This is a genomic window from Chloroflexota bacterium (assembly GCA_026706485.1).
Lineage (GTDB): Bacteria > Chloroflexota > UBA11872 > UBA11872 > UBA11872 > JAJECS01.
In genome coordinates this window covers 115344-155716 of the sequence record JAPOYR010000012.1, presented here as the reverse complement: position 1 = coordinate 155716, position 40373 = coordinate 115344, and the positions used below count along the sequence as shown (strand labels likewise).

Sequence of the window (40373 nt, the reverse complement as noted above, 5' to 3'; positions counted from 1 at the left end):
CTGGAACCCCGCCATGGCCAGCTAAACCCGTCACCGGCCACACAGTTGCTCTCCCTTCCAGGGAGAGGGAACCGGACCCGGTCTCCAATCTCCGTTGGATGGGCGACGCAAAGACTTCCACGAGGGGCGAAGGGGCCGGAGCCATCGCCCGCATGCGTTCGTCGGCGCCGTCGGAGTATCGTGAGGGCAGCGCGCCGCACCGAGTCACTGTGGTTTGGCAGGTGATCGCGCTGCGCCCGGAGGTGCCCGCGATGACCCGCGAGAACGCCGCCGACCCGCCGGTCGCGCGGCCGGCGCCGCTGCCACGCCTCTGGCGAGCCACCCGCGAGCGCTTCCTGCCGTCATTTGCGCACCCGAACTTTGGCCGTCTCTGGCGCGCCAACGCCGGCGCGATGACGGCTCACTTCGTGCAGTTTCTGGCGCAGGGGTGGTTGGTCGTCGAGCTGACGAACTCACCCTTCACGCTCGGTCTGCTGTCCTTCTTCATGTCGTTGCCCATGCTGGTGCTGTCGCCGGTGGGCGGACTGTTGGCCGATCGGCTGAACCGACCGCGGCTGCTGATGATGGCGCAGAGCGTGAATGGCCTGACGGCCCTGACCATTGGGGCCCTGGTGGCCACGGGCGTGATTGCGGTGTGGCATCTGGCGATCAGCGCCACGCTGACCGGCGCCATGTTCGCCCTCAGCGTGCCAGCCCGCTACGCGCTGATCTCGGAGGCGGTTCCCCGCACGCTGGTGCGCAACGCCGTGGCCCTGAACGCGACGACGATGAACCTGGCCCGCGTGATCGGTCCCGCGCTGGCCGGCCTCATCGTCGGCGCGGCCGGCATCGCGGCGGCCTACTTCACGATGGTCGGCGGCTACGTCTGGAGCATCCTCAACGTGCGGCGCATCGACGCCGACGAGCACCGGCCGCGAGCCCAGGGATCGCCGGTGGCGATCCTGCGCGCCGGATTTGTCTATGTCCTGAGTCACGGACCCATACGCTCGCTGATGGTGCTGACCCTGGCTCCGGCGCTCTTCAGCTACCCGCTCACCATGCTGCTGCCGGCCTTCGTGAAGCAGGACCTGCAGGCCGGCGTGCAAGACCTGGGCCTGGTGACCAGCGCGCTGGGCGCGGGCGCGGTGCTCGGCGCGCTGGCCCTGGTCGCGGCGCCGGAGGTCCGCCGGCCTGGCCGGCTGGCCATCGCCGCCATCGTCATCAACGGCGCGCTGTACGTGGTCCTGTCGTTCACGCGGTTCCTGCCGTTCGTGGCGCTCGTCCTGGCGTGCGTCGGCATGTTTCAGGGAATTCACATGGCGCTGAGCCAAACGATCGTGCAGCTATTGGTGCCGGCGCATATGCGCGGGCGGGTGATGGCGGTGTGGATGATCAACTGGGGGCTGATGCCGCTGGGCCTCCTGCCGCTGTCGGCGGCCGCCGAACGCCTGGGAACGCCCGTGGCCATGGCGATCGGTGGCAGCCTGAGCCTGTGCGTGGGGGCGTTCGTGGCGCTCTGGGGCCGCCAGCTGTGGGGGCTCACGGCGGCGGGGATGCATGCGGCCGAGGAGCCGTCCGGCAGCACCACCCTCGACCAGTCCGAGTCTCAGGCGCCGAGGGCCGAGGTCGCGGCGCGGGACTGAGGGTTTCAGTCGAACGGGCATATGGGCGGTTCGCGAACCGCCCCTACTGTCGTCCGATCCGGGGCGGCGGACGGCTCCGAAAACTGCACACGCTCTGCATTGCCTCTGCGGGTTCGGTTGACAGGCCGCCTCTACCGTCATTGTCGTGAGCAACTGCCCTCGCCTGACGGCAAGGAGGATGTGGATGGGTCGGTGGAGGAAACTGGCGGTCGCCGTAGCGGGCGCCGCCATCGTGTCGGTGGTGGCCGTGAGCCTCGTGCTGGCCCATGGCGGCGGGTTCGGCGGCAAGCGAGTCTCGCCCGTGGAGATCTTGAGCGACTTGACGGGCGTTTCCGTCGAGGACATCCGCAGCGCGCGCGAAAGTGGCGACTCGCTGGCCGACATCGCGGAGGCCAATGACGTCACGACCGACGACTACGTGGCGGCGGTGGTGGATGCGGCGACGACGGCGATCGACGACGCGGTCGCCGACGGCAAGCTCTCCGAAGATCGCGCCGCGGAGATCAAGGAGGGGCTGACCGACAAGGTGACGGCCATGGTCACCAGCGACGCCGGCTGGCACGGGCGGAGCCGCGGCTGGGCGGTCAAACTCGATAACAAGCCTTCCCCCGTCGTCGTCCTCAGCGAGCTGTCCGGCGTCTCGGTCGAGGAGATCCGCGAGCAACGCGTCGAGGGCACGTCGCTCGCCGACATCGCCGAGGCCAACGGCCTGACCAAGGACGAGTACGTCGACGAGCTGGTGACTCGGGCGACGGCGGCCATCGACGCGGCGGTCGAGGCCGGACGCCTGAGCGAAGAGCGCGCCCAGACCATGAAGGACGGGCTGGCGGATCGCGTGGAATCCATCGTCACCAACACCGACGAGCCGGGGCGGGGTCATGGTTGGGGTCGCGGCTTCGGCCACGGCGGACGCGGCGGCAAGCACGGCGGATGCCACTCCTCCAAATCGACACCGGCGGACGCCAGTGCGAGCCGGCTGGCTCTGTAGCCTCCCCCAGGCGTACGGTGTGCGGGAGCCGGTCGGCGGCCGGCTCCCGCCGCCGTGACGATTCCGGGAGATTGCCCGTGAAACACCAGCGCGTCCTCGTGGTAGACGACGACCCCGACATTCGCCGCCTGGTGAGCGCCTATTTGCGCCGCGAGGGCATGGATGTGATCACGGCGGAGGACGGCGAGACCGCGCTGATGCACGAGGCCACGCAGCAGCCCGACATCGTGGTGCTGGACCTGATGCTGCCGGGCATCGGCGGCCTCGACGTGCTGCGCACGATTCGGGAACGCGGGCCGCGGCCCGTGGTGCTGCTGACAGCGCGGGATGAGGTGACGGACCGCGTGCTGGGCCTGGAGTTGGGCGCCGACGACTACGTGACCAAACCGTTCCATCCCCGGGAGCTCGTGGCCCGCGTCCACACGATCCTGCGGCGCGCGCAGGCGGGGCCGATTGCCGCAGCCACCCGCGTCGGCTCGCTGGAAATCGACGTCGACCGTCGCCAGGTCAGGCGCGAGGGGGAGCTGCTTTCGCTGACGCGCACCGAATTCGATCTGCTGGCGACGCTGGCGCGGGCCGACGGACGGGTGCTGTCGCGCGCGGACCTGCTGGACGCCGTGGCGGGCCCGGACAGCATCACCTTGGAGCGCTCGATCGACAGCCACATTCGCAACCTGCGGCGCAAGGTGGAGCCCGATCCCGGCGAGCCGCGCTATGTCGTGACGGTGACCGGGGTCGGCTACCGGCTCGGCGACACGTAGACATGCGGCTCTCGCTGCGGCTGGTGCTGGCCTTTGTGGCGGTGGCGGCGGTGGCCGTAGGCACGGCGGCGCTGGTGGTCGGGCTGACGACGGCCAGCCGGTTCGAGCGGTTCGCGTCAGACGTTCGCCACCACGAAGCCGAACATACGGCCGACCGGCTCGCGGCGGCCTACGAGCGCACGGGCGATCTTCGGAAGGCGGCCCGCGAGGTGTTTCCCCGCGGCCAGCCGCGGGGGTTGCCGCTGGCCGTGGTGGACGCCGAGGGCGACCTGGTCTGGGGTCCGGGCGGCATTCGATCCCGCGTGGCCATCGCCGCCTGGCCGGCGACGCCTCTCGTAGTGGCGGGCCGAGAAATTGGACAGTTGCACATGCCGCAAGCGCTGGGCCCGGCGGGGCCGTTGCCCATCGGATCCGACGCTCGCGCGGTGCTGGAACGAGCCTTCATCAACGAGACGGTGCGCTCGCTGCTAATCGGCCTGGCGATCGCCGTGGGCGTGGCGCTGGTGGTCGGGGTCGTCATCGCCGCCGGCATCACCCGGCCGCTGCGCAGGCTGACCGCGGCGGCGCGGGGCGTGGCGGCGGGCGATTTGCGCGCGCGCAGCGGGCTCGCGGGCCGCGACGAACTGGCCACGGTCGGGGCGGCCTTCGACGACATGGCGGCCGGCCTGCAGGCCCAGGAGGCCGCCCGCCGCAACCTGTTTGCCGATATCGCCCACGAGCTGCGCACGCCCGTGACTGTGATCGAGGGCAATCTCCAGGCCATGCTGGACGGCGTCTACGACCGCTCGGACGAGACGCTGCGGTCGACGCTGGACCGCGCCGAGGGGCTGCACCGGCTGGTGGAGGACATTCGCGACCTCTCCCTGGCGGACATCGGCAAGCTGGACCTCTCGCTGGAGCAGGTTGCCCTCGGCCGCGTGCTCGACGACGCGACCTCGGCAATGCGGAGCCAAGCGCAGGCCAAGGGTGTGGCGCTGGAGGCGGCGCCTGCAGCGGGACAAGCGTTGGCCGACGAGGCGCGGTTGCGACAGATTCTGGCCAATCTGCTGGACAACGCGGTGCGCCACACGCCCTCGGGCGGCTCGATTGCCATCCGCTCGGGCGCCGTAGACGAGGGGACGTGCTGGATCGAGGTGGCGGATACGGGCGAGGGCATCCCCGCCGAGGACCTGCCGCATATCTTCGACCGGTTCTACCGCGGCACCGACGCCGCGGGCCGCAAGACTCGCGGCAGCGGGCTGGGATTGGCGATCGCGCGGGCGCTCATCGAGGCCATGGATGGGCAACTGACCGCGAGGAGCACCCCGGGCGAGGGGTCGACGTTTCGGATCGAGTTGGCGGCGCCCTCACCCTAACCCTCTCCCAGAGGGAGAGGGGACCGGACACCCGCCACGCGTGACTCCGCCTGCCCTAGAATGAACTCCCCGTCCATCCGCCGCAGGCACCCGTGACCGTCGAGTTTTCTCCCGCCGAAATCGATCCCAAGTGGCGCGCCCGCTGGGCCGAGCAGGACCTCTACCGCACGCCCGAGCCCTCGGACCGCCCCACGTTCTATTGCCTGGATTTCTTCCCCTATCCCTCAGGGGACGGCATCAGCGTGGGTCACCTGCGCAACTACGTGCCCACGGATGTGCTTTCGCGCGTGATGCGCATGCGGGGCTACGACGTGCTGCACCCGATGGGCTGGGACGCCTTCGGGCTGCCCACCGAGAACGCGGCCATCGAGACCGGGCGCCACCCCGCCGACCTGACCCGCGTGTGGAGCGCCAACTACAAGCGGCAGCTGGACCTGGCCGGCGCGTCCTTCGACTGGGCGCGGGAGATCAACTCCACGCATCCCGAGTACTACCGCTGGACCCAGTGGATGTTCCTGAAGCTTTACGAGCGCGGGCTGGCCTATCGCGCCACGGGCCTGCAGTGGTGGTGCCCGATCTGCGGCGCGCTGGCGAACGAGGAGGTCAACGCCGACGGCACGGACTGGCGCGGTCACACCGACATCAGCCAGCGCGAGCTGACGCAATGGTTCTTCAAGATCACCGACTACGCCGACCAGCTGATCGAGGACCTGGAAGGGCTGGATTGGCCCGAGGAAACGTGCAGCGCCCAAGTAAATTGGATCGGGCGCAGCGAGGGCGCCGACGTGGTGTTCACCACCGAGGCCGGCGACGAGATGCCGGTCTACACGACGCGGCCGGACACGCTGTTTGGGGCCACCTTCATGGTGCTGGCGCCGGAGCATCCGCTGGTGAGTCGCGTCACCACGCCGGAGCACGCCGACGCGGTGAAGGCCTACGTGGCCGCCGCCGCGCGCAAGGCCGAACTGGAGCGGGTGGCGCTGGATGACGACAAATCGGGCGTGTTCACCGGCGGCTTTGCGATCAACCCGGTCAACGGCGAGCGCATACCCATTTGGATCGCCGACTACGTGCTGATGTCCTATGGCTCGGGCGCGATCATGGCGGTGCCGGCCCACGACCAGCGCGACTTCGACTTCGCCACCAAGTACGGCTTGGAAATCCGCACCGTGATCGCCCCGCCCGATTGGGCGGGGGAGGCGCTGACCGAGGCCTTCCTGGACGAAGGCCCGATGGTCAACTCGGGCCGGTTCGACGGCACGCCCTCCGGCGAGGGCATCCGCGCGGTCACGGAGTGGCTGCGCGACCAGGGCACGGGCGACTTTGCGGTCAACTACAAGCTGCGCGACTGGCTGATCTCACGCCAGCGCTACTGGGGCACGCCGATCCCCATCGTGCATTGCGACTCCTGCGGCGAGGTCCCCGTGCCGGAGGACGAGCTGCCGGTGCTGCTGCCCCATCTGGACCAGATCGACCCTCAGCAGCTCGGCGGGCGCGCGCCCCTGGATGCCGCCGAGGACTGGGTCAACACCGCGTGCCCCTCCTGCGGCGGCGCGGCGCGGCGTGAAACCGACACCCTGGGCGGATTCGCCTGCTCGAGCTGGTATTTTCTGCGCTTCTGCAGCCCGGACCAGCAGGACCAGGCCTTCGATCTCGACGCGATCCAGCGCTGGATGCCGGTGGACCTCTACGTCGGCGGCGCCGAGCACAGCGTGATGCACCTGCTCTACGCCCGCTTCTGGACCAAGGCTTTGCGGGATGCGGGAGTGCTGGACCTGACCGAGCCGTTCAAGGCCCTGCGCCACCAGGGCATCATGCTGGCCCAGGGTGGCTGGGTGGACGAGGCCGCGCTGCGGATCGACAGCCAGGGCGGCGCGCGCGTCGGCGCGGCCGACGGCGCCGACGCCTTCGACCACCCCGAGTCGGCCCAGTCGTTCCGCCACTTCCCCCTGGAGGCCCGCTTCGAGCTGACCGGCGAGCGCGCGCAGCGCAACAGCCAGGCCCTGGTCGAGTTCCGCGTGACCAGGATGTCGAAGTCGTGGCGCAACGTCGTGTCGCCCGACGAGGTGGCCGCCGCCGCCGGCGGCGACGCGCTGCGGTGCTACATCCTGTTCATCGGGCCGTTCGACCGCACGCTGCCCTGGAGCGAGCAGGGGCGGGTGGGAATCTCCCGGTGGCTGAGCCGCGTCTGGAACGTGGTGCTCGACCAACCCGTGGGCGACACCGAGCGCCGGCGCGCGGCCTATGTCGACGTCGAGGTCGAGTTGCGGCGCCGCCTGCACCAGACGATTCGGCGCGTCAGCCAGGACATCGACGCGCTCAAGTTCAACACCATGATCGCGGCGCTGATGGAGTTCACGAACTTCCTGGTCGAGGTGGGCGACGAGGACCTGCGCGCGCGGCCCATCTGGACCGAGACGATCGAGACGTTCCTGGTGCTGCTGGCGCCGAGCGCGGTGTTCATGGCCGAAGAGCTGTGGGAGCGCACCGGCCACTCGGAGAGCATCCACCTGCAACCGTGGCCCGAGTGGGACGCGGAGCTGGCGGCGGACGAGACGTTCACGCTGGTAGTGCAGGTGAACGGCAAGGTGCGCGACCGCATCGAGGCGCCGGTCACCATCGACGAGGACGGCGCCCGCGAGCTGGCCCTGGCCAGCGAACGTGCCCAGGCTCACCTGAACGGTCGCCAGGTGCGGAAGGTGTTCTACCGCGAGGGGCGGCTGATTAACCTGGTCGTTGGATGATTGGCCGCGATTCGAAGGCTTCGTAGCACCGGCCTCATCCCTGGCTATGCGAGCCAGTGCTCGCTCTCGACCGCGTCGCGTGCTGACAGCAAGGCGTCCAGAGCCGCCACCAGCCGCCCGGCCGTCCGCCGATTGGCTCGAGGATAGGCTCGGTTGCTCGTGAAGATGAGCGCCGGCGAGGCGCGACCGGCCCGCATGGCGGCTGCCGCGAGCGGTCGATAGTCCACGACGTTCTCCGTGACGAGCACCCAATCTTCCGCCTGCGGGGCATCGAAGATCGCCGCATCCGGCATCCCTCGAAGATCGCGCCGTTCGGCCACGGCCACGACCTCATGGCCGCGGTCCCGCAGCGCCTCGGCGATCGCGGGCGCCCAGATCTCGTCGAGCAGCAGCTTCACCGGCCGAGCAGCGCCTGCTCCCGTCGCCAGCGGGTCTCGGCTCGTTCAGCTTCTTCCTCGACTCGCCGAATCCACTCAGTGATTTCTTCGGTGTAGTCGGCGTAGTAGCGCAGGGCAGTTCCCACCTGATCGGCGGTCAATCCTGTCCGCTGGCCAATGCGGGCCAGGCTGTCGACATCGCCGCCATCCGCTCCGCGAAGCGCACCGACCACCTCCCACACGTCCGGACCGCCGATCAATCCGGGGCGGCGCCCGCCGGGACCCGAGCGGAAGACGATCCCGGGATGTTGCTCCATGCGCAGCCCCTCATCGAGCAACTGCTTGGCAACCGCCGATCGTGACTGCCCGCTTCGCCGGCTCTGGGTCTCCAGCTGCTCGAACAAGTCATCGGCCAGACGTACCGAAAGATGGCGGCTCATTGCGCTGGTCGACCCGTCTGTATGCTGGTGTCACACAGTGTATGACGACTCCGGCGCACGGCGCGGTTGATCAACCTGGTGGTTGGGTAGGTCGACAACGGCCTAAGCCGGACGCTGGTAACGTGGGCATCCCTTCAAGTCGTCGCTCGTGGATGAGCGGGAAGGCCTGATCGATGAAGACCAGGCTCGTGCTGGTGGTTGCTCTTGTCAGCCTGCTGTTCTCGTTTCAGCCGGTTGTCGCCCAGGACTGTTCGTTTCAACTGGGGTTCAAGGCGCTGCGCGACCTGATTCCGGACGTGGTGGGCGACTGCCTGGAGAACGAGCGGCATGACCCGGAGTCGGGCATGACGCGGCAAGCCACGACCAACGGAAAGTTGACCTGGCGCAAGGCCGACAACTGGACCGGATTCACCGACGGTGCGCGGACCTGGGTCAACGGTCCGGAGGGCTTGCGGCAGCGGCTGAACAGCGAGCGCTTTGATTGGGAAGCCCCGATGGCCTCCGCCATGACGACGCAGCGGCTGACGCTGGAGCAGCTGCGGAACGCCGAATACCTGCTGCCGTTGCTCGGTGAGGAAAACACTCCCATTCAGCTGGAGGACGGCGAGGGATCTATTGCGTATGGCGAGGGCGCGACCGAACGGGACTACGCAGGCATTGACAGCGACGCCGTCGCCTTCGGCGACCTGAACGGTGACGGGATCGCCGACGCGGCCGTGGTCCTCTTCACCTCGGGTGGAGGCAGCGGCACGTTCAAGTATCTGGTGGCCGTGCTCGATCGGGACGGCGAGCCGGTGCAGGCGGCCCGCGCGTACCTGGGCGACCGGGTGCCGGTGCGGAGCGTGGCGATTACCGGCGGCCGGATCGTCGCCGAGACGGTCACCCACCGTTCGAGCGACGGGCTGTGCTGTCCGACACTGGGAATCACCCGAGACTTTGCCCTGCGCGACGGCGAGCTCGCGGAGCGCCGGGCGCTGGTGATTGAGACGCCGCTGGCGGGCGAGACGGTGGCCGGCGGGGCCGAGGTTCGGGGGACGACGACCATGTCCCCGTCGGGCGACGGCCTCCGCTACCTGGTCTATGACGCTCGCGGCGGGGTGATCGGCATGGGCGCGCTGCCGGTGGACGGATTCGAGGGATCTCCGGGGACGTTTGCCGCGCCGGTGGAGTTCATCGCGGGCGAGGGTGGACCGGGACGCATCGAGATCGTGGATGTGGATGCGGACGATGGTTCGGCGCTGGCTCGCACCACGGTGCCGGTGGTCCTCGAGGCCACGCCGTCGATGTACGGCACGCAGCCGGACGAGGCAATGGACCGCCCCGAGCGCGAACTTGTGCTGGAGGCGCCGCTGAGCGGGGCGACTGTCGGAGCCGAGATTGAGGTTCGCGGGCGGATCAGCGTGATGCCGTTCGAGAAGAACCTGACCTACCGCATCTACGACGCAGCCGGAACGGTTGTCGGCGAGAGCTACATCACGGTGGAAGGCGATTTCGACGGTCCGGGCACGTTTGCGCGGTCGGTGACCGTGATGGGGGCGACCGCGCCTGGACGCCTGCGCATCGAGGTGAGAGACGTGAGCGAGGCGGACGGGTCGCTGTTCATGAGCACGTGGGTGGAGGTGTGGTTCGCGGGCGGGTCGTAGACTGGCAGGGTGGTCAGCGAACCGCCCACGTTCGTGAGCCAACAGGTTCGGCGGCCGGTAGATTCCCACCTTCGGAGACCCGTGAATAGAGCGGTAGGGGCGACGCATGCGTCGCCCCTACGACAGGGTTCCAGCGCGCCGCCGGATTTGACCGGACTGGAATCCGGCATTCGCCGGAATGACGGAGGGGTGCGCGACGGTCTCTTCAAGAGAGAGGCCGGCTTGCGGCGACGAGGAGAAAGCGGGCGTCCACAAGGGGCGCCCCTACACGGACACGCGTTGACCGCGCGCCGTCGGCAGCGAGATCGCGGTCCCACGCCGCACACGCGCGGGCCACCGGGCACGACCATTCTCCGTTCGCCCTGAGCGCAGTCGAAGGGCGCCGTCCATGGTTCGACAGGCTCACCACGAACGGCGGCGGATCCCGCGCTGGACGCAGCGTGGGCCACTGGGAGGTTTGAAACCTGCCCCTACCGGCGATGCAGCGGCCGGTGGCTAGCCTCCGGCGACGGACGGGACGATGGAGACTTCGCCTACGCCGTCGAGGGCGGTGTCGAAACCGTCCTTGAAGCGGATGTCGTCGCCGTCCACGTAGATGTTGACGAAGCGGCGCAGCTCGCCCTCGGCGTCGAGCAGGCGCTCGGCCATGCCCGGATAGTCGGCTTCCAGCTGCTGGACCAGCGCGCCGACGGTGTCGGCGTCAACGTCAACCCGGCTCTCGCCGCCGGTGAGACTGCGCAAGGGCGTGGGGATGCGAACGGTTGGCATGCGGTGCGGCTCCTTCTGTGCGCCTGGCGACCTAGGCCGTGACGTAGACCCCGCGGTCGGCGAGGACTTGCTCGAATGAGGTGACTGTGGGCTTGACGGCAAAGCTGTCAGCGGTCTGGCTGTCGATGGCTTCCTGCGTCTTGAGGCCGTTGCCGGTGATGAGGGCGACGGTGAGGTCATCGGGGCCAATTTCGCCGTTTTCGACCAGGTGCTTGAGCACGCCGACGGTGACGCCGCCGGCGGTCTCGGCGAAGACGCCTTCGGTTTCGGCCAGGAGCCGGATGCCGTCCACGATCTCGGCGTCGGAGACGGCGTCGATGACGCCCTCACACTCCTTGGCCAGCTTGAGAGCGTAGAACCCGTCGGCGGGATTGCCGATGGCGAGCGACTTGGCGATGGTCTGGGGCGTGCGCACGGCGCGATAGGTCATGCTGTCGCGCGCGAAGGCCTCGGCGACCGGGGCGCAGCCGTCGCCCTGGGCGCCGTGAATGCGGGTGTGCTGCTCGTCGAGCAGCCCGACGTCCACGAGCTCGCGCAGGCCCTTGCCGATCTTGGTGTAAAGCGAGCCCGAGGCGATGGGCGCCACGATGTGGTCGGGCGCCTGCCAGCCCAGCTGCTCCACCGTCTCGAAGGCCAGGGTCTTGGAGCCCTCGGCATAGTAGGGGCGGACGTTGATATTGCAGAAGGCCCACTCGTAGAGGTCGGCGATCTCGCTGCAGAGGCGGTTGAGCTCGTCGTAGGTGCCGTCAACGGCCACGATGCGCGCGCCGTAGACCGCCGCGCCGCGCACCTTGCCCAGCTCGATGTCGGCGGGCAGGAAGACGTAGGTGTCCATGCCGTGCCGGGCGCCCGCCGCGGCGACGGCGCCGGCCAGGTTGCCGGTGGAGGCGCAGGCGAATGTCTCGTAGCCCAGCTCGCGCGCCTTGGCCACGGCCACGGCGACGACGCGGTCCTTGAAGGAGAAGCTGGGGTTGACGGTGTCGTTCTTGATGTAGAGCCGGTTGAGCCCCAGCCGCTCGCCCAGGTTGTGGGCGCGCTGCAAGGGCGTGAGGCCCACGGGCCAGGTGGGATCCCAGCCGCTCTCGACGGGCAGCAGGTCGGCGTAGCGCCAGAGGGTTTGGGGGCCGGCGGCGATGGACTCGCGCGAGACGCGGTCGCGGATCGCCTGGTAGTCGAACTGCACCTCGAGCGGGCCGAAGCAGAACTCGCAGACGTGAACCGCGATCGGTTCGTAGGCGCGGCCGCATTCGCGGCATTGGAGCGCATTGATGGTGCTCACGGAAGATCGTCCTTCAGTTGGCGATGGGTCGGGGGGCTAGCCCTCGGGGGATGGACTCAAGCGGTGGCCGAAGCGGCCAGCTGGCCCGCGGCGCGCGCGGGCCCGGCCATCGCCATTGCCCGCCGACGGTCGATGCGCCTGTGGCTCACCGTGAACATCCCACTCGCACGAAACCCCTCGCTGCTCCGACCAGCGAGGGGTCACGATTCCCGTGACCTCTCATCTCGCGACTTTCGCCGCCGGAGTTGGCACCTTGCGCGTGGCCGCGCAGGTTGCCAGGCTTCGCAGGGCCTGTTCCCTCCACCACTCTGGATGAGAGCCAGCCATGTGCTCGTCCATGGCCGGGAAAGGATATCACCCCGGATTGGCCTCGCCAACGGGTGCGCGTGCTATTCTTGGGGCACGCTCACGCACGTGAGCGCTTCCGTGCGCGCTGCGGTGACCCTTTTGACATTGCCCGCCTTGGCGGCGCATCTCTCGGGTCCGAGCCGCAAACGCGCGGCACCTTAACAGGGGAAGAGTGAGCGTGAGGATTCGGGTCGTCCATGGCCTGAATCTCAGCGCGACAGTAGTCCGTGTTGATCAGGACGGCTCGATGGAGCCGCGGGGCGTTTCGGCGCCCGGCGGTCACACACACTGACCAACCGCTTGGCCGCGCCGCGGTCGAGCATGAGGTTTTTTTGGCGAGTTTGATCCTGGCTCAGGATGAACGCTGGCGGCGTGCTTTACCAATGTGAGTCGAACGGTACGGGTGAAGCTTCGGCTTCGCCACGACCGTGGCGTCCGGGTGCGTAACACGTAGCTAACCTACCGGCGGGTGGGGAATAACCCCGGGAAACCGGGGACAATACCGCATGTGGTCGCGGGGTGATGCCCGTGGACGAAAGCTGTGTCGGGGGAACTCGATATGGCGCCTGCTGAGGGGGCTGCGGCCGATTAGCTAGTTGGTGGGGTAATGGCTCACCAAGGCGATGATCGGTAGCGGGTCTGAGAGGATGATCCGCCACACGGGGACTGAGATATGGTCCCGAGCCCTACGGGGTTTAGCATGGGGGAATCTTGCGCAATGGGCGAAAGCCTGACGCAGCAACGCCGCGTGGGGGATGAAGGCCTTCGGGTCGTAAACCCCTTTTCTGGGGGACGCAACTGACGGTACCCCAGGAATAAGCCTCGGCTAACTACGTGCCAGCAGCCGCGGTAATACGTAGGAGGCGAGCGTTATCCGGAATTACTGGGCGTAGAGCGCTCGTAGGCGGCTCGGCAGGTGCTCTGTGAAAGCCCCCGGCTTACCCGGGGAGGGTCGGAGCAAACCACCGAGCTCGAGGCAGGCAGAGGGCCGCGGAACGTCCGGGGGAGTGGTGGAATGCGTAGATCCCGGACGGAACACCAGAGGCGAAGGCGGCGGTCTGGGTCTGACCTGACGCTGAGGAGCGACAGCGTGGGGAGCGAACAGGATTAGATACCCTGGTAGTCCACGCCGTAAACGATGGACGCTAGGTGTGTGGAGGGCTCAACCCCTCTGTGCGCCGGAGCTAACGCGGTAAGCGTCCCGCCTGGGGACTACGGTCGCAAGACTAAAACTCAAAGGAATTGACGGGGGCCCGCACAAGCAGCGGAGCGTGTGGTTCAATTCGAGGCTACGCGAAGAACCTTACCGGGGTTTGACATTACGCGGCTATCCCGCGAAATCGGGAGTTCCTTCGGGACCGTGTAACAGGTGCTGCATGGCTGTCGTCAGCTCGTGCCGTGAGGTGTTGGGTTAAGTCCCGCAACGAGCGCAACCCTTGTCGCTAGTTGGATTTTTCTAGCGAGACTGCCGCGGTCAACGCGGAGGAAGGTGGGGATGACGTCAAGTCCGCATGGCCCTTATGCCCCGGGCTACACACACGCTACAATGGCCGGTACAACGGGCAGCGACCTGGCGACAGGAAGCGAATCCCTGAAAACCGGTCTCAGTTCGGATTGCAGGCTGCAACTCGCCTGCATGAAGCCGGAGTTGCTAGTAACCGCCGGTCAGCATACGGCGGTGAATACGTTCTCGGGCCTTGTACACACCGCCCGTCACGCCATGAAAGTCGGCAACACCTGAAGTCGGTGCGCCAACCTTAGGGAGGCAGCTGCCGAGGGTGGGGCCGGTGATTGGGGCGAAGTCGTAACAAGGTAGCCGTAGCGGAAGCTGCGGCTGGATCACCTCCTTTCTAGGGAATATGTTGGGCAGTCAACCTGCCCGACGATCCTAGGTTGAGGATCGACCGGCATCGGTCGGCCTTCGGGCCGCCCGGCTGTCGCGCTGAGGACCACAACGCTATCGAGCCCAGGCCTGGAACGCCCACCTCACGCTCACTCTTCCCCGTCGTTAAGGTGCGTCACGCACCGGCGGCGGGAGCCGCCGGGCCGGCCAGGCGGTCGCCCCACCATCACGTCGGGGAGGAAAGTCCGCACTCCATCGAGCACGGCAGCGGGTAACGCCCGTCGTCCAACGTCGGTACGTCCGGCGAAGGGCAGGAACAGGGGCACAGTGACGATGCCCGGCGCTTGTGACACCCCTTCGGGGAACACGCACGTATACGCGCCAGGCGTGAAACGGCCAACCTCTGCCGGGAGCAAGGCCAAGCCGGGACGCTTGCAGGCTGCTCGCCAAGTCCCAGGTGGGCCGCACGAGGCCGGCGGCAACGCCGGTCCCAGATAGATGACCGCCCACGACAGAATGCGGCTTATCGGCCGGTTCGGCGGCGCGCCCGCCTTCGGTGGCCCGCGCTGCGGGCAGCGCAGGACGGGCCGCTCTGACATTTCCCAGGCTGCACGCAGCCCGGGCCACCGCGAAAATTCAATATGCCGGTATTCGTCACTTACAAACGCTGGTCGCTGAAAGACGGGCGAAGAGAATCGGATCTCCTCAAACTCGTACGTGAAGAGTTTCAGCCGCACTACGCGAAGCTCAACGGCTGCCTCGGGCTGGGGCTCCTGCACATTGACGGCACGAGGTCCTACCTGACGCAGCAGTTCTGGGAAAGCCGCAAGCGCTGGCACGCCACCACAAGCTCCGACGACTACCAGGCGTGGTGGCAGGAATACGTTCCACTCCTCGAACGGTGGGACGAGATCATGGAATTCGAGGACGAGTGGGAAGCTGAAGACCTGCTCGGTACCGGTGGAGGTCCCTGACCGCAAACAAGACGCTTCCGACTGCAGATCGATGCCATGGGGACTGCGCGGGGCGGGCTGTCCCGGCGTCTCCCAGGCTGCACGCAGCCTGGGCCACCGGACCGGGACTAGCGCCGCTGCGGGCAGGTTTGAAACCTGCCCCTACCAGACCCGACTTACGCGCCTACCGCGTGGATCGATCCCAGGCGGTAGGACCTCTCGTATTCCTAGTGATCCGATGACGTGCGACGGAGCCTGCGCGTCCGCCGCCGCGCCCAGGCGAGGGCCACGCTGCCCGCGACGGCCATGAAGGCCGCCAGCGCGTTGAACAGGATGTCCAGCGGGTCGAAGACGCGGACGGGCAGCCACGCCTGGATGCCCTCGTCCACCGTGCCGACCACCACCGCCGCCAGGAAGGCGAGCAGCGCGGGCACGGGAACGCGGCGACCCCGACTGGCGCGCTCGGTAAGGGCTTCGTAGATCAGCAGGGCCACCACGCCATACTCGATCAGGTGGCTGCGCTCGGTCTCCAGCGCCATGCGGACGAACACCAGCCCGTAGACCGCCGCCACGCCCAGCGCCACGGCGATCTCGGCGCCGCCGGGCCGCCACGTCAGCCCGCGCGTCACCACGGCGGCGGCGATCAAGAGCATGGCGAGGACAAAAAGAGGGGTGAGCACGCCGGCGTCGCTCAGCAGTCCGGCCAGCGACGTTGCCAGGCCCAGGGTCGCGTAGATCGCCGCCACCACCAGCAGCGTCCAGACCCAGAGCCGCCGCTCGCGAGTCGAGGAGAAGAGGGACATGCCCGCATCGAACGGGCCGGTCGTCAGATTGTCAACTCCACTTCCGAGAACCAATATCGTCCGGATCTCGGCTGGTCGCTCCGACATGAGCGGCTGTCAGAGCGAAGCTCTGAGCGTGCACTCCACTGCTGTAGACCTTCCATCTCCACAATACGACCACTAACCGTCCCGGAAATGTTGCCCGCGGATCGTTCGCAGCTTGCACCATCCGAATCGAACCGTCTGCCGTAAGCGTCCGACGATGCCAGCCCTTGGCTCGATACCATCATGCCAAAGCGCTCTTGCTGCTTTGATGTCTTCGCGTTGAGCTAAAGGGTGGAGCTTTATGAGGAATGCTGCCCAGCTATCGAAAAAAGGGAAGAGGTCCTGGGCACGATCTTCCAATACCGGATACGAGATGTTTAGCCTGCGCAATTCCCTTTCAACACGTTTCAGATCAATCTGTTCATCTGGGTCTAAGGTCATCTTCTTGTAGAGTTGATTATTCACTAATCTCATTACCTGATATATTCTCTCTTGAATCTCGCGAAGCTCTTTGCCTTCCCTTGCAGCCAATGCTTGAGCTGCCTGCCACCGATTCAGCCATATCAAAGCTACCCACAAGACTAATCCCGTAGCTACTCCGAGACCGATGGGAATCAGTGCTGCTGGTGCGCCGAAGTTGTCCATGACGGCGATTAGCCCAACTGTTGCGAAGACAGTCGTCACGGCACCGACGATGGCAACAACGACGGACTGCGTGAAGGTTTGAGGCTCTCGATTCATGAACCCAATTCTCGTGTCTTGAGGCGCGACCGATCACCGTATTATCGTTCATTGGCGTGCTCCCACTGACCTGCTTTCTGCAAGCTGAATCTCTAGGCGCAGACGAAATGCCTCGCCCCGCGGCTGGCCAACAGCTAGAATGCTTGGCGGGGTGGAGCAGTGGTAGCTCGTCGGGCTCATAACCCGGAGGTCGTCGGTTCGAATCCGACCCCCGCAACCACGCGAGCCCACTCTCGATCCGGTGGCCCAGGCTGCGTGCAGCCTGGGATTGGCCCCCACAATCCCGGTGGATTCGCTCGATCAGTCGCGCTTTGGATAGCCTCGCCGTTGCAGGGGGACTCTGGGTTGGATCCCAGGATTCGCGACGTGGCGCGGCCAGTAGCCTTCGGCCAGCCAGGCCATTTGTTCGGCTGAGCCTTCGCCGACGCGGCGGATGCCCTCCTCGGACGAGCCTCCCGCGTGGGGCAGCCAGAGCACATTGGGCAAGTCCACCAGCGGGTTGTCCGGAGTCACCGGCTCCTGCTCGAATACGTCCAGCCCGGCGCCGGCGATGCGACCCGCCTGCAGCGCCTCCAGCAGCGCCGCCTCGTCGACCACCGCCCCGCGCGACACGTTGATGAGCACGGCGGACGACTTCATGCGGGCCAGCAGGTCGCCGTTCACGAAGTGGTGGGTGCCGGCGTTCAGCGGGAGGTGCACGGACACCGCGTCGCCGGTCGCGAAGGCCGTGTCCAGGTCGACCAGCTCCACGCCGAGAGAGGCGGCCTCCCAGGACGACACGGTGGGACCGTAGGCGATGCAGCGCATGCCAAAGCTCTGCGCCCGCACCGCCACGGCGCGTGCGATGCGACCGAAGCCGATGAGCGCCAGGGTGGCCCCGCGCATGTCGCCGATGGGCCTGATTTGGGCCTCCCAGGCCGGGATGGCGCGGTTGCCCTGGCGCCACTGCGCCCACATCTGGGGCACCCGGCGCACCGAGCCGATGATGAGAAACATCGCCGCGTCCGCCGTCTGCTCCGTGGCGAAGGCCGGGAGATTGCCCACCACCACGCCGGCGGCGGTGGCCGCGTCCAGGTCGACGTGGTCCACGCCCACAGTCGGGGCTATGACGCCCTGCAGATCGGGGAGCTGCTCAAACGGCGTGAGCCGATAGGGGCCGTGCGGCCAGATGATCCCGTCGTAGCCCGCCAGCCGCTCCACGGCCTGGTCATCCGACGTGGGGGCGTCGACGACCGTCAGCGTGGCTCCGACGGCGTCGAGTAGGTGGGTGAAGTCGAGCACGGAGGCGTAGCGCAGCCCGTTGGCCAGCGCGACGCGGAACGGCTTGTCGGGCATGCGACTGATCCCGCTTGGATACGAGATTGCAGCCACCGTACCGCACCCATCGACTCCGGACTCTCGCCCTCAGGCGTCATACTGTGCCGGGTCGAGGACGAGTGCCGGGAAGCTGGAGGGCCACATGGCGTCGGGTGAATCTGTGGTGGTGCTGGGCGCGGGGAATACCGGGTTCGCCACGGCGGCCAACCTGACGCTCGCCGGGCACTCGGTGACACTGGGGGAGCTGCCGGCGTTCGCCGAAGCCCTCGATCCGGTGCGCGAAGACCGTGTGATCGAGCTGCACGGCGTGGCGCACACGGGCGCGGCGCGGATCGACATGATCACGGACAACGTGGGCGCCGCCGCGGCCGCCTCGGACACCCTGTTGCTGATCGTGCCGGCCTATGGCCATGCGCCGTGGGCGCGGGCGCTGGCCCCGCACATTCGCCCGAGCCACACCCTGACGCTGATGCCGGGGACGCTCGGGGCGCTGGAGGTGGCGCGCCTGCTGCATGAGGCCGGCGCGCCGGTCATTCCAATCGCCGAAACCGACACCGCGCCCTACGTCTGCCGCAAGACCCAGCCCGACGGCGCCACGATCTGGGGCGTGGTGCCGGCAATGGGCCTGGGCGTGTTTCCGTCCACGGCCACGGCGCAAGTGCATGAGCGACTGGCCCCGCTGTTCCCCGGCATTTCGCCGGTGGCAGACGTGCTGGCTTGCGGGCTGAGCGCGATGAACCCGGTGGTCCATCCGCCTGGCGTGCTGCTCAATGCCGGGCGCGTCGAGCGATCGCGGGGGGAGTTCTACTTCTACGACGAGGGCGTCACGCCGGGCGTGGTGCGGGCGATCATGGCGCTGGACGCGGAGCGCCGCGCGGTGGCGGCGGCGCTGGGCCACGACCTGTCGGACGCGGCCGAGGCGTTCGCCGCCGCCGGGTTCGGTCCGCGCGCCGAACCGCCCGATCTCTGGGCCACCATCAACGGCAGCGCGATGCTGACCGCGCTGAAGGCCCCCGGCCAGCTAGACACGCGCTGGCTGTCGGAGGACGTGCCCTACGGCCTGCGCGCGTGGTCCGGCTTGGGCACCGCGCTGGGCGTGCCGACCCCGATCATCGACGCCGTGGTGGCCCTGGGTCTGACCGTGCTGCAGGAGCCGCTGGACACCAACCGGCGCACGCTGGCCGACCTCGGCATCGACGGTCTGACGGGCGACGAGATTCGGGCTTTCGTGACGGGTGGTGGGGGCTAGGGGAGGTTCCACGGCTGCTGGTAGCCGTGGACAATGACCGGGTCATTGTCACTCCAAAACACTCCAATTAACAGGTTTGTATGCCGTGACATCTAGGTGGACAATGACACCACCGTTGTCATCACAATTCGGGGGGAATGCGTGCCCACTTGGGACGTCTCGTTCGAGATGCGGGTCGACGTGGGGTCCCACCGCGTGGTGGCGGCTGTCGCTCGAGCGCACGCATTGGCAGAGGTGATTCGCGGGATTCCGGTCACGCCGCTCGTCAGAAGCCACTTCGACAGTTTGAACATCCTGCGCGCCGTGCGAGGAACCACCGGGATCGAAGGGGGCGACTTGAGCGAGACCGAAGCGGCCGAGGTGATCGCGGCAGCGGACGACGAACCGGTACTTCCGCCAGGACGGGCCCGCATGGAACAGGAGGCGCGCAACGCCCACAACGCCATGCGGGCCATTCACGACGAGCTCACAAAGAACCCTGGCCGTCAGCTCGACGAAGCCCTCATCCGCGAGATCCACCGCCTGACGACGGATAACATCGACTACGCCCACAACCAACCGGGGCACTACCGGTCACACGCCGTCAGCGTCGGGGACTACACGCCGCCGAGAACGCATGACGAGATCGAGGCGCTCATGCAAGAGTTCCTCAGGTGGTTTCGCGAAGACGAGCCGTCCGGCTGGGACGGCATCGTCCGCGCTATTGCCGCGCACTTCTATCTGGTGAGCATCCACCCCTTCGGCGACGGCAACGGCCGGACGGCACGCGCCGTCGAGAGCTTTCTGCTCTATCGGGCGGGCGTGAATGCGTTCGGCTTCTACTCGCTGGCGAACTTCTACTACCGCGAACGCGATCGGTACATCCAGGAACTCACGGATGCCCGCTTCGATCATGGCGGCGACTTGACCCCATTCATCGTCTTCGGGTTGGAAGGTCTGGTCGCCGAGCTCGAATTCGTCCACCGCGAGGTGCTCGATCAGGTTAAGGTCACGGCCTATCGAGATTACGCGCGTGAAATGCTCGATAAGTACCCGCGGTTGAGTCGCGAGCGGCGCGCGCGCATGCTTGAGCTTGTACACGATCTAGCCCACCTGCACCTGCCCGGAGCCTTCGTCGGCGTACCCGGTATGCAAGTGGCCGCCGCACTCTATAGAGGTGTCGGCGACCGCACATTTCGGCGTGACCTGAAAATCCTGACCGAGCTAGAACTGGTGGTCCGCGACGAGAACGACCTGGTTGCGAACATCGACGTCATGGACCGGTTCATCCCCGCCTAGGAGACGTTTGCCCGGCCGGTACGGGCGGGATCGCGACCCGTTGTTCGGAAGGCGTCCGACGCGGCTCTAGGTTTGACCGGACTGGATTCCGGCCTTCGCCGGAATGACGGAGGGATTACGCAGGGCCCCTCCTAGTACGCCGCCTCGAGCATGGCCAGGAGCTCCGCTTCGGTCGGTTGGGCGGGGCTTTGGTCCATGAGGCGGCGGCTGCCGTGGGTGACACGGGCGACCTCGGGCAGCCAGTCGCGCTGCACGCCGGTCTCGCCGAGGCGGGTGGACAGACCGACGCCATCTATCAGCCCCCGCATGGCGTCCAGCGTTGCCTGGGCGCGGTCGGCGTCGTTGGCGCCGTTCGGAGCGCCCAGCGGCTCGGCCATACCGCCCACGAGCGCTGGCACGCGCTCGGCGCAGAAGCCCATCACGGGCAGCAGGCAGAGGGTGTTGGCCACGCCGTGGGGGATCTTGGCCCAGGCGCCGATGGCGTGCGCCATGGCGTGGACGATGATCGTGCCGGCGTTGGCCAGGGTGTAGCCAGCCATGACACAAGCGTAGGCCAGCTCGTCGCGGGCCTCAGTGTCGCTGCCGTCGGCCACCGCGCGCGGCAGGTACTCCACGACGCGCCGCATCGACTCGGCGGCATAAAGGCGCGTGTGCGGCGTGGCTTTGACCGAGATGAACGACTCGGTGGCGTGGCAGAAGGCGTCCATGCCTGTGGCCGCGGTGACGTCCGGCGGTACCGAGTCCGTGAGCGCCGGATCGACGATCGCCGCTTTCGGGTAGATGTAGGGGCTCACGACGGACATCTTGTTGGACTGGTCCGCCAGCACGATGACCGCGTTGCCGGTCAGCTCGGACGCGGTGCCCGCGGTGGTGGGAACGCTGATTGTGGGAACGCCGGGCTTTTCGAGGATCTCGACGCCCAGCCAGTCTTCGGTCGTACCGCCGTTGGTCACCAGGCAGGCGGCGATCTGCGAGGTGTCCATGGCGCTGCCGCCGCCGAGACCCACAACCACGTCCGCGCCGTCGGCCTTGATGGCCTCGGCGCAGGCGTCCACGCTCGGGCTGGGGGGTTCGGGCACGACGTCGGTATAGAGGCCGAACGAGAATCCGGCGTCTCGAAGCAACTCCTCAACCTGCGCCAGAACGCCACATGCGGCGATGCCGGGATCAGTGACGATCAAGACGCGGCCGGCGCCCGCGCGGCGCAGTTGATCCGGGAGCTCAAGGATCGCTCCACGTCCGAAGACAAGCGTGGGCGTGGTCCGAAAGGTCGAAGGTGAAGGGCCGAAAGTCATAGCCGCAAGTCTCGCTAAGCCGGCAAGCCCGCCATTATGCGCCGATGCCCGGCCGGGCGCGTACCATGCTCACGCGCCGCGGTGCGAGAAGGTCCGCTTTCATGCCCAGCTTTCCTGTCGAGGGACTCACCGAGGCCTCCAGTCGCGTCCTTGGGGCCGCCGGAGCGCCGGACGACATTGCCGACCAGCTGGCCCAATGGCTGGCCAACTCGAACCTGGCGGGGCATCCCTCGCACGGGTTCCAGCGGGTACCGGAGTACGTGGGGCTGATTCTCGAAGGCAAGATGAAGCCCGCCGAGCGCCCGACCATCGTGTCGGAGACCGCGACCACAGTCCTGATCGAGGGCAACCTGGGCTTTGGGCACTTCGCGGCCGAGCTGCTCACGCGCGTGGTAGCGGCCAAGGCCAAGGAGTCGTCGGTCGCCATTGGCGGCATGACCAACGTGACCCACATCGGCCGCCTGGGCGAGTGGGGCGAGCTTGGCAACGAGTTGGGCGTGATCTCGTATCTCTGTATGGGTTGGGCCGGGGGAGCGGCCGACATCGCGGCCCCCTTCGGAGGGGCGGAGCCGCGGGTGGGCACGCTGCCGTTCACCTTCGGCGCGCCGGCGACCGAGGACGACGGCATGCTGATCGACATGGCGACGACGGCATCCGCCGAGGGCAAGGTGCGGGTCTACCGCGACAAAGGCCTGCCGGTGCCGGACGGCTGGCTGCTGGACCAGGACGGGCGACCGACCAACGACCCGGCAAAACTCTACGAGGGTGGGATGTTGGTGCCGTTTGGCGGCCATAAGGGCTATGCCGTTGGCCTGATGGTGTCGTTGCTGGGCGCCAACCTGGTGGGCACCGCGGTGGAGGGCGGCGAGAATCCTGCCGGCGGCTTCGCGCTGGCGATCGACCCCGGGGCGTTCGGTGACGCCGAGGACGTGCGGCGCGGCATCCGCGCCAACCTACAGCGCCTGCGCAACACGCGCCCCGCGCCGGGATTCACCGAAGTTCAGGTGCCGGGAGATTTCGAGCGCGCCTCGTGCCGCGCCCTGGCCGGGCAGCCGCTGGACATTCCCGACTCGACCTGGGAGCTCTACCTCGACAGCGCCGAGAAGGTGGGGGTGTCGGCCGACGAGGTCAACGCCCTGGCGAGCGGGGCGGGGTAGCGGCAAAGGGGCCGGGCGGAGACTGGGGGCGCCGGCGCCCTTACCCCGTATTGAGGACCGGGCAGGCTCTACTCCTCTCCCATAGGAAACCTCTGCAATACCCGGCAATGCTCGTGGACGACCGGGCGAACCCCATCCGCTCCCAGATTCCAGGAAGGGTGGATTCCCGCCTTCGCGGGAATGACGGAGGATTACGACAAGGTCTCCATTGGGAGAGGGCGCCGGACAAGGCCGACGCAACCGGACGCGCGGCGAGCGGGACGAGTTTCAAACCCGCCCCATTCGAGGCAGGCCTAGACCTCTGTCGCGCCCTCCGAATCCTCCGTGTCCTCCATGTCCTCCGACTCTTCGGCTTCACAGGGCGGCAACTCGACCTCGTCCACATCGCCTCTGGGAATCGCCGCCAACGCCGCGGGCACGCAGCCGGTGAACTGATTGCCCGCAAGATAGACGCTTCGCAGGCTGGTGAGGTTGTCCAACTCGGACGGAATCTCACCGGTCAGTGAGTTTTGGCTGAGACCCAGCACTTGCAGGCTGGTGAGGTTGCCCAACTCAGGCGGAATCTCACCGGTCAACTCGTTGACACGCAGCCACAGCTCGTCAAGGTTGACGAGGTTGCCCAGCTCGGGCGGGATTGGGCCGCTCAGCCGATTGGTGTCCAGGTCCAGCTGTTCCAGATTGGTGAGCTTGCCCAACTCAGGTGGAATTGGGCCCGTCAACCGGTTGCTCCAGAAGGTCAGCCAGACCAGGTTGGTGAGGTTGCCCAGCTCGGCTGGGATCTCGCCGCTGAGCTGATTCAGGGTGAAGTCCAGATGGGTGGCCGTCGACAGGTTGCCCAACTCGGGAGGAATCGGGCCGGTCAACTCATTGATGCCCAGCGCGGCCCACTGCAGGCTGGCCATGTCGCCCATCTCAGTGGGGATGGACCCGCTGAACTGATTGGCCCAGAGGGAGAGATGGGTCACGTTGTCCAGGTCGCCGATCTCGGGCGGAATCTCGCCTTGCAGCTGATTGCCCTGGACATCCAGTCGCCGGAGGGCGGTGAGCTGGCCGATCTCGGGCGGGAGCGTGCCGCTCAACTGGTTCTGCGAGAGGTCCAAATCGACGACGCGGTCGTGGATGTCCGTGGTGACGCCGAACCACTCGCCGAGCGGCGCATCGCTGAGCCAGTTGTCGTTCTTGTTCCAGTCGTCGCCGTTGGCAGCATCGTAGAGCGCGACGAGCGCGTCACGCTGCCGCGCCACGTAGGCGTCGTGGTCTCCGTTGGTGACTTCGTAGAGCATGAACAGCGCGTCCCCGACCGAGACGCTCTCGGGCGCGTAGGTGTCGCCATCGCTCAGGGGCTCGGCCGCCTGGAAGCTCTCGATCACCCGGTGGCTGGCATAGGGGTAGTTCACGTCGCGGACGGCGTCGCCGAGGAAACGTAGCTGCACGGGTTGGTCGCTGTCCGGCCAGGATTCGAACACCGCGGCCTGGAAGTACTGCCGGATGACGCCGGGGTCGGCGCCCTCGATGGCGAGCATGGCGCCCGGCGTGTCGTCCAGACGGGCGTCGCTCTTGGGCAGGCCAAACGCCTGCATGCCGCCTAACTCGTAGTAGAAGTCGAGGAATCCGGTGGGGGTGCCGTCAATGGCGAAGTTGGACACGCGGTGTCCCCACGGCCCCGACGGCCGACCGGGTCGCTGACTCAGCAGGTCGGGCTCGACGCCGAGATCGGGCGCGTCGCCCTCGCCGCCACCGAGGTAATCCCACACCAGCCGCCGCTCCAGGCGCCACATGCCGTCACGTTCGTGGCAGTCCACGACGCCACGTTGGTAGTACTGCGTCAGGCTGCCGCCGTCTTCTTCGATGACTTCGGAGGTGGCGAAACCCCAGCGGATGTCGCCGCCGGTCGACTCGTAGTGCGTGAGGAAGTTGCAGTCGACCTCGCCGTCCCCAACCGTCAGGCGCAGATCCGGGACGTTGTGCGCCAGGTGGGCGTCGGGCTCAAAGAAGGTGCTTCGCGTCACGACGGCGGAAAGGCTGGCGTGCGAGTCGGCGAAGGAGGGCGCCGCGATCGCGATGCTGATGAGCAACAGCGCGACCAGCAAGGCGCCGAGTCGGGCGCGGCGCAGGGTGAAAGTCATGAAAGGACGTTCCTATCGAGTGAGGCGCTGTGATCGGACAACCAGTTTACCTGTGCATACTTTGCACGCGATTGACAAGACCTCGCAGTCAGGTAGCCGTCGGCGGCAGCCACGCCGCCATCGGGGCGCAAGCGCAGGCCGCTGCGTATGATGCGGATCGGCTGTGCCGGTGGCGCCGCCTGGAATGACCTGAGGAACGCATGCCGACGTTTTCCGCCGAACCCCTGACTGCCGCCACGGCGCGGATTCTGGAAGCTGCGGGGACGCCCGCCGAGGCGTCCGCCAAGATCGCGACGTGGCTGGTGCGCGCCGACCTGTCGGGGCATCCCTCGCACGGCGTGATTCGCATCCCCGACTACATCGACCGCATCCGCCAGGGCGCGTTCATTCCCGCGGTGGGCCCGGTGGTGGCATCCGAGTCCGACACCACGGTCTTGCTGGACGCCCAATATGGATTCGGTCACCTGGCGGCGGAGGATTTGACGTTACGCCTGGCGGCGAAGGCCAAGACGTCGCGCGTGGCGATTGGCGGCATCTTTCATTGCAACCACATCGGGCGCCTTGGTGAGTGGGCGGAGTTGGGAGCCGATCTGGGCGTGGTCTACCTTATGGCCGCGGGCGGGCCGGGCACGATGCGGGCGGCGCCGTTCGGCGGCGCAGAGGGGCGGCTGAGCACGAATCCCATGGCCTTTGGCGCCCCGGCGGAGGGAACCGATCCGCTGATCGTGGATTTCGCCACCACGGCCACCGCGGAGGGCAAGGTGCGGGTGGCGCTGGCGAAGGGCACGCAGTTGCCGCCCGGCCAGATCCTGGACGGCGATGGACAGCCGTCAACGAATCCCGGCGACCTCTATGACGGCGGCGTGCTGCTCCATATGGCGGGTCACAAGGGCTACGGCCTGTCACTGATGACGGAGATCCTGGCCGCCAATCTCACCGGCGCCATCAACCCCGAGATCAACGTGCGCATCGGCACGTTTGCCATGGCCGTCGACACCAACGCCTTCGATCGGGGCGACGGATACGACCCGGCCTCTCGCGACACGTTCGACCGCATGCGAAACACGCGCCCGGCCGCCGGCTTCGACGAGGTGCTGATACCCGGCGACACCGAGCGACGCTCGCGGGAGACGCTGAGTACGGCCGGCCTGCCGGTGGCAGAGGCGACGTGGACGGCGATCCTGGACACGGCCGACAGCCTGGGGCTGGATCGGGACGAGTTGGACGGGCTGGCGCGCGGGTCGAAAGAGATGGGGGCTTAGCCCGAATGGTCGTGTATGCGGTCCCCTTCAGTCGAGCGTCCTACGGATCCACCGACTCGTAGCAATCAGGATTGAGGTCGTCCAGCACCGTTGGCGACGGTTCGAATGTCGGAAGGCGGACGATGCACAGGTTGCGGCTGGATCGCGTGAGGGCAACGTATAGCTGCCCACGCCGAAGGTCGATTGGCGCGCGGCGTACATCAATGTCGAGCAGATAGACGGAAACGAAGTCCAACCCCTTCGCCGCATGCACTGTCATTAGTGAGACTCTAGCGCCGTCCGGCGCAGCATTGCGGTCCACGGTCAGAGCGGGAATGCCCATCCCGCCAAGCGCTCCCAACACAGCGTTGCGCTGGGAGTTTGATTTTGTCAGCACAGCAATCTGCCCGGCCTGGCTCCCTTCCTTGATCTCCTTGCGAATTTGCTTGGCGACGAAAGCGTAAGCCTCTGAGTAAGCGGTAAGTCTGACGAGCCGTGGCAATGGGCCTTCGCGTTGAGCTTGGGCCATCTGGCCGACTTCACGGCGCATCTCATCCACGTCTGCGTAGAGTGAGGCGGCCAGCGCATGAATCTGGCGGGTCGAGCGGTAGGGGCGGAGCATGACGCGGGCCTGACTGCCGCGGGGGCTGAATTCGCGCTTTGCCCAGCGAAAGCGTCCCCGGTAGACCAGCTGAGCCGGATCGGCAAGAACCAACAGCCGCCACTCCTCACCGGCGACGAGAGTCCTAGCAAGCCGCGCCATAACGGGGCTGCAATCCTGCGCCTCGTCCACGATGACGGCACGGTAGATCGGCGGGTCGGCATCGGACGCGAGAGCTTCGCGACCTCGTGCGATCAGGTCATCCCAGGTGCCCTTAGCATCAGGGCGACAGCGTATGCGCTGGTGCAGTTCCCATATCACCCGGCGCTGGGGTTGGCGCAGCCTCCTGAGGCCCTCGCTCTCTGGCCGTGTGAGGTTCATATACGGCCCAACATCATCAAACTGGTTTGGGGCGAGCACATTCGAGATTTCGTCGTGCAAGTCCTGCGCGGACCATCCGGGGAGTTGGTCTCGCGCGGAAGGCGACAAGCGGGGGAACTCCTCGGTGATCGCCCGCTTCAGCCACTGACCGTCCGTGTCGATGGCTGCGGCCACCGCAAAGCCTTCGACGCGCTTCTGCAGATATGCATCCGCCCAGCCGTGGAACGTTTGTACCTCGATTTGGCTCGCCATCTCCGGTGGGGCGAGCGTGTCGATCGTATTGCGGACGGTCTTCATCAGCACGCGGTTGAAGCAGAGATACAGCACGCCCCTGTAGTCCTGTTCCTGCTGAGTCGCCTGGCGCAGTGCCCGCCAGATCGCAATGGAGGTCTTGCCCGTGCCCGCTCCGGCGGTGACAAACATGAGCCCCTGTCGTTTGCGCTCGTCGTACTCAACCAAGTAGCGCTGGTCGTCATCGAGGGCCGCAAAGTATTGCTCGAATCCGCGTGCCGCCATCTCATCAAGCAAGTCGGGATTAGGTACCGGTACGGGATCCTCAGGCGCAACTCGCGGCACGGGTGCTGGTCCTCCCGCAACGCGGCGTAGGTTCGTTCGCTCGAATCGCCGCGGGATTTCCCTGCGGTGGCGGTCTGCCCAGTTGTAGGCCTCGTCGTGGTTGTCGACCCAAAGCACGACGATTCGGGACTCATGCCTGGCAAAGACTAAGCGATAGGCCCGAGTGACCCGAGCCGAGCGGACTTCGAGGCCACTACTCAACCGGTGCAACAACTCGTCATGGAGGCCCGGGCTGAACCGATTCGCGCAGAGGCGTTGTACCGCCTCGGTCGTTTCTTGCTTTAGCCGCTCGTCAAGTGGATTGAGCGCCCGGTCGAAGTCATGTCCGAGGAATAGAGACATCTCCGCCATGGACCCCGCCCTTTCCGCGCTACGTCAGCCAGCCAGGAATCCCTCGATCCGGTCCAGGGCGGTTTCCAGCGCCGCCATGCTGGTGGCGAAGCTGAGGCGGACGCAGGCGTCGGCGCCGAAGTCGCTGCCCGGCACCACGCCGACGTGGGCGTCTTCCAGCAGGCGACCGGCCCACTCGGTCGAGCCGGACACGCCCTTGGCTTCAAACGTGCCAGAGACATCGGGAAAGGCGTAGAAGGCGCCGCCCGGCTCGGGACAGACCACGCCGTCCAAGGCGTTCAGGCGGTCGCTGAGGAACTTGCCGCGGCGCTCGAACTCGACGCGCATGGCCTCCACGCAGGACTGGTCGCCGTTGAGGGCGGCAGCCAGCGCGTGCATGGTGAAGGTGGCCGCCCCGCTGGTCGTTTGCGACTGGAGCTTGGCCATGCCCTTGATCACGTCCACCGGGCCGGCGGCGTAGCCGATGCGCCAGCCGGTCATGGAGTAGGACTTCGAGCCCGCGTTGAAGGTGATGGTGTGATCGTAGGCGTGCGCCGAGGTGGCGGCGAAGCTCTTGAACTCTCGGCCGCCAAACAGCAAGCGGTCGTACATCTCGTCGCTGAAGGTGACCACGTCGGTGTCGGCCAGCACCGCCGCCAGCGCGTCGGTTTCCTCGGGCGAATAGGCGGCGCCGGTGGGATTGCTGGGCGAGTTGAACACGAGCACGCGCGTGCGCGGCGTGAGCGCGTCGCGCAGCTGGTCGGGGGTGATCCGGAATCCGGCCTCCGCGCCCGCGTTGACGAACACGGGCACGCCGCCGGCCAGCTTGACCTGCTCCGGGTAGGACACCCAGTAGGGCGCGGGGATGATGACCTCGTCGCCCGGGTCGAGCAGGGTGGCGAAGGCCAGGTAGAGCGCTTCCTTGCCGCCGACGCTGGCGACGACCTGGTCGGTGGAGTAGGTGAGGCCGTTCTCGCGATTCAGCTTGGCGACGACGGCATGCTTGAGCTCGGGCACGCCCGAGGCCGGCTTGGCGTATTTGGTCTCGCCGCCGTCTAGGGCCGCCGCCGCGGCCGCCTTGATGTGGTCGGGCGTGTCGAAGTCGGGCTCTCCGGCGCCCAGGCTCACGACGTCGATCCCCTGGGCCCGCATCGCCGCAACCTTGTTGCTGACGGCAATGGTTCCCGATTCGGCCAAGTCTTGAACACGCTGCGAGATCTTCACGGGCCAGCCTTCGGATAAGAGTCGGCGGCGCTCATTGTGCCTGACGGCGGAAGAACCAGCGGCCGCTCCCGCTACAGTGCCAGACATGAGCTTCTTCGCCTCGAGGCGGGAGCGGCGCCTTTGGCTCTGGACGCTGGCCGTCCTGGTGGCGATCTACGCCACCCTGGGCCTGGCGCCGGTTTTGGCCCAGGTCCTGCACGAGCGCGGGTGGCTGCCGGCCGCCGTGGCCTGCGGCCTGGTTCTGGTAGGGATGACCATCGTCACGCAGGGGCTGCAAGTGCGTCCGGGCGGGGTGGAGATCGCCGTCGCGCTGGGCATCGCGGCGGCCTACCTGTTGATGGTCGCGCGGCTGATGACTGGTCAGGAAGAGCGCACCCACCTAATGGAATACGGCGTGGTGGGCGTCTTCGTTTACGAAGCGCTGGCCGAGCGCGCGCGCCAGGGTCGGCGGGTTCCGCTGCCGCCCCTGGTCGCCGTTCTCGCGACCGGGTCGTTGGGCCTGCTCGACGAGGGCATTCAGGCGGTTCTGCCCAACCGCGTATTTGACGCGCGAGACATCCTGTTCAACGTGCTCGCCAGCACGACGGCGGTGGGGGCGTGCATCGCGCTGGGTTGGGCGCGGCGGCGAGCACGCGGCGCGAGCGGGCGGCTGGAGTGAGCAGCCGGGTTCACGGCGAGAGGTTGGCGGCGGTTACGTCGTAGGCGAACACACCTTCGCGGAATAGATAGGCGTTGACCTCGCGGTCGAGCCGCCGCTGGTAGGCCACGCCGAGCGCGGCGCAGGCGCGCTCGAGGTAGCGCGAATACAACGCCGACACGTTGGCCGCGACAAGGCGGACGGCCTCGACGCCGCCGAGCCGCAGCGGCCGCAGGGCGGACTCGAACGCGGCCGCGTCGGCGGGCGCGAGCCGGGCCGCGAGCTCCGGCGTTCGCGGGCGCACGCGGGCCAGGTCGGCGGCGAGTTGCGCCGCCATGGCATAGCCCCAGAGCAGCCCGGTGTACAGGCCGCGGTTGTAGTAGCTGGCGCCGACCATGGCGTGCACCAGCAGGTTGTGGGCGGCCTCAACGGCTCCGGCCGCCGTGAGTGCACCGCGGCTGAAGTAGCTCGAACCAGCCGGAGCGCGTTCCGGATCCGGCGGCACTGGATGCAGGGGAACAGTTGCCCCGTGGCGATTCCGTATCTCCGCCGCGAGCGGACGCAGGATATCGAGGGTGGGGTCGATGGAATCTGCCGCCGGTTCGGGCCAGGCGGCGCTCCAATCGCCCAGGGGAGCCAGGAGCGGCTCGACATCGGCGGCCGTCAGCGCGTCCGCCGCGTGCTTGGGCCCGGCAAGGCCTGCGGCGCGCGGGTCGCGCAGCAGCAGAAGCAGGCGCTGGGCGGACTCCAGCAGCGTGGCCTGGGCCTGCATCGCCGCCAGAATCGAGCGGGCTTGGATGGCCTGCCGCAGGCGTCCCGCCTCGGACGGAATCCGCGCCGCTTCACGCTCGATCAACTCCGCCGGCGTGAGTCGAGGCGGCGCGAAGGGTTTGTCGGCGAATCGCGCCACCTGCCCGTCCCGGTCGATCAGCGGCGCCACCGCCTCGTGCCGCGGGCCGCGCAGGACCGCCGGCGTTGCGATCTCGACGTCCACGCGCAGCGGGCCCTCGAAGGTGACGACGACGAGGTGTCCACCGCGAAGGGTCCGGCTGAACCATCCCAGCACCGGATGGATCGCCGGCAGCGTTTCCGGAATGGTGTCGACGACCGCGGGAAGATCGGCTTCCTCGACGGCGAGGCGAAGGTCCACGTCCGACCAGCGGTCCGCCGTGCCTTCGGCAATGCTTCCGCCGACCCACACCACCTCGATCGTGGCGTCCTGCTCCAGCACCATGCGCGCTGAGTCGATGAGTCGAAACTGCGGGCTGTCGGGGGCCAGGTCGGGGTTCCGGGGCAGTCTCACCCGTTACTTCCGATGACGTCGAGCAGTTCGCGGCGAAAGGCCGCGGCGCCGATCGATGCCGCGATGCGCAATTCGGTTGCTTCACTCGCGACCCGAAACCAAACCTGGCCCGACTCAACCTCGGCGCGCCTGGAGGTCAGACCGAGTCGCAGAAATTGCTCGCCCAATGCCAGCGTGAGCACCGCGGGGTCGTACATGCTGGTCCAATCGCGATTGCGCCGGTCCAGGTAGGTTTCGAGCATGAGCCCCAGCGAGGCGCCAATGCCTGGCGCGCGTCGCACCCGGGCCAGGTCGTCCCGCCGGAGCTTCGCCTGGGACGTGACGAGGTAATCGCCCACCCGCACGCGCCGGCCGCTGTTGCACACGGCGGCCGCAGCGGCGGGATCGGCGCCGAAGTTGTGCTCGCGCGGGTTGTTCGGATCGTGCCGGCCGCCCATCATGACGATCCCGGCCAGGCGATCGAGCGCCTCGGGGCGATCGGCCAGGAGGGCGGCGGCGTTCGTCGCGGGACCGATGATTGCCAGCCACACGGGGTCCGGCGCGGTGGCGATCATGTCGGCCATGAGATCGATGGCCGACCGGGGATCGCGGCGAGGATCGTCGCGGCCCTGGGGCAGCACGACATCGCCGGACAGGGGAATGCCCTCGATGCCGCCGTCCGGCTCGCCCGCGGCCACTGGAACATCGCCGACGCCCAACTCGTCAAGCAGGCGCAGCGACAGCGCCGCCCGCCAGCGCGTGTCGCCCAGCACGGTCGTCACGGCGCAGAGGCGGATTGCCGGGTGCCGCGCGGCGAAGGCCAACGCAAAGGCGTCGTCCACGTCGTCGCCGATGTCCGTGTCGAGGATGAGCGAGATCACGCCGTCCGCCTGCCGTCGTCGTCCAAGCGCCCTTGCGCAGCGGGCACGCGGTCGGCACCGGGCATTGATGTGCCGATCACACGCGGCGCTCCAGCTTCAGGCTGGGGCGGCTGCGGTCGGTGGAGGCAAATGGCGGCGCCGTGCGGCCCGTTCAGTCGTAGTCTACGGTCAGGTGCGAGGTCGTCGGGAGGGCCTGGCAGGTCAGGACAACGCCTCGGTCCGCCTCGGCGTCCGTGAGGGCCATCCGCGCGCGCAGGTGGGCGGCGCCATCTCGCAGCCAGGCACGGCAGGCGCCACAGACGCCCGACTCGCAGGAGTAGGGTGGCTGACCACCGGCCGCGCGCACCGCATGCAGCACCGTTTGGCCGGCAGCGACCGGGACGGTCAGCGTCTGGCCATTCAGCCTCACCCGCGCCTCGGCGGCCACCCCGACGACCGAGTCGTCCGGCGGCGCCACCGCGCCAAAACTCTCGCTAAAGATGCGGACTTCCGGCACGTCCAGCCCGCGCAGGGCCGCGCGCACGGCGGCATTCATCCCACCCGGCCCGCAGACGTAGTAACGAGTGTCCTGGGCGTAGGGCGGATGGGCGTCAATGAATGCAGCGACGGTGGCGGCGTCGATTCGGCCGTGCCGCCAGTAGCTGAAGGCAGATTGATCGGAGGGTGCGGAGAGGACATGCCGAACGGTCAGCCGGCCGCCGCCGCTCGCTTCCAGTCTGGCGAGGGCATCACGAAAGATGATCGCGTCGACGTTGGCGTTGCCGTAGGCGAGCCGGGCCACGGAGTAGGGTTCGGCCGCGAGGACGGAGCGGATCATCGCGTACAGCGGGGTGATTCCGCTGCCAGCGCCAAAGAAATAGTGCGTGCGCCGCGCCTGCGGGTCGGCGTCCAGACTGAAGCTGCCGAATGGCGGCAGCACCTCCATCGTGTCGCCCGCGCCGACATGGTCGTTGATGTGGTTGGACACAAGGCCGCCGGCCACGCGCTTGACGGTTATGCGCAGTGGGGCCCCGGCGGCCGGAGTCTCGGAGATGGAGTAGGTGCGGCGGACCTCGGCACCGTCAATTCGCAGACGCAGGGTGATGTGCTGGCCGGCGCGCCAGCGGAACGTCCCGCTGCTGGCCGGCGGCACCTGAAAGACAATGCTGGTGGCCTGTGGCGTCTCCGCCTGGGTTGCGAGCACGCGCAGGCGGTGGAATTCGCCGCGCATCACGCATCGCCCGCCACCCACTCCTGCACCAGCTGCTGGTGCCGCCGGACGCCGGCCTCGCCACGGACCGAGGAGGGGCCATGCTCGAAGTAGGGGCTTCGCAGCGACCGTTGCTGTTGCTCGCAGGCGTACACGTCTTCGGCCATGAAGTCGCCCGATGCCATGGGGTCATCGGAGTCGCCGTCTCCAGCGAACTTGCCCCGGACCCGGCCAGCCCAGAAGCCGTACGAGCGAACCGCCTGGTGCATGTAGGCCCAGATCGAAGCATCGGCTGTTTTGGTTCGGGTCACCACGCGCGTCCGGTCGGGGGCGAGGGGCGTGACGTGAAAAATGGACCAGGAGCTCTCGGTCTCGGCCAAGCCAATGCCGGGGAACAGCATCGGCACCCACGCGCCAGCCTGCTCCGTGGGGACAACCAGCGGATACGGAGCACTCTGCTCGAGGCGTTTGGCGTACTCCGGCGCCAGCGGCTCCCAAAAGGCGAAGTGCGGCCCCACGAACCCCGATTCGATGCGGGAATGGTCATACATCGCCAGGGTGCCGGAATGCAGGTGCGCCAGGTGGTAGCCGTCGATGTAGTTTTCCACCACGATCTTCCAGTTGGCCGCGATGGTGTGCTCGGTGCGACTTTTCGGGTCCTCCACCAACTGGTCCACATTGTGGGGGCCGAGGTGGGACTCGACATCGCCGAACCAACGCATGATGGATCCGGCACTCGCCTCGGGGTGCACCCACAACATTCCGCGCCAGAGGTCCACGGAAGCGGCCTTTAGCGCGATGCAACTCAGGTCCAGGTTCGGGAACTCCTGCTCGCGGTTGGGCACGGAGATGAGCTGTCCCTCGAGGTCGTACGTCCAATCGTGGTAGGGGCAGACGATGGCGCGCTGGGTCTGTCCCACCGCGCGGAGCAACTGCGTGCCACGGTGACGGCAAATATTGTGAAACGCGCGCAGCCGGCGGTCCCGCCCCATGACGATGAAGATGTTGTTGAGCCCGGCCTGCACCGAAAGATATTGCCCCGGCTCGCTGATGTCCTCGGCAAAGCCGGCGTAGGCCCAAGTGCGGGAAAAGATGCGCTCCCGCTCGCGGTCAAACCACTCCTGGGAGGTGTAGGCCTCCACCGGGAGGACGGGCATGGTGCGGCGACGGTCCATGGGCGCGGGCTAGCCCGTGGCCCACGAGAAGACGCTGCTCAGAATCATCAAGCCGGACAGTGCCAGCCACGACACGCTGATGACCCAGAACAGCACAGGGTTCTCGTCGCGTCGAACCGTCTGCACCACGAATGCCTGCTGCGCCACGATGCCAACGACGGCCCAATAGAAGAAAAAGACTCCCCATACCCACATCCATCCCAGCGCGGTCGCCGTCAAGAGCACAACCAGCGCAAGGACCGTCGGGGCTTTGGTCCGGGTGGCCAACTCCGCGAAATGGCCCATCGTCTCCTCACTCACCTTCTCGGAATTCCTCGCGGCAGTTTATGGGGTCGGTCCGCCCGGACTGCTCGCCCGTCGTCGTCCAGGCGCGCCTTGCGCAGCATGGCTTTGGTGATTCGGTCGCGGTGACGCTGGACGAACGCCGCGGCGCCGTCGGGGTCCACCGCGGACAACGGTCGCAGCGCCCAGCCGATGCCCAGACGGATGAAGTGTCGGCGGTCGTGGATGCTGGCTTCCAGCAGGTCAAGCGTCAGCCGCGGCCGCGGCGACTCGCCGATGGGCGGCACGCGTCCGATCCGCCGGAGGCGCCGCTGCGTGGGACCGCCGAGGCCATCGTTGAGCGACACCGTGGACACCAACGCGACGCGCCGGTACCAGAAGGGCGACTCGCGCGCGGCCCAGGCACGCAATAGGTCCTCGTCGATGATGCCGGCGTCGAGATGGCCCGCGACCAGCAGCAGCGAGATGGGGTCGGCCAGCGCCCAGGTGTCCGGGGCGCCGCTCCAGGCCTCGGTGAGTCGCCAGGTGTCGGCACTGAATGCCGGCTGCGCCGCCAGCATCCAGATTGCGCACCAGGCTTCTTCCAGCGATCCGTCGAAGAGCCGTTCGAGCAGGCGCAGGTCCGACGGAAGACCGAAGTCTTGGACAAAGCCGGTGATCACGCGCTCGGCGCCGGGCATCGACGTGCCGATCACCCGCCGCCGCTCCAGCTTCAGGTACCTGGCCTCGCCCGCCGCGCGCACCGGGTCGGCGACGGCTTCGAGCCGCGAGCGCAGCTCAAGCGCCGGGTCTTGCGGGCTGTCTGGAAGCGAATCGGTCATGGTGCGCCGCACGGAGCATTGGGGAGTCGCGGGGTCATTTGCGATGCTCAAGGCAGCGACGTGCCGCCAGAATGACAGGTCACTTCAGGCTGTGCCGGTCTCGGGCGGGCACAAGGCTCGCCCCTGCAAGAACCGGCGAATGCGTCGCCCCGTACTGATCTACGGCTGGCGGAGCGGACCTCGGTGCTAGAGTGATCCGCCTGCGCCACGGCCCCCGTCGTCTAGAGGCCTAGGACACCACCCTTTCAAGGTGGCGACAGGGATTCGAATTCCCTCGGGGGCGCCTCCGCCCGTCCCGTCTATTGACAGTCCCCGCTGTTGGGGATCATGCAGATGAACTGCAGCGGCGCGGCGCCGGTGTTCTGAAACTGGTGCATGGCCATGGGCGGCACGAAGACGGCCTGGCCTTGCGCGAAGGGCTTAAGCCCGTCGTCGGTCAGCAGGTGGCCGCTGCCGCTGACGATGAATACTTCGTGCTCCCAGGGGTGCTGGTGATGATCGGTCGCGCCGCCGGCCTCGACCTCGAAGAGCCGCATGCCGAAGTTCGGCGCGTCGTCCCGGTGGGTCACCAGGTTGCGCTTGATGACCTTGCTCGGGGCGTCGGGATAGACGTGCTCCGCGACGACATCGCCGGGATCGATGACCTTGGGTTGCATGGGGTTTCTCTCTGGGCAAATCCGCTACCCCATCGTAGGTCCCCAGCCTGGACCGCCGAAAGTCGGGGAGCGGCATTGCCATTGGCGAGCCCCATCGCGGAAAATGGCCCGCCGCAGCCCCAGGCCGCGCCGCCGCCTCATGCCCACCGTCACTATCCGCATTCCGCAAGTGCTGCGGCACCACACCGCCGGGGCGCGCAGCGTCGACGTCGAGGCGGGCGCGGTGCACGAGGCCCTTGAAGCGCTCTTCGCGGTGTATCCGTCGCTGCGAGAATCGTTGACGCCGCCCAGCGGCAACGTGCTCGAAGCTACGAATCTGTTCCTCAACGAGCGGGACGTCGCCACGCTCGACGGGCTGGCGTCGACCTTGGCGAGCGGGGACACGCTGACGATCCTCCCGGCCATGTCCGGTGGCGGGCGGAGCGGAAGGCTTGTGGCAAGCTCCGAGGGCCTATGCAAACACGTTGGGACGATAGACATGGCTAGAGGCATATTCGTGGGCGCCATAGCGGCGGTCCTCCTCGCGGTGTCCTCAGCATGCTCTGAAGCGCCCGAGGCCATCCGGATGGGAATCGAGGGCGCCTATCCGCCGTACAACTTCATCAACGATGCTGGTGAGATCGACGGGTTTGATCGGGAACTGGGTGACGAGATTTGCCGGCGGGCCAATCTCGAGTGCACCTGGGTCATCAACGAGTGGGACACCATCATTCCCAATCTCGTGGCCGGCCAATACGACACGATCGTGGCCGGGATGAGCATCACGCAGAAACGAGACGAGATTATTGACTTCACGCAGCCGTACCTCCCACCCGGCGCATCGGTCTATCTGGCCGCGGCCGGCGCCGGCGACGAAGCGATCAATGGCAAGGTGGCCGCACAAGGGGCCACGGTCCAGGCCGACTACCTAGCGTCGCAATCGGGCGCAACCCTTCTCGAGTACGAGCTTGTACCCAAAGCCATTGCGGCCGTGCTGAGCGGCGAGGCGGATGCGGCGCTGGTGGACCTGAAGGTTGCCCACAAGAGCCTGGCCGAGCACGAGGGAATGTTGGCCATCGTCGGCCCGGAAGTGAAGCTCGATCTCGGTATCGGCATTGGTGTCCGAGAAGACGACGGCGAGTTGAAGGACAAGCTGGACCAAGCCATCACCGACATGAAAGGCGACGGCTCGCTGAACGTGCTGATCGCGAAGTGGTTCGGCGATGAGGTGGACGGCTTCTAGCTAAAGGCAGCCCCGGCGCCCCCGCCTCCCGCGGTTCCTGCGCCCGCCGCTTGACACGTCACAGCATACCGGTATAGAACAACCGGTTCGCCCCCAAGGCGGGCGTGTGGTCGGGGGGCAGAGTGCGGAAGCTAGCGGTCGGCCTGGTCGTCGCTGCGGTGGTCTTCGCCGTAGCCGCCCCGGCCTATGCCCTCGATTGCGAGGGATTCGACCTCGACGACGGTTGCTTCTTCACGATCACCGGGGGAGACACGACCGATCCGGACGACGGCTACGCCGTCACCAATGCCCACAGCGTGCCCATGTGGGACTTCGTCCGCGACCGCGAGGCCCAGGCCATCGGCTATCCGATTAGCCAGCGCTGGACCGAGGGGCCGTTCACGCTGCAGGCCTTCCAAAAAGTCATTCTCCAGTGGGACCCCATCAAGCAGCGCATGAACTACTACAACACCCTCGACGCGCTGGCGAACCGCTATCCGTCGGTCGAGCTGCCGTTTGTGCCCCCGCACCAAGTGCTCGAGGAGGACCAGGGGGCGACCTTCGGCACCATCATCCGCAACCACCTGGCGCTGCTCGACGAGAACGAGGCCATCAAGGAACGGTTCCTCAGCGAGCCCGACTGGCTCAACCTCTACGGGCTGCCGATCCGCTACGAGGAACGTGAGGTCGACGGTGACCCCGCGGGCGTGCAACTGCTGCGGAGCCAGCGGACAGTGTTCGTGGTCTGGAACGTGCCCGCCGCCGGCATCACCGTCGGCCGCGTGAATCTCCAAAACGTGCCCGACAAGTTGAAGCAGCTGAGCAACGTGGTCATCCCAGACACCGCGAAGACCCTCGCCCGCGTCCCGGATCCCAGCCTGCATCCGGCCATCCGAGCCCTTCCATGGGTTGCCGACGGCGTCTTCCCGCACGAACAGGAAACCCTGCTGCTGCTCCGCAAGCTCGCCTCATCCTCCGACGAGCTCCTCTCCAGGCTCCTGGTCACGCGGCAGCCCGACTGGCTTCAGCGCCTACCCGGCGCCCAAGGGCAAGGCGCCCTCCGCATGATCAGCGCATTCGCTGAAATCCCCTGGACTCGGAAGCATATCGGCCCCGCCCAGCCAATCCTCCTCAGTGTCTTGCTCAACGCTACCGAAGACCAATGGCCGTCATCGTTCCGCAAGCTAATGCATAAGCCCTGGATTCGCGACGGCGTCACCTGGGGTGAGTTGAGATTTGCCGAAATCGCGCTCAGGCAAACCCTCGTGCTTGCCGAGGCAAACAACCCCCAATACAACGGCAAACTCGCTGAACTCGATAACATTCTAAGCATCATGCTCGATATGCCTTATCTGGACAGCTTCGAAGGCTATGAAACTACCATTACCGAAAATCTCTTTTTCGGCTATACCCGCACAAATCCACGCACCGGAGCCAGCGAATGGCTTCATGGACCGGATCTCGTCATGCGGATGCTGCGCGGCTTCGCCGCCACTGGCGGCATCACGGATCGTCAGGCGCTGTTCCCTAGACCTCGAGATTTCCACGGGGAGCCCGAGGAATTCGCCGCAGCCGTTAGTCACAGGGCGAGCGAGTCTTCAGTTATCGAAAAGGACATCTTTCTGCCGCTATCCGGCCGCGTACGCATCGTTCTCATCAATCGCCAGGACATTGTCGCCAGTCCGACGGCCATCTCCCATACGCTGGGTACCATTGAGAGCGTCTTGAATGAATTGGTTGCGTTCACGCAGATGCCATTTCCCGGGCACTATGTGAGCTTCAGCGACTATATTGTCCCTGGATCCCCTTCTGAAATCCGAGAGGCACGACGACAACTGGTCCGGCGTTTTATCGCCTATCACAATGGGTACGAAGTGCCATATTGGGCGACTGAGGGAATTGCTGCGGTCGTTGAGTTGGGAATGGGTTACCGCCCCGCACATTGGAATCCTGGCCTCAATGAATTTCAAGACCCTGGAGAAAACGTCCAGTGCCCGGTCAATACCGTCAATAATCAATTCGTCCTTGGCGATGCCAGCTGTCATGAGTATCTTGGCGTAAGCTTCTTTCTCGACCTATATCGATCATTGGATACCGCGTCGTTTCGCAATGGCTTTGCCAGGATGATTGCCAACACGAATGGCTGGATTCCTCTCTATAGCTATTGCTGGGCGCAGGATAGAATTCTTGACATTCCTTGCGTGTATCCGGAGCGACCGCCCTTTGAAACAGCGCTCACCGACGCGTTTACGACCGGCGTGTCGCCCGAAGCCGCAGCCAACGCCAGGGCCGTGATTCAACGGTGGTACTACGGCCGCTAGGGGCTTGGAGCGTCCCGAGGCGTGGTGGGCGTGGCACCACGGTACGCCGGCGAGATTGCCATGCGCCCGTCGGCTTCCGCCGGTCGCCGATTGACACGCCGCAACGCTTCGATATAGAACAACCGAAATCTCGCCGGGGCGCGGCTCGCCTGGGGATAAGCGTGCGAAAGCTGGCGGTTGGCCTCATCGTCCTCGCCGTGGTGCTCGCCGCGGCGGCGCCGGTCCACGCGCTCGATTGCGCGGGCGATGCGCTCGACGACGGCTGTCTCTTCACCATCACCGGCGGCGACACGCCCGATCCGGACGACGGTTTCGCCGTTACCAACGTCAACGGTGTGCCGATGTGGGACTTCGTCCGCGACCGGGATCTCCAAGCCATCGGCTTTCCCATCAGCCAGCGCTGGACGGATGGCCCATTCACCCTCCAGGCCTTTCAGAAGGTCATCCTGCAGTGGGACTCCAGC

33 protein-coding genes, 2 tRNA genes, 1 rRNA gene, 1 other RNA gene and 1 riboswitch (1 of these 38 only partly in view) are annotated in these 40373 nt (G+C 67.0%); of the genes, 19 read left to right on the top strand and 18 right to left on the bottom strand.

Annotation, left to right across the window (positions count from 1 at the left end; translation table 11 throughout):
- The first annotated feature begins 221 nt into the window (after positions 1 to 221).
- The 5 genes from OXG79_13565 to leuS all read left to right on the top strand — a co-directional run bounded on the left by OXG79_13565 (position 222) and on the right by leuS (position 7470).
- Positions 222 to 1622: an MFS transporter gene (locus OXG79_13565; protein MCY3784790.1), complete on the top strand. Its 1401-nt coding sequence runs from the start codon at positions 222 to 224 to the stop codon at positions 1620 to 1622.
- Between the two features lie 184 nt (positions 1623 to 1806).
- Positions 1807 to 2610 carry a hypothetical protein gene (locus OXG79_13560; protein MCY3784789.1) on the top strand — a complete coding sequence of 268 codons (804 nt, stop codon included), beginning with the start codon at positions 1807 to 1809 and terminating at the stop codon, positions 2608 to 2610.
- A 77-nt stretch (positions 2611 to 2687) separates the two neighbouring features.
- Positions 2688 to 3371, top strand: a complete 684-nt coding sequence (locus tag OXG79_13555; GenBank protein MCY3784788.1) for a response regulator transcription factor — start codon at positions 2688 to 2690, stop codon at positions 3369 to 3371.
- A 2-nt stretch (positions 3372 to 3373) separates the two neighbouring features.
- Complete coding sequence (locus tag OXG79_13550) at positions 3374 to 4726, top strand: HAMP domain-containing sensor histidine kinase (protein ID MCY3784787.1); 1353 nt, start codon at positions 3374 to 3376, stop codon at positions 4724 to 4726.
- Positions 4727 to 4818: 92 nt separating this feature from the next.
- Positions 4819 to 7470, top strand: coding sequence for a leucine--tRNA ligase (gene leuS, locus OXG79_13545; protein MCY3784786.1), 2652 nt, complete (start codon positions 4819 to 4821; stop codon positions 7468 to 7470).
- 44 nt (positions 7471 to 7514) lie between these two features.
- Here leuS and OXG79_13540 read toward each other — a convergent pair whose 3' ends face one another.
- Both OXG79_13540 and OXG79_13535 read right to left on the bottom strand, forming a co-directional pair.
- Entirely contained in the window at positions 7515 to 7868 is a 354-nt protein-coding gene (locus tag OXG79_13540) for a DUF5615 family PIN-like protein (protein MCY3784785.1), read from the bottom strand.
- Positions 7865 to 8287, bottom strand: coding sequence for a CopG family transcriptional regulator (locus OXG79_13535; protein MCY3784784.1), 423 nt, complete (start codon positions 8285 to 8287; stop codon positions 7865 to 7867). Before OXG79_13535 ends, OXG79_13540 begins: the two co-directional genes overlap by 4 nt.
- Positions 8288 to 8460: 173 nt before the next feature.
- On the opposite strand from OXG79_13535, the gene OXG79_13530 reads away from it, so the two are divergent.
- Positions 8461 to 9930, top strand: a complete 1470-nt coding sequence (locus OXG79_13530) for a hypothetical protein (protein ID MCY3784783.1) — start codon at positions 8461 to 8463, stop codon at positions 9928 to 9930.
- Positions 9931 to 10425: 495 nt separating this feature from the next.
- Here the strand turns inward: OXG79_13530 and OXG79_13525 are convergent, their stop codons facing one another.
- Entirely contained in the window at positions 10426 to 10698 is a 273-nt protein-coding gene (locus tag OXG79_13525; GenBank protein ID MCY3784782.1) for a MoaD/ThiS family protein, read from the bottom strand.
- 31 nt (positions 10699 to 10729) lie between these two features.
- Positions 10730 to 11977 carry a threonine synthase gene (thrC, locus tag OXG79_13520; protein ID MCY3784781.1) on the bottom strand — a complete coding sequence of 416 codons (1248 nt, stop codon included), beginning with the start codon at positions 11975 to 11977 and terminating at the stop codon, positions 10730 to 10732.
- Between the two features lie 216 nt (positions 11978 to 12193).
- Positions 12194 to 12296, bottom strand: a riboswitch (SAM riboswitch).
- Between the two features lie 358 nt (positions 12297 to 12654).
- On the opposite strand from thrC, the gene OXG79_13515 reads away from it, so the two are divergent.
- From OXG79_13515 to OXG79_13505, 3 genes are all read left to right on the top strand, one after another.
- Positions 12655 to 14175 (top strand): 16S ribosomal RNA (locus OXG79_13515).
- 192 nt (positions 14176 to 14367) lie between these two features.
- An RNA gene (gene rnpB, locus OXG79_13510) (RNase P RNA component class A) lies at positions 14368 to 14710 on the top strand.
- A gap of 99 nt (positions 14711 to 14809) precedes the next feature.
- Positions 14810 to 15142 carry an antibiotic biosynthesis monooxygenase gene (locus OXG79_13505; protein MCY3784780.1) on the top strand — a complete coding sequence of 111 codons (333 nt, stop codon included), beginning with the start codon at positions 14810 to 14812 and terminating at the stop codon, positions 15140 to 15142.
- A 206-nt stretch (positions 15143 to 15348) separates the two neighbouring features.
- Here OXG79_13505 and OXG79_13500 read toward each other — a convergent pair whose 3' ends face one another.
- On the bottom strand, positions 15349 to 15924 hold the full coding sequence (locus tag OXG79_13500) for a VanZ family protein (protein ID MCY3784779.1): 576 nt from the start codon (positions 15922 to 15924) through the stop codon (positions 15349 to 15351).
- A gap of 159 nt (positions 15925 to 16083) precedes the next feature.
- Positions 16084 to 16689, bottom strand: coding sequence for a hypothetical protein (locus OXG79_13495; protein ID MCY3784778.1), 606 nt, complete (start codon positions 16687 to 16689; stop codon positions 16084 to 16086).
- 144 nt (positions 16690 to 16833) lie between these two features.
- On the opposite strand from OXG79_13495, the gene OXG79_13490 reads away from it, so the two are divergent.
- Positions 16834 to 16909: transfer RNA gene (locus tag OXG79_13490), tRNA-Met, on the top strand.
- Between the two features lie 80 nt (positions 16910 to 16989).
- Here the strand turns inward: OXG79_13490 and OXG79_13485 are convergent.
- Positions 16990 to 18024, bottom strand: a complete 1035-nt coding sequence (locus tag OXG79_13485) for a C-terminal binding protein (GenBank protein ID MCY3784777.1) — start codon at positions 18022 to 18024, stop codon at positions 16990 to 16992.
- Positions 18025 to 18148: 124 nt separating this feature from the next.
- Here OXG79_13485 and OXG79_13480 point away from each other — a divergent pair, with 124 nt between their 5' ends.
- The gene (locus OXG79_13480) at positions 18149 to 19255 is read left to right on the top strand and encodes an NAD/NADP octopine/nopaline dehydrogenase family protein (GenBank protein ID MCY3784776.1); all 1107 of its coding nucleotides are present in this window, start codon (positions 18149 to 18151) and stop codon (positions 19253 to 19255) included.
- 141 nt (positions 19256 to 19396) lie between these two features.
- Positions 19397 to 20533 carry a Fic family protein gene (locus OXG79_13475; GenBank protein MCY3784775.1) on the top strand — a complete coding sequence of 379 codons (1137 nt, stop codon included), beginning with the start codon at positions 19397 to 19399 and terminating at the stop codon, positions 20531 to 20533.
- Positions 20534 to 20664: 131 nt separating this feature from the next.
- Here OXG79_13475 and OXG79_13470 read toward each other — a convergent pair whose 3' ends face one another.
- Positions 20665 to 21828 (bottom strand): iron-containing alcohol dehydrogenase, encoded by a 1164-nt coding sequence (locus tag OXG79_13470; GenBank protein MCY3784774.1) that lies wholly within the window; start codon positions 21826 to 21828, stop codon positions 20665 to 20667.
- 101 nt (positions 21829 to 21929) lie between these two features.
- Here OXG79_13470 and OXG79_13465 point away from each other — a divergent pair, with 101 nt between their 5' ends.
- Positions 21930 to 22985 (top strand): Ldh family oxidoreductase, encoded by a 1056-nt coding sequence (locus OXG79_13465; protein ID MCY3784773.1) that lies wholly within the window; start codon positions 21930 to 21932, stop codon positions 22983 to 22985.
- Positions 22986 to 23278: 293 nt separating this feature from the next.
- Here the strand turns inward: OXG79_13465 and OXG79_13460 are convergent, their stop codons facing one another.
- On the bottom strand, positions 23279 to 25111 hold the full coding sequence (locus OXG79_13460; protein MCY3784772.1) for a hypothetical protein: 1833 nt from the start codon (positions 25109 to 25111) through the stop codon (positions 23279 to 23281).
- Positions 25112 to 25311: 200 nt separating this feature from the next.
- Here OXG79_13460 and OXG79_13455 point away from each other — a divergent pair, with 200 nt between their 5' ends.
- Positions 25312 to 26373 (top strand): Ldh family oxidoreductase, encoded by a 1062-nt coding sequence (locus tag OXG79_13455; GenBank protein MCY3784771.1) that lies wholly within the window; start codon positions 25312 to 25314, stop codon positions 26371 to 26373.
- Between the two features lie 40 nt (positions 26374 to 26413).
- Here the strand turns inward: OXG79_13455 and OXG79_13450 are convergent, their stop codons facing one another.
- Positions 26414 to 28261 (bottom strand): AAA family ATPase, encoded by a 1848-nt coding sequence (locus OXG79_13450; GenBank protein ID MCY3784770.1) that lies wholly within the window; start codon positions 28259 to 28261, stop codon positions 26414 to 26416.
- A 24-nt stretch (positions 28262 to 28285) separates the two neighbouring features.
- On the bottom strand, positions 28286 to 29464 hold the full coding sequence (locus tag OXG79_13445; GenBank protein MCY3784769.1) for a pyridoxal phosphate-dependent aminotransferase: 1179 nt from the start codon (positions 29462 to 29464) through the stop codon (positions 28286 to 28288).
- 85 nt (positions 29465 to 29549) lie between these two features.
- On the opposite strand from OXG79_13445, the gene OXG79_13440 reads away from it, so the two are divergent.
- A complete protein-coding gene (locus tag OXG79_13440) occupies positions 29550 to 30122 on the top strand; it encodes a VanZ family protein (protein ID MCY3784768.1) in 573 nt (190 codons plus the stop codon).
- 10 nt (positions 30123 to 30132) lie between these two features.
- Here OXG79_13440 and OXG79_13435 read toward each other — a convergent pair whose 3' ends face one another.
- From OXG79_13435 to OXG79_13410, 6 genes are all read right to left on the bottom strand, one after another.
- Positions 30133 to 31404, bottom strand: coding sequence for a nucleotidyltransferase domain-containing protein (locus OXG79_13435; GenBank protein MCY3784767.1), 1272 nt, complete (start codon positions 31402 to 31404; stop codon positions 30133 to 30135).
- Positions 31401 to 32264, bottom strand: coding sequence for a nucleoside hydrolase (locus tag OXG79_13430; GenBank protein ID MCY3784766.1), 864 nt, complete (start codon positions 32262 to 32264; stop codon positions 31401 to 31403). The genes OXG79_13435 and OXG79_13430 overlap by 4 nt, the downstream gene beginning before the upstream one ends.
- A 151-nt stretch (positions 32265 to 32415) precedes the next feature.
- Complete coding sequence (locus OXG79_13425; protein MCY3784765.1) at positions 32416 to 33474, bottom strand: ferredoxin--NADP reductase; 1059 nt, start codon at positions 33472 to 33474, stop codon at positions 32416 to 32418.
- Entirely contained in the window at positions 33474 to 34628 is a 1155-nt protein-coding gene (locus OXG79_13420) for an aromatic ring-hydroxylating dioxygenase subunit alpha (GenBank protein ID MCY3784764.1), read from the bottom strand. Before OXG79_13420 ends, OXG79_13425 begins: the two co-directional genes overlap by 1 nt.
- A gap of 9 nt (positions 34629 to 34637) precedes the next feature.
- Positions 34638 to 34913, bottom strand: a complete 276-nt coding sequence (locus OXG79_13415) for a hypothetical protein (protein MCY3784763.1) — start codon at positions 34911 to 34913, stop codon at positions 34638 to 34640.
- 11 nt (positions 34914 to 34924) lie between these two features.
- Positions 34925 to 35731, bottom strand: coding sequence for a DNA alkylation repair protein (locus tag OXG79_13410; protein ID MCY3784762.1), 807 nt, complete (start codon positions 35729 to 35731; stop codon positions 34925 to 34927).
- A gap of 210 nt (positions 35732 to 35941) precedes the next feature.
- Here OXG79_13410 and OXG79_13405 point away from each other — a divergent pair.
- Positions 35942 to 36014 (top strand) — tRNA-Glu (locus OXG79_13405).
- A gap of 16 nt (positions 36015 to 36030) precedes the next feature.
- Here the strand turns inward: OXG79_13405 and OXG79_13400 are convergent.
- Positions 36031 to 36387 carry a cupin domain-containing protein gene (locus OXG79_13400; GenBank protein MCY3784761.1) on the bottom strand — a complete coding sequence of 119 codons (357 nt, stop codon included), beginning with the start codon at positions 36385 to 36387 and terminating at the stop codon, positions 36031 to 36033.
- Between the two features lie 139 nt (positions 36388 to 36526).
- Between OXG79_13400 and OXG79_13395 the strand changes: the two genes are divergently transcribed.
- The 3 genes from OXG79_13395 to OXG79_13385 form a co-directional block, all read left to right on the top strand.
- On the top strand, positions 36527 to 37609 hold the full coding sequence (locus tag OXG79_13395; GenBank protein MCY3784760.1) for a transporter substrate-binding domain-containing protein: 1083 nt from the start codon (positions 36527 to 36529) through the stop codon (positions 37607 to 37609).
- 158 nt (positions 37610 to 37767) lie between these two features.
- Complete coding sequence (locus OXG79_13390) at positions 37768 to 39909, top strand: hypothetical protein (GenBank protein MCY3784759.1); 2142 nt, start codon at positions 37768 to 37770, stop codon at positions 39907 to 39909.
- A gap of 161 nt (positions 39910 to 40070) precedes the next feature.
- Positions 40071 to 40373, top strand: the 5' portion of a protein-coding gene (locus OXG79_13385; GenBank protein MCY3784758.1) for a hypothetical protein. It continues 1923 nt past the right edge of the window; 303 of the gene's 2226 nt are visible here — the first part of the coding sequence; its start codon is at positions 40071 to 40073; the stop codon falls past the right edge of the window.

Bases quoted from the DNA above. Each gene is read 5' to 3' on its own strand.
- OXG79_13480 (MCY3784776.1), top strand. From the start codon at position 18,149: ATGGCGTCGGGTGAATCTGTGGTGGTGCTGGGCGCGGGGAATACCGGG.
- OXG79_13420 (MCY3784764.1), bottom strand. From the start codon at position 34,628: ATGGACCGTCGCCGCACCATGCCCGTCCTCCCGGTGGAGGCCTACACC.
- OXG79_13440 (MCY3784768.1), top strand. From the start codon at position 29,550: ATGAGCTTCTTCGCCTCGAGGCGGGAGCGGCGCCTTTGGCTCTGGACG.
- OXG79_13500 (MCY3784779.1), bottom strand. From the start codon at position 15,924: ATGTCCCTCTTCTCCTCGACTCGCGAGCGGCGGCTCTGGGTCTGGACG.
- OXG79_13560 (MCY3784789.1), top strand. From the start codon at position 1,807: ATGGGTCGGTGGAGGAAACTGGCGGTCGCCGTAGCGGGCGCCGCCATC.
- OXG79_13465 (MCY3784773.1), top strand. From the start codon at position 21,930: ATGCCCAGCTTTCCTGTCGAGGGACTCACCGAGGCCTCCAGTCGCGTC.
- OXG79_13525 (MCY3784782.1), bottom strand. From the start codon at position 10,698: ATGCCAACCGTTCGCATCCCCACGCCCTTGCGCAGTCTCACCGGCGGC.
- OXG79_13450 (MCY3784770.1), bottom strand. From the start codon at position 28,261: ATGGCGGAGATGTCTCTATTCCTCGGACATGACTTCGACCGGGCGCTC.
- OXG79_13470 (MCY3784774.1), bottom strand. From the start codon at position 21,828: ATGACTTTCGGCCCTTCACCTTCGACCTTTCGGACCACGCCCACGCTT.
- OXG79_13425 (MCY3784765.1), bottom strand. From the start codon at position 33,474: ATGCGCGGCGAATTCCACCGCCTGCGCGTGCTCGCAACCCAGGCGGAG.
- OXG79_13505 (MCY3784780.1), top strand. From the start codon at position 14,810: ATGCCGGTATTCGTCACTTACAAACGCTGGTCGCTGAAAGACGGGCGA.
- OXG79_13535 (MCY3784784.1), bottom strand. From the start codon at position 8,287: ATGAGCCGCCATCTTTCGGTACGTCTGGCCGATGACTTGTTCGAGCAG.
- OXG79_13495 (MCY3784778.1), bottom strand. From the start codon at position 16,689: ATGAATCGAGAGCCTCAAACCTTCACGCAGTCCGTCGTTGTTGCCATC.
- OXG79_13395 (MCY3784760.1), top strand. From the start codon at position 36,527: ATGCCCACCGTCACTATCCGCATTCCGCAAGTGCTGCGGCACCACACC.
- OXG79_13485 (MCY3784777.1), bottom strand. From the start codon at position 18,024: ATGCCCGACAAGCCGTTCCGCGTCGCGCTGGCCAACGGGCTGCGCTAC.
- OXG79_13410 (MCY3784762.1), bottom strand. From the start codon at position 35,731: ATGACCGATTCGCTTCCAGACAGCCCGCAAGACCCGGCGCTTGAGCTG.
- OXG79_13460 (MCY3784772.1), bottom strand. From the start codon at position 25,111: ATGACTTTCACCCTGCGCCGCGCCCGACTCGGCGCCTTGCTGGTCGCG.
- OXG79_13550 (MCY3784787.1), top strand. From the start codon at position 3,374: ATGCGGCTCTCGCTGCGGCTGGTGCTGGCCTTTGTGGCGGTGGCGGCG.
- OXG79_13415 (MCY3784763.1), bottom strand. From the start codon at position 34,913: ATGGGCCATTTCGCGGAGTTGGCCACCCGGACCAAAGCCCCGACGGTC.
- OXG79_13530 (MCY3784783.1), top strand. From the start codon at position 8,461: ATGAAGACCAGGCTCGTGCTGGTGGTTGCTCTTGTCAGCCTGCTGTTC.
- OXG79_13400 (MCY3784761.1), bottom strand. From the start codon at position 36,387: ATGCAACCCAAGGTCATCGATCCCGGCGATGTCGTCGCGGAGCACGTC.
- OXG79_13455 (MCY3784771.1), top strand. From the start codon at position 25,312: ATGCCGACGTTTTCCGCCGAACCCCTGACTGCCGCCACGGCGCGGATT.